Origin of the sequence: Enterococcus sp. DIV1726a (genome assembly GCF_051710985.1) — a bacterium.
In the GTDB taxonomy this organism is placed as follows: domain Bacteria; phylum Bacillota; class Bacilli; order Lactobacillales; family Enterococcaceae; genus Enterococcus_B; species Enterococcus_B hirae.
In genome coordinates this window covers 2620001-2677671 of record NZ_JBIOLS010000001.1, presented here as the reverse complement: position 1 = coordinate 2677671, position 57671 = coordinate 2620001, and the positions used below count along the sequence as shown (strand labels likewise).

At 38.5% G+C, this 57671-nt stretch carries 48 protein-coding genes, 1 tRNA gene, 2 rRNA genes and 1 riboswitch (2 of these 52 running past the window's edge); of the genes, 45 read left to right on the top strand and 6 right to left on the bottom strand.

The features are described 5' to 3' along the window. A protein-coding gene (gene lanM / locus IGJ27_RS12165; RefSeq protein WP_161298821.1) for a type 2 lanthipeptide synthetase LanM crosses the window boundary here: on the top strand, nucleotides 1-1080 show its 3' portion. Its footprint begins 1824 nt before the window's first position; 1080 of the gene's 2904 nt are visible here — the last part of the coding sequence; its start codon lies beyond the left edge, outside the window; the stop codon is at nucleotides 1078-1080. A gap of 124 nt (nucleotides 1081-1204) precedes the next feature. Then, nucleotides 1205-1366, top strand: coding sequence for a hypothetical protein (locus tag IGJ27_RS12160; protein WP_010720618.1), 162 nt, complete (start codon nucleotides 1205-1207; stop codon nucleotides 1364-1366). Between the two features lie 153 nt (nucleotides 1367-1519). On the opposite strand, the gene proC is transcribed toward IGJ27_RS12160, so the two are convergent. Next, the gene (gene proC, locus IGJ27_RS12155; protein WP_010720617.1) at nucleotides 1520-2326 is read right to left on the bottom strand and encodes a pyrroline-5-carboxylate reductase; all 807 of its coding nucleotides are present in this window, start codon (nucleotides 2324-2326) and stop codon (nucleotides 1520-1522) included. Nucleotides 2327-2560: 234 nt separating this feature from the next. Here proC and mprF point away from each other — a divergent pair, with 234 nt between their 5' ends. The 9 genes from mprF (at nucleotide 2561) to thiT (ending at nucleotide 13494) form a co-directional block, all read left to right on the top strand. Beyond that, nucleotides 2561-5074 carry a bifunctional lysylphosphatidylglycerol flippase/synthetase MprF gene (gene mprF, locus IGJ27_RS12150; RefSeq protein ID WP_370566779.1) on the top strand — a complete coding sequence of 838 codons (2514 nt, stop codon included), beginning with the start codon at nucleotides 2561-2563 and terminating at the stop codon, nucleotides 5072-5074. A 241-nt stretch (nucleotides 5075-5315) separates the two neighbouring features. After that, a complete protein-coding gene (ispE, locus tag IGJ27_RS12145; RefSeq protein ID WP_014834412.1) occupies nucleotides 5316-6164 on the top strand; it encodes a 4-(cytidine 5'-diphospho)-2-C-methyl-D-erythritol kinase in 849 nt (282 codons plus the stop codon). A gap of 324 nt (nucleotides 6165-6488) precedes the next feature. Beyond that, nucleotides 6489-7439 (top strand): metal ABC transporter substrate-binding protein, encoded by a 951-nt coding sequence (locus IGJ27_RS12140; protein WP_178306314.1) that lies wholly within the window; start codon nucleotides 6489-6491, stop codon nucleotides 7437-7439. A 17-nt stretch (nucleotides 7440-7456) separates the two neighbouring features. Continuing rightward, a complete protein-coding gene (locus tag IGJ27_RS12135) occupies nucleotides 7457-8137 on the top strand; it encodes a metal ABC transporter ATP-binding protein (protein WP_010737272.1) in 681 nt (226 codons plus the stop codon). Then, a complete protein-coding gene (locus IGJ27_RS12130; protein ID WP_010720612.1) occupies nucleotides 8110-8934 on the top strand; it encodes a metal ABC transporter permease in 825 nt (274 codons plus the stop codon). Before IGJ27_RS12135 ends, IGJ27_RS12130 begins: the two co-directional genes overlap by 28 nt. 165 nt (nucleotides 8935-9099) lie before the next feature. Further along, entirely contained in the window at nucleotides 9100-9918 is an 819-nt protein-coding gene (gene purR, locus IGJ27_RS12125) for a pur operon repressor (protein WP_010720611.1), read from the top strand. A 376-nt stretch (nucleotides 9919-10294) separates the two neighbouring features. Continuing rightward, complete coding sequence (gene glmU / locus IGJ27_RS12120) at nucleotides 10295-11668, top strand: bifunctional UDP-N-acetylglucosamine diphosphorylase/glucosamine-1-phosphate N-acetyltransferase GlmU (RefSeq protein WP_178306315.1); 1374 nt, start codon at nucleotides 10295-10297, stop codon at nucleotides 11666-11668. Between the two features lie 93 nt (nucleotides 11669-11761). Then, a complete protein-coding gene (locus IGJ27_RS12115; RefSeq protein WP_010737274.1) occupies nucleotides 11762-12730 on the top strand; it encodes a ribose-phosphate diphosphokinase in 969 nt (322 codons plus the stop codon). 17 nt (nucleotides 12731-12747) lie between these two features. Next, nucleotides 12748-12849: riboswitch (TPP riboswitch) on the top strand. Nucleotides 12850-12933: 84 nt separating this feature from the next. After that, nucleotides 12934-13494, top strand: a complete 561-nt coding sequence (gene thiT, locus IGJ27_RS12110; protein ID WP_010720608.1) for an energy-coupled thiamine transporter ThiT — start codon at nucleotides 12934-12936, stop codon at nucleotides 13492-13494. A 76-nt stretch (nucleotides 13495-13570) separates the two neighbouring features. On the opposite strand, the gene IGJ27_RS12105 is transcribed toward thiT, so the two are convergent. Further along, nucleotides 13571-14347, bottom strand: coding sequence for a hypothetical protein (locus tag IGJ27_RS12105; protein WP_010720607.1), 777 nt, complete (start codon nucleotides 14345-14347; stop codon nucleotides 13571-13573). Nucleotides 14348-14608: 261 nt separating this feature from the next. Here IGJ27_RS12105 and IGJ27_RS12100 point away from each other — a divergent pair, with 261 nt between their 5' ends. From IGJ27_RS12100 to IGJ27_RS12015, 18 genes are all read left to right on the top strand, one after another. Beyond that, the gene (locus IGJ27_RS12100; RefSeq protein WP_096709826.1) at nucleotides 14609-16324 is read left to right on the top strand and encodes a patatin-like phospholipase family protein; all 1716 of its coding nucleotides are present in this window, start codon (nucleotides 14609-14611) and stop codon (nucleotides 16322-16324) included. Further along, nucleotides 16294-16512, top strand: a complete 219-nt coding sequence (locus IGJ27_RS12095) for a YdbC family protein (RefSeq protein WP_010720605.1) — start codon at nucleotides 16294-16296, stop codon at nucleotides 16510-16512. Before IGJ27_RS12100 ends, IGJ27_RS12095 begins: the two co-directional genes overlap by 31 nt. Before the next feature lie 18 nt (nucleotides 16513-16530). Further along, the gene (locus IGJ27_RS12090; RefSeq protein ID WP_063627638.1) at nucleotides 16531-17421 is read left to right on the top strand and encodes a YicC/YloC family endoribonuclease; all 891 of its coding nucleotides are present in this window, start codon (nucleotides 16531-16533) and stop codon (nucleotides 17419-17421) included. Between the two features lie 16 nt (nucleotides 17422-17437). After that, nucleotides 17438-17722 (top strand): hypothetical protein, encoded by a 285-nt coding sequence (locus IGJ27_RS12085; protein WP_010720603.1) that lies wholly within the window; start codon nucleotides 17438-17440, stop codon nucleotides 17720-17722. 302 nt (nucleotides 17723-18024) lie between these two features. Beyond that, complete coding sequence (gene gmk / locus IGJ27_RS12080) at nucleotides 18025-18639, top strand: guanylate kinase (protein ID WP_010720602.1); 615 nt, start codon at nucleotides 18025-18027, stop codon at nucleotides 18637-18639. Nucleotides 18640-18643: 4 nt separating this feature from the next. Next, nucleotides 18644-18949 (top strand): DNA-directed RNA polymerase subunit omega, encoded by a 306-nt coding sequence (rpoZ, locus tag IGJ27_RS12075; RefSeq protein WP_010720601.1) that lies wholly within the window; start codon nucleotides 18644-18646, stop codon nucleotides 18947-18949. Nucleotides 18950-19194: 245 nt separating this feature from the next. After that, a complete protein-coding gene (priA, locus tag IGJ27_RS12070; protein WP_178306316.1) occupies nucleotides 19195-21603 on the top strand; it encodes a primosomal protein N' in 2409 nt (802 codons plus the stop codon). Between the two features lie 13 nt (nucleotides 21604-21616). Next, a complete protein-coding gene (gene def / locus IGJ27_RS12065; protein WP_010720599.1) occupies nucleotides 21617-22108 on the top strand; it encodes a peptide deformylase in 492 nt (163 codons plus the stop codon). Beyond that, a complete protein-coding gene (gene fmt / locus IGJ27_RS12060) occupies nucleotides 22101-23042 on the top strand; it encodes a methionyl-tRNA formyltransferase (protein WP_010737278.1) in 942 nt (313 codons plus the stop codon). Before def ends, fmt begins: the two co-directional genes overlap by 8 nt. Beyond that, on the top strand, nucleotides 23042-24400 hold the full coding sequence (gene rsmB / locus IGJ27_RS12055; RefSeq protein WP_178306317.1) for a 16S rRNA (cytosine(967)-C(5))-methyltransferase RsmB: 1359 nt from the start codon (nucleotides 23042-23044) through the stop codon (nucleotides 24398-24400). Before fmt ends, rsmB begins: the two co-directional genes overlap by 1 nt. A gap of 12 nt (nucleotides 24401-24412) precedes the next feature. Next, on the top strand, nucleotides 24413-25153 hold the full coding sequence (locus tag IGJ27_RS12050) for a Stp1/IreP family PP2C-type Ser/Thr phosphatase (RefSeq protein WP_010720596.1): 741 nt from the start codon (nucleotides 24413-24415) through the stop codon (nucleotides 25151-25153). Then, a complete protein-coding gene (pknB, locus tag IGJ27_RS12045; protein WP_096708658.1) occupies nucleotides 25150-27183 on the top strand; it encodes a Stk1 family PASTA domain-containing Ser/Thr kinase in 2034 nt (677 codons plus the stop codon). Before IGJ27_RS12050 ends, pknB begins: the two co-directional genes overlap by 4 nt. Nucleotides 27184-27311: 128 nt before the next feature. Next, nucleotides 27312-28211: a ribosome small subunit-dependent GTPase A gene (rsgA, locus tag IGJ27_RS12040; protein WP_010720594.1), complete on the top strand. Its 900-nt coding sequence runs from the start codon at nucleotides 27312-27314 to the stop codon at nucleotides 28209-28211. Nucleotides 28212-28223: 12 nt separating this feature from the next. Then, nucleotides 28224-28874, top strand: coding sequence for a ribulose-phosphate 3-epimerase (gene rpe / locus IGJ27_RS12035; RefSeq protein ID WP_010720593.1), 651 nt, complete (start codon nucleotides 28224-28226; stop codon nucleotides 28872-28874). Beyond that, nucleotides 28875-29510 (top strand): thiamine diphosphokinase, encoded by a 636-nt coding sequence (locus IGJ27_RS12030; protein WP_178306318.1) that lies wholly within the window; start codon nucleotides 28875-28877, stop codon nucleotides 29508-29510. Between the two features lie 155 nt (nucleotides 29511-29665). After that, nucleotides 29666-30520: a rod shape-determining protein MreC gene (gene mreC / locus IGJ27_RS12025; RefSeq protein WP_010720591.1), complete on the top strand. Its 855-nt coding sequence runs from the start codon at nucleotides 29666-29668 to the stop codon at nucleotides 30518-30520. Nucleotides 30521-30523: 3 nt separating this feature from the next. Continuing rightward, nucleotides 30524-31033: a rod shape-determining protein MreD gene (gene mreD, locus IGJ27_RS12020; protein ID WP_178306319.1), complete on the top strand. Its 510-nt coding sequence runs from the start codon at nucleotides 30524-30526 to the stop codon at nucleotides 31031-31033. A gap of 217 nt (nucleotides 31034-31250) precedes the next feature. Continuing rightward, entirely contained in the window at nucleotides 31251-32813 is a 1563-nt protein-coding gene (locus tag IGJ27_RS12015; RefSeq protein ID WP_063627634.1) for a C40 family peptidase, read from the top strand. A gap of 463 nt (nucleotides 32814-33276) precedes the next feature. Here IGJ27_RS12015 and IGJ27_RS12010 read toward each other — a convergent pair whose 3' ends face one another. After that, nucleotides 33277-35079, bottom strand: a complete 1803-nt coding sequence (locus tag IGJ27_RS12010) for a M3 family oligoendopeptidase (RefSeq protein ID WP_178306320.1) — start codon at nucleotides 35077-35079, stop codon at nucleotides 33277-33279. A gap of 118 nt (nucleotides 35080-35197) precedes the next feature. On the opposite strand from IGJ27_RS12010, the gene IGJ27_RS12005 reads away from it, so the two are divergent. Next, entirely contained in the window at nucleotides 35198-35704 is a 507-nt protein-coding gene (locus IGJ27_RS12005; protein ID WP_010720587.1) for a VanZ family protein, read from the top strand. Nucleotides 35705-35942: 238 nt separating this feature from the next. Here the strand turns inward: IGJ27_RS12005 and IGJ27_RS12000 are convergent, their stop codons facing one another. The 3 genes from IGJ27_RS12000 to IGJ27_RS11990 form a co-directional block, all read right to left on the bottom strand. Further along, nucleotides 35943-36386: a hypothetical protein gene (locus IGJ27_RS12000; RefSeq protein ID WP_063627632.1), complete on the bottom strand. Its 444-nt coding sequence runs from the start codon at nucleotides 36384-36386 to the stop codon at nucleotides 35943-35945. Between the two features lie 111 nt (nucleotides 36387-36497). Beyond that, nucleotides 36498-37904 carry a L,D-transpeptidase family protein gene (locus IGJ27_RS11995; RefSeq protein WP_178306321.1) on the bottom strand — a complete coding sequence of 469 codons (1407 nt, stop codon included), beginning with the start codon at nucleotides 37902-37904 and terminating at the stop codon, nucleotides 36498-36500. Nucleotides 37905-38074: 170 nt separating this feature from the next. Then, a complete protein-coding gene (locus tag IGJ27_RS11990; protein WP_005875171.1) occupies nucleotides 38075-39049 on the bottom strand; it encodes an L-lactate dehydrogenase in 975 nt (324 codons plus the stop codon). Nucleotides 39050-39403: 354 nt separating this feature from the next. Here IGJ27_RS11990 and pth point away from each other — a divergent pair, with 354 nt between their 5' ends. From pth to IGJ27_RS11915, 15 genes are all read left to right on the top strand, one after another. Next, nucleotides 39404-39964 carry an aminoacyl-tRNA hydrolase gene (pth, locus tag IGJ27_RS11985; protein ID WP_178306322.1) on the top strand — a complete coding sequence of 187 codons (561 nt, stop codon included), beginning with the start codon at nucleotides 39404-39406 and terminating at the stop codon, nucleotides 39962-39964. A 15-nt stretch (nucleotides 39965-39979) separates the two neighbouring features. After that, the gene (mfd, locus tag IGJ27_RS11980; RefSeq protein ID WP_178306323.1) at nucleotides 39980-43501 is read left to right on the top strand and encodes a transcription-repair coupling factor; all 3522 of its coding nucleotides are present in this window, start codon (nucleotides 39980-39982) and stop codon (nucleotides 43499-43501) included. Between the two features lie 15 nt (nucleotides 43502-43516). Then, nucleotides 43517-45127 (top strand): putative polysaccharide biosynthesis protein, encoded by a 1611-nt coding sequence (locus tag IGJ27_RS11975; protein ID WP_010737289.1) that lies wholly within the window; start codon nucleotides 43517-43519, stop codon nucleotides 45125-45127. Beyond that, a complete protein-coding gene (locus IGJ27_RS11970) occupies nucleotides 45127-45402 on the top strand; it encodes an RNA-binding S4 domain-containing protein (RefSeq protein WP_010720581.1) in 276 nt (91 codons plus the stop codon). The genes IGJ27_RS11975 and IGJ27_RS11970 overlap by 1 nt, the downstream gene beginning before the upstream one ends. 62 nt (nucleotides 45403-45464) lie before the next feature. Continuing rightward, the gene (locus IGJ27_RS11965; RefSeq protein WP_010737290.1) at nucleotides 45465-45878 is read left to right on the top strand and encodes an FtsB family cell division protein; all 414 of its coding nucleotides are present in this window, start codon (nucleotides 45465-45467) and stop codon (nucleotides 45876-45878) included. A 44-nt stretch (nucleotides 45879-45922) separates the two neighbouring features. Continuing rightward, a complete protein-coding gene (locus IGJ27_RS11960) occupies nucleotides 45923-46405 on the top strand; it encodes a S1 domain-containing RNA-binding protein (RefSeq protein WP_010720579.1) in 483 nt (160 codons plus the stop codon). 110 nt (nucleotides 46406-46515) lie between these two features. Then, a complete protein-coding gene (tilS, locus tag IGJ27_RS11955) occupies nucleotides 46516-47958 on the top strand; it encodes a tRNA lysidine(34) synthetase TilS (protein WP_178306324.1) in 1443 nt (480 codons plus the stop codon). After that, on the top strand, nucleotides 47958-48503 hold the full coding sequence (hpt, locus tag IGJ27_RS11950; protein WP_010737292.1) for a hypoxanthine phosphoribosyltransferase: 546 nt from the start codon (nucleotides 47958-47960) through the stop codon (nucleotides 48501-48503). Before tilS ends, hpt begins: the two co-directional genes overlap by 1 nt. A gap of 90 nt (nucleotides 48504-48593) precedes the next feature. Beyond that, nucleotides 48594-50705 (top strand): ATP-dependent zinc metalloprotease FtsH, encoded by a 2112-nt coding sequence (ftsH, locus tag IGJ27_RS11945; protein ID WP_010720576.1) that lies wholly within the window; start codon nucleotides 48594-48596, stop codon nucleotides 50703-50705. A gap of 175 nt (nucleotides 50706-50880) precedes the next feature. Next, nucleotides 50881-51768, top strand: coding sequence for an Hsp33 family molecular chaperone HslO (gene hslO, locus IGJ27_RS11940; protein ID WP_010720575.1), 888 nt, complete (start codon nucleotides 50881-50883; stop codon nucleotides 51766-51768). After that, nucleotides 51769-52764 carry a tRNA dihydrouridine synthase DusB gene (dusB, locus tag IGJ27_RS11935; RefSeq protein ID WP_034700012.1) on the top strand — a complete coding sequence of 332 codons (996 nt, stop codon included), beginning with the start codon at nucleotides 51769-51771 and terminating at the stop codon, nucleotides 52762-52764. 118 nt (nucleotides 52765-52882) lie between these two features. Beyond that, complete coding sequence (gene lysS / locus IGJ27_RS11930; RefSeq protein ID WP_010720573.1) at nucleotides 52883-54379, top strand: lysine--tRNA ligase; 1497 nt, start codon at nucleotides 52883-52885, stop codon at nucleotides 54377-54379. A gap of 884 nt (nucleotides 54380-55263) precedes the next feature. Then, nucleotides 55264-56823 (top strand): 16S ribosomal RNA (locus IGJ27_RS11925). Nucleotides 56824-56901: 78 nt separating this feature from the next. Continuing rightward, nucleotides 56902-56974: transfer RNA gene (locus tag IGJ27_RS11920), tRNA-Ala, on the top strand. A 179-nt stretch (nucleotides 56975-57153) separates the two neighbouring features. After that, nucleotides 57154-57671 (top strand): 23S ribosomal RNA (locus IGJ27_RS11915) (it continues 2396 nt past the right edge of the window). Together the 16S and 23S rRNA genes with 1 tRNA gene alongside form the textbook arrangement of a ribosomal RNA operon.

The window sequence follows — 57671 nt, the reverse complement described above, 5'->3', positions numbered from 1 at the left end:
GGTTATGAAGATTTAACAAAAGACAAAGATTTTAAAATTCGTTTAAAACTGCAGCCAATGAATAACAGTTTGTATAATGGGAAAATTGGTGTAGCAATCACTTACTATTATTTATGGAAAACAAAAAATGATTTTGATTACAAAAACAGATTTCTATTAATATTGAATGATTTACTTGATCATTTTGATTTATCTAATCAAAAAAATTATGATATAGGGGTTTTTTCTGGATTAGGTGGTTATATCTATTTATTTAATTTGATTGCTCCATCCTTGCGAACATCAAAACTGATCGCAATTGAGCAAGATATCCTTCAATATCTGGGACAAAAAATAAAAAAAGACAAAATTCTGGATATTATGAGTGGTACGGCGGGGTTATTACTACTTTTTTGTAATATTTATAAAAAGAGCCCTAATAAAGAATTAAAAAAATTAATTGGACTTTGTGTGGAGAATTTATTAAATAATTTAATAGAATCAGAGGGAAAAGGAAGTTATTGGGAATCCTCTGTAGAAAAGAAACTTATTTTAGGTTTTTCTCACGGAACATCAGGTATTCTTTATGCTTTAGCGATTTATGAAGAGTTATTTTCGGTAACCAAAATAAAAGAAACGATTGGCGCAGTTACCTTATTTGAAAACCAACATCGTAAAAACGGTGTGTGGTTTGATACAAGAGGAGAAAAATGGATTGAGCAAAATACTTTTTATTGTAATGGTCTTGTAGGAATGCTTACTCATCGATATCTTATGGAAGGAGAAAGCCCAGAGGAGCTATTATATTTTGCTCGATTAAAAGAAGAATTAAACAAAGAACGTGTAGATAGTTGCTTATGTCATGGCTTTTTAGGAAATATGTGGCTTTACCGTCATTTCTTCATTCATCATAATATAAAGTCATATGCGTTCTTACTCGATGATTGGAATGCATACTTAGACAAACGAACTATTAATGAAAGTTGTTTAGAAGACGAGTTTCTAGATGTTGGTTTGATGACCGGTCTTTCCGGGGTGATTTTGGGATTGTTAGCGTTGGAGAACCCTAACATACCAAACATACTTTTATTCGATTTATAGATAAATCCTTCCATCGAAAATACGAATGAAGAGATAGGATCTGATTGAATAATAGATTGATAAGTGTAACAAACAGTTGATGACAATAAAAAATGATTGATCAACTTGAAAGGAGGTGAAGAAAATGGCAGTAGGACTATTAATGAAAGCAGGCAATGTTTCTGAAGAATTAGCAGTATTAAACAACGAACATAGTTTGAATGCTTCGCTAGATACCATCTGCGGAACAATGGGTAGCCTTGGTTGTGGTAGTTTTGGTTGTGGCTCTTTATCTAGCTGTTGCTAAAATATATACGGATGAAAGGTTTCAGAGGTTTTATTGTGAATATTGAAAAATAATAATTCAGAATGAAGAGTCTGAATCTGGGACATTAATCAGAAAAAATCTGATTAATGTCCTACTTTTTTTAGTAAAAAGATTCCTTCAGACTCATTCGTTTTATTTCTTATCCAGCATTTCTCGATCTTTTTCGATCGTTGTATTGATCCCTTTGATAATAGCAGGAATGAAGCCAGCTTCTTCTAAAGCCACAACACCTGCAACGGTTGTTCCGCCAGGGGAAGAAACCTGGTCAACCAGCTCCCAAGGGTTTTCATCACTTGCTAGGAATTTTTGACAAGATCCCATAATAGCTTTGGCAGCGATCTCGGTTGCCATTTTTTTAGGTAAGCCATTAAAGACACCCGCACGACCCATGGCATCGATCAACATATAAATAAATGCTGGTGAACTACCGGCTAACCCAATAAACGTACTGAAATCACCTTCTGCCAGTGGATAGACACTGCCGATCGCTTCAAAGATTTGCGTTGCTTCTTTGAATTCCTCATATGTGACATGATGATTTTTACAGATAGCAGAGACACCTGCACCCACACTAACGTTTACGTTTGGCATGACACGAATGATTTTCGCTTCGGGGTCATTTAGGGCTTTTTCCAGATCATGTAATGATTTTCCTGAAGCAATTGAAATAAAGAGACATTTCTGACTATATTTTCTTAAATCCTTCAGTACTTGGTCAATGATTTTAGGTTTGACTGCCAGTAAAATGACATCTACTTGTTTTGCGACTTCTTGATTTGTTTGACAGGCGGTTACACCAGTTGCTTCTGCAAAACGTTGTGCATTTTCGAAATGACCACTTGAGACAAAAATATCTTCTTTAGCCACTGTTTCGTGTTCAATCAAGCCGTTAATGATTGCTTGCGCCATATTACCTGTTCCAATGAATCCAATTTTCATGTTATCCTCTCCTTTTGTTTTAGCATAGCTTTCTTTTCAATGAAGGGCAAGCAAAGAATAAAGCGTGTGGATAGATACATAAACAGGTGAAACTAGTGCATAAGTGGTAAAAATAAGGTAAATAAGCTAACATTGATTTATAAATTGAAAGTTTTCAAGTAAGGATGGTAAAGTGTGAAAAATAAAAGTCATACGGCATTTCAGTGGTTGAAAAATCATAGCTTGATTTTAAAAATGATTTTTTTTGGATCTATTATAGTTTTCGTTGTCAATCAAGTCGTAAATATTGCAAATGGAATGAGTTGGCAAGATATTTGGCAAACTATGCGACAACAAAGTTATGTTACGCTGTGTTTAATGGTTTTAGTGGGGTTGATCGGTGTTTTGCCAATGTTGTTGTATGACTGGGTGACGATTCGCGTGTTGGAAAAACAAGGGAAACCTAAAATGAAGCGTCACGATTTTTTCTTAGCTGCTTTTATTACGAATACAATTAATAACTTAGCGGGCTTTGGAGGAATTGTTGGAGCTAGTCTTAGAGCAAATTTTTATGGAAAAGAAACAAATCGGAAAATGGTACTTGCTACCGTTTCTAAAGTTGCATTATTTATGTTGACTGGTTTATCATTATGGTCATTTCTAACGTTCATTGATGTTTTTTTTCTACAAACTACTAGTATTTTTAGAAGTTATTGGATTTGGTTACTTGGCGGTAGTGTGATAGCACCAGCTATTTTTTTCTTTGCTTATTTAAAAAGAAGAACATTATTTGCGGAATTCTATCCTAAGGGTCTAGTCGGGTTACTGTTAGCTTCTGTGGGGCAATGGACTGGAGCATTGGTCGTTTTTTTAGCGATTGGTTATTTGATGGATGTAGATATTTCCTTATTTTCGATTTATCCAATGTTTATTATCGCTACGTTAATCGGTATGTTGACAATGGTTCCTGGGGGTGTCGGGACATTTGATGTGTTGATGATCTTAGGTATGAGTCAGTTAGCTGTTCGACAAGATATTGCAGTGGTTTGGTTACTTTATTACCGTTTGTTTTATTATGTGGTTCCTTTTGCGGTTGGCTTATTTTTATTTCTGTCACATACTGGAGTAAAAGTGAATCGTTTTTTAGACAATATACCACGACTGCTCTTTCAAAAAATCGCGCATTTTATTTTGGTCACAGCCGTTTATTTTGCAGGGATCATGATGGTGTTACTATCTACGATTACGAATCTTTCTGCGATCAGTCGATTGTTTCAGATTTTATTACCTTTCTCGTTTAATTTTTTAGACCAAACGTTGAATCTATTGATTGGATTCTTATTGCTTGGGTTGGGAAGAGCGTTAGCAATGAAAGTGAAGAAGGCTTTTTTACCAACTATTGCTTTATTAGCTTTTGGAATCATTAACACAGTTACTCGAACATTATCTTGGCAATTGATTTTAGTGTATATCTTGATTCTTCTGGCTGTCTGGCTAGCTCGGAAAGAATTTTACCGTAAGAAATTTGTTTATTCATGGGGTGCCATTCTTTTTGATCTATGTTTGTTTGGGTTTCTATTTATCGTCTATGCAATTGCAGGGTATCATAGTGGACGTTTTTGGGTAAATCGATTGACAGCTGATCGCTTTCTCCTGTTCCCATCCGATGAAGTTTGGTTTTCAGGCTTGATTGGTCTAGGGATCTCGCTGTTGGCATTAGTAGCATTGTATCAGTACCTTGCTTCTGAAACGAATGAGTTAGGGTCAGATTTACAAATCGAAAGATTCAAACAGATGTTATCCGTCTATCAGGGGACATCTGCTAGTCATTATCTTCGTTTACCAGGATATAAATATTATTACTATCAACAAAATGGAGAGGATCAAGTCGTCTTTGGTTACCAGATCAAAGGAAATAAATGCTTTGTTTTGGGAGACCCGATTGGCAATCCTAAAATGATTCGTCCTGCTATTACAGAATTTATGCAAAAAGCTGATTGCTTAGGGTATCAAATTGCTTTTTACAAGATCTCAGAAAAATATGTGGTAATGTTGCATGAATTAGGTTTTCATTTTACAAAAGTCGGCGAGGTAGGAATGGCAGATTTGACTACAGAAGAAATGCCTTGGGTCAATCAACAGCTAGAGTACCAGCGTCTAACTAATGAAGGCTATCATTTCACTTGGTACGAACAATTACCTGAGGAATTATTAGCTGCGGTGAGTGAGGTTTCGGATCAGTGGTTACATGGTGCGAGAGAAAAGCATTTTTCTGTTGGGCGTTTTGACGAATCTTATCTGTTAGCCAGCGGTGTTGGAGTGGTACGCAAAGAACAAAAAGTGGTCGGATTTATTACAGAGCAACCAATATCTGAAAGTCAAGCAGGCTATGATCTATTACGTGTATTGCCAGATGAACCTGCTGAACTATCCGATTATTTATTAGTCAATCTATTTGTTGTCTACCAAGAAAAGGGCTATCTTGAGACGAATCTTGGTTTAGCTCCGTTAGCAAATGTAGGGGAAACAGACTTTGCATTCTTTCAAGAGCGCATCATGCATATTGTTTATAATTATGGTAGTTTCTTTTACTCATTTCAATCGACCTATGAAGAAAAACTGCGCTATGTCACTCGCTGGGAAGGTCGCTATTTTGCTTACATGAAGGGAAGCAGTTTTACATTTGCCACATTACAGTTGTTTATACTAATTGGGAAGGGAAAAGAAAAAAGTATCAGTTTTGCAGAAGAAGTATTAACGGAATTGTAAATTGCGTAAATAGAGGAATAACTGGTGACGTGTTTTAGCTACCCATAGTTTAAAACGTGAAAAAGCGATTGACGGTAGCTAGAGAAAATGAATGTGGTCGAAGGATGGTTTGTTTTATCTGTAGACAGAAAAGGTCTGAGAAAACCGCTAAGATCGTAAACACGTCACTCGTATGAGCTATACTTTTATTTTTCTCTGTGATAGAATACTTGCGACTTAGACTTTTTGAATGGGTGAGAGGATGGAACTGATAGAAAAAGCACCAGCTAAGATCAATTTGGGATTAGATGTCTTGTACAAGCGTCCCGATGAGTATCACGAGCTGGAAATGGTAATGTCGAGTGTAGATTTAGCAGATCACTTATTCTTTGAAGAGATACCTGAGGATCGAATCATCGTAGAAACGAATAAGGCATTTTTGCCAGTAGATCAACGAAATAACGTTTATCAAGCAGCAACATTGCTTAAGAATAAGTATCATATCAAAAAAGGCGTAAAAATATTTGTGAAAAAAAATATTCCAGTTGCAGCTGGACTGGGTGGGGGCAGCACAGATTGTGCAGCTGCACTGAGAGGGATCAATCAACTATGGAATCTCGGTTGTTCTCTGGAAGAATTAGCTGAGATTGGTTTGGAAGTTGGTACGGATGTGCCTTATTGTGTTTATGGTAATACTGCGTTTGTTGGCGGCAAAGGAGAAGTGGTCCAAGTTCTCCCTTCAATGCCTCAGTGTTGGGTAATCTTGGTTAAACCTAAAATGAGTGTTTCGACTAGGACCGTCTTCAAAGAAGTAGATGCGCAAAAAATCCAGCATCAGAACATTCCTAGACTAGTGGAGGCAATCCAGCAACAAGATTACCATACGATGATTCAATACATGGGAAATAGTTTAGAAGATGTTACCGGCAAACGTCATCCAATTATCCATCAAATCAAAGAACGCATGTTAAAGTATGGGGCAGATGCCGCTTTGATGAGCGGAAGCGGACCGACAGTCTTTGCCTTATGTCAACATTATTCAAGAGCACAAAGAGTCTATAACGGGCTGAAAGGTTTCTGTGATGAAGTATATTTAGTACGCACGTTGTAAAATAGGCCAGAACTAGATGTTGCTAAGAGATGAAGAATAAAAAATCTCAAAACAGAAGAAGCTGTTTTGAGATTTTTTTGAGTTGGTTGCAGCTTAGCTGCTCTAAACGTTATTTATTCTATTTAGAAATTGGAAAAAATGGACTAGATAGCTTGTTGGGCTCTCAGTAACATGAACAAACTATCATTCATTTTACGGTTTACATTGAATTTGTTCGTATAAATCAGAAATTGAAGGATTTCTATTGACTCTATTTTTTTATTCTGATACATTAAGTTCCGTTGATAAATCGTAATTTTACGATTTGTTCGAAAGGAGAGTCTTATGAAAAAATATATGATTGGTTTAACACTAGCTGTAGGGATATTTTTATTAGCGGCTTGTGGTGGTACGAACCAAAAGGATTCAAAGAAAAATGAGTTAACGATTGTTACGACCTTTTATCCGATGTATGAATTTACGAAAGAAGTAGTTGGAAATGAAGGAAACGTCAAGTTGTTGATCCCGTCTGGGACTGAACCACATGATTTTGAACCTAGTGCAAAACAACAAGCAGAAATCGCTGATGCGGATGTGTTTGTTTATAATAGTCCAGATATGGAATTTTTTGTTGACTCATTGAAAGATTCTGTCGATACGAATAAAACATTGATGATTGAAGCAGCTAAAGGAATTGATCGTCTGAAATCAGCAGAAGAAGACCATGACCATGATCATGAACATGAAGAAGCTTCTTCTGAAAGTCATTCGCATGAGTATGATCCACATATTTGGTTAGATCCTGTGTTAGCAATCAAAGAGGTCAAAACAATTGCTTCAGAGCTTGGGAAAAAGTATCCTGATAAAAAGGCAACTTTTGATAAAAATGCGGATGCTTATATCAAAAAATTAGAAAACCTGAACCAAAAATATACGGATGCACTCAAAGATGCCAAAAACCGCACGTTTGTGACGCAACATGCCGCATTTGCGTATTTAGCGAATCAGTATGATTTACACCAACAAGCGATTGCAGGGGTAACGCCTGATCAAGAACCCACACCAAGCCGCTTAGCTGAACTAAAAGATTTTGTGAACAAAAATAAGATCAAAGTGATTTACTTTGAAGAAAATGCATCATCCAAAGTGGCGGAAACATTGTCGAAAGAAACGGGTGTTAAATTAGAAGTATTGAATCCATTAGAGAGTTTGACAAGTGAACAAATCAAAGCCGGCGAAAATTATATTTCGGTAATGGAAGAGAACTTAAAAGCGTTAAAAGAAAGTATTAATTAAGAACGGAGGCATTTCGCGTGCATTATATCGAAATATCCGATTTGACTTTTTATTATGATGAAGAACCTGTATTAGAAGATGTGTCTTATCACGTTGATGCAGGAGAGTTCGTTATTCTAACAGGAGAAAACGGTGCAGCAAAATCAACATTGATCAAAGCTTCCTTAGGCTTGTTAAAACCTTCTAAGGGAACAGTGAAAATCGCCCCAAAAAATCAAGAAGGACAAAAATTAAGTATTGGTTACATTCCCCAACAAGTGGCATCTTTTAATGCTGGCTTTCCAAGTACAGTCTTAGAATTGGTTCGTTCCGGTCGCTATCCGAGAGGACGTTGGTTCAAACGGCTTTCTGAAAAAGATCATCAGCATGTTAAACGAGCTTTAGAATCTGTTGGAATGTGGGAGATGCGTCATCGACGGATCGGAGAATTATCCGGTGGACAGAAACAACGGATTAGCTTAGCCCGTATTTTTGCGACTGACCCAGATTTATTTATATTGGATGAACCGACAACGGGAATGGATGAAGAATCTCGTAATGAATTTTATCGACTATTGCGTCATAGTGCCCATGAACATGGCAAGGCAATTTTGATGATTACTCATGATCATGAGGATATCAAGCAATATGCAGATCGACAAATTCGTTTGGTAAGAAAGGAGGATTCTCCATGGCGTTGCTTTCATATGAATTCATGAGACGAGCTTTTTTAGCAGCCATTTTTATTGCGGGGATTGCTCCAATGTTAGGTGTCTTTTTAGTGATCCGAAGACAATCATTGATGGCAGATACACTGTCACACGTTTCACTGGCAGGGGTGGCATTGGGTTTCTTTTTGAATATCAATCCAACGTTGACTACGATGTTCGTAGTAATATTAGCTGCGGTGATTTTAGAATATTTACGTACGATTTATCGTACTTACTCAGAAATTTCAATTGCGATCTTAATGGCTGGCGGACTGGCGCTGGCATTAGTTTTGATGAATCTTAGTGGTGGAAACTCAGCCACAAGTATCCAATCGTACCTCTTTGGCTCGATTGTGACGATTACTTGGGATCAAGTTATCTTTTTGGGTGTATTATTTGTTATTATTGGTTTCTTATTCTTTTTGTTCAAGCGACCAATGTACGTGCTGACTTTTGATGAAGATACCGCCCATGTTGATGGTCTGCCTGTTCACCGTATGTCAATGCTGTTCAACGTGATCACGGGTGTTGCGATTGCTGTCATGATCCCAATTGCCGGGGCATTATTGATTTCAGCAATTATGGTCCTGCCTGCAGCGATCGGTATGCGCTTAGGCAAAAGTTTCAATGTGGTGATTGCCATTAGTATCGGTGTTGGCTTTATCGGCATGTTATCGGGACTAACAAGTTCCTTTTATCTAGATACGCCACCGGGTGCGACGATCACACTAGTCTTTATCGTGTTGTTTCTTGTGGTCAATTTGTTCAAGCGGGTGCTTGTTTCCATTAAGCGAAAAAATAAATAAAAAATCAAAAAGAAAAGCGATGAAAACGAAAAATTTTCATTGCTTTTTCTTATATTTAGATAAATACCGAACTATTTAACTTATTTTCTTACAAAATGCTCGAATTTTTAAATGAAAACTTATATAATGTAAAACGATATAATTTCTTAAAAGGAGCTGAAATATGTGAAAGTACGTCGCAGTGAACGTCTTGTTGATATGACTCAGTATTTATTAGATCATCCTCACGAATTAATTTCATTGACAAGTTTTGCCGAACGTTATGAATCTGCTAAATCTTCGATCAGTGAAGACTTGGCAATTATCAAAAAAACATTTAAGGAACGAGGGTATGGTACCCTAGAAACAATTCCAGGTGCCGCTGGTGGGGTTTTATTTATACCAGAGATTTCTTACGAAGAAGCCAAAAAATACATTGAGTCGTTAGCTGAACGATTGTCTGAACAAGATCGTTTGTTGCCTGGAGGTTATGTTTATCTATCCGATTTACTAGGTGAGCCCGAATTATTGCGCCAAGTTGGAAAAATCATTGCTTCTAAGTATTTAGGTGAAAAAATCGATGCAGTGATGACAGTTGCTACGAAAGGCGTACCGATCGCGCAAGCTGTGTCCTATTATTTAAATGCACCGTTTGTTATCGTACGCCGTGATTCAAAGATCACAGAAGGATCGACAGTTAGTGTGAATTATGTTTCTGGTTCTTCTGAACGAATCGAAAAGATGGAATTGTCAAAAAGAAGTCTTAAACGGGGTTCTCGTGTCCTAGTCGTTGATGATTTTATGAAAGGCGGCGGCACAGTCAATGGAATGAAGAGCTTGATCGAAGAGTTTGAATCTGAACTTGTAGGAATCACCGTTTTTGCAGAATCCAAATTTAATGGTCATCGTGCAATTGACGATTATACTTCATTACTATACGTGAAAGATGTCGACACGAAGACCAAAAACATTACAGTTGTACCAGGAAATTATTTCAAAGATTAGAGATTGAAAATTTATTTGTTTGTCGATCAATAATAGCTGGAAGAGATTGTGTCAGAAGTGTCCAGCTCTGAGAAATAAGCCGGAGAATCCGAAAATAGTTTCACCTATTTTGGGAATTCTTTGGCTTATTTTCGATAGAAACACTACAGCAATCAGCAACAACAAATCAGATATCCAGCTGTTATCTGTCAGATGAGAGAAATTCGTTCTCCTTTTTCATATAACCCTATTTTTCTCTCACTATTGTTGATTGACTAATTGATTTTTTAACCCCCAAGATAAAAATGGTCTAGTTACAAATATAGTCTGCTTGGTTGAAAAATTGAGTAGAGTGGGCTAAACTTAAAACCATCAAATACAATTAGGAGTGACGCAGTTGGACGCACGTTATGCAATCATTTTGGCAGCGGGAAAAGGAACTCGCATGAAGTCAAAATTATATAAAGTTTTACATCCAGTTTCAGGACAACCGATGGTGGAGCATATTATCAATCGAGTAAGTGAAACCAACCCAGATCAAATCATCACGATCGTCGGGCATGGCGCTGAGCAAGTAAAGGCACAGTTGGGTGAACGTAGTGAATATGCTCTGCAAGCAGAACAACTTGGTACAGGTCATGCAGTATTACAAGCCGCATCTTTTTTACAAGGGAAAGAAGGCACGACACTGGTGATCAGTGGTGACACACCGCTTTTAACCACTGAAACATTGAATAATTTATTTGAGTATCACCAAGGAAAAAATGCGAGTGCCACGATTCTAACCGCACAAGCCGAAGATCCAACTGGATATGGCCGTATCATTCGTGACCATATTGGGATCGTTGAAAAAATCGTTGAGCAAAAAGATACTACACCAGAAGAAGCATTGGTCCAAGAAATCAATACAGGAACTTATTGTTTTGACAATCAAGCTCTGTTTGAAGCATTGAACAAAGTAGGAACAGACAATGCACAAGGGGAGTACTACTTAACCGATATCATTGAAATCCTCAAAGATGCTGGAAAAACAGTAGCAGCTTATCAGACAGAAGACTTTGATGAATCAATGGGAGTCAATGATCGTATTGCATTAGCTAAAGCTAATGAATTGATGCGCCAAAGAATCAACAAAATGCATATGGTCAATGGTGTAAGTTTTGTTGATCCAGCAACGACTTATATTGATGCCGGGGTAGAGATTGGTTCTGATACAGTGATCGAAGCAGGCGTCCAACTTCAAGGTAAAACCGTCATTGGATCAGATTGCGTGATCGGTGCCCATTCTCGAATCGTAGATAGTGTGATTGAAGATCATGTGGTAGTTGAACATTCTGTGATCGAAAAAAGTCTTGTGAAAAGTCATGCGGACGTGGGACCATTTGCTCATTTACGACCAAAAGCAGAAATTGGTGAAGGTGTCCATATTGGTAATTTTGTGGAAGTCAAAAATGCTGAAATTGGTAAAAATACCAAAGTTGGTCATTTGACTTATGTCGGTGATGCCACATTAGGTGAAGAAATCAATGTTGGTTGTGGCGTGGTCTTTGTGAATTACGATGGGAAAAACAAGCACCACACAACAATTGGGGATCATAGTTTTATCGGTTCTAATGCAAATATCATTGCCCCAGTGGAAATTGCTAAAAATACATCAGTAGCTGCAGGGTCAACAATCACAGAGGATATCCCTGAATATGCTATGGCAATTGCCCGTGCAAGACAGGTCAATAAAGAAGATTATGCTAAAAAACTCCCTTATTTAAACTAAGACTTTTGTAAAACCCCTTGATTTATTCAGAAAATATGACTAGTATTTAATAGGTAGAATTCTAGAGTTGTGAAAAAGAAAGTGGAGGTCCCCATGTCAAAACATTACTTTGACCCAAGATTAAAAATTTTTGCGTTAAATTCAAATCGTCCGTTAGCAGAAAAAATTGCTGCAGCTGTCGGTGTCGAATTGGGTAAATCATCGGTTACTCAATTTAGTGATGGAGAAATCCAAGTGAATATTGAAGAAAGTATTCGCGGATCACATGTTTATGTTATTCAGTCAACGAGTAGTCCTGTAAATGATAATTTAATGGAATTGCTGATCATGATTGATGCCTTGAAACGTGCCAGTGCAAAAACGATTAACGTAGTAATGCCTTACTATGGATATGCACGTCAAGATCGTAAAGCTCGTGCCAGAGAACCCATCACTGCAAAACTTGTGGCGAACATGATTCAAAAAGCTGGAGCAACTAGAATGTTGACGCTTGATTTGCATGCTGTCCAAATCCAAGGATTCTTTGATATTCCTGTTGATCACTTGATGGGTGCACCATTGATTGCAAATTATTTCTTAGAAAAAGGGATTAAAGGGGACGATGTAGTAGTTGTATCACCTGACCATGGTGGTGTAACTCGTGCGCGTAAATTGGCTGAATTTTTAAAAGCACCAATTGCGATTATTGATAAACGCCGTCCAAAAGCAAACGTAGCAGAAGTAATGAATATTATTGGGCAAGTAGAAGGAAAAACTTGTGTATTGATTGATGATATGATCGATACAGCAGGGACGATTACCTTAGCGGCTAATGCACTAAAAGAAGCAGGCGCAGTAAGTGTCTACGCATCATGTACACATCCAGTATTATCTGGACCAGCTTTACAGCGTATTGAAGATTCTGCGATTGAACGCTTAGTTGTAACAGATTCGATCTATCTGCCAGATGACCGTAAGATCGAAAAAATCGATGAAGTAAGTGTCGGTGGTTTGATGGGTGATGCAATTAAACGTATCCACGAAAACAAACCTGTTAGTCCATTGTTTGAAACAAAAAAATAAGAATTAAAAAATTGAATAGTATCACAAAGGGGAGCCTTGTGAGGCTGAGATTGAAGTTTTTCTAAACCCTTCGTACCTGTATCGGTTATGCGAGCGTAGGAATTGTGACGATCAATTGACGTTAGTCATGTAACGTTAGTTGTAGAAGTATGTTGTATTTACTTCCTCCTTTGTGATTTCAAATGAACGGAGGAAGTTTTTTTATGGAGAAAAAATATAAAGTATGGATTGAGGGGACACTTGTAGCTGCACTAGCGATGGTGTTATCCTTTATTCCTCTTCAAATAGGTAGTAGCTTTGAGATTTCATTAGGACAGATTCCACTGACATTGTTTGCGTTAAGAAGAGGTTGGAAGGCAGGGATTTTATCAGGATTTATTTGGGGGATTTTACATTTTCCAACAGGACAAGTGTATTATCTCAGTGTCATTCAAGTATTGATCGAGTATCCGATTGCTTTTACCTTTGCAGGATTTGCAGGAGTGTTCGCTAAAAGGCTGCAAAACAGTCTAACGATGGGCAATAAAAAAGGGATGACAACCACTATTATATTAGGAACTTTAGTTGGTGTTGGTGCTAGATATTTCTGGCATTTTGTCGCAGGCGTCGTTTTTTGGGGAAGTTATGCTTTGTGGGGAATGAATCCATGGCTCTTTTCTTTAGTCATGAATGGTGCAAGTGCCTTGGCTACAGGAATTGTTACAATGGTTGTTTTGCTTGGGATCGGTCGGACAGTTCCAGCTTTGTTCATCGGGAAAAAATAAACGAAAAGAGCCTCAGTCACTATAAAAGTGTCTAGGCTCTTTTTTTATAAGTATAAAATGATGGAACATCCAAGCATCAGCTTAAAGGGGTATAGTTGAGTTCCGCAGCTTCTCCTACAAGCTCCCAGCGTTTTTCTTCTGCATGATAAACTAAGGTGCCAATTGCTTCTTCATCAAGGTATCTTGTTCCTTTTAGCTTCCAAATATAATCTTCAATGACATAGATCGGGATATGATAATCGTTATCGATCAATCCACCTTGTTCAAAAGAAAAAATGATTCCTTCTTGCATCAAATTACGCATATTCTTCAGTAATTCCACACTAATTTTTTCGACAGGAATATCTCGTTTGAAAAACGATTTTTTCTCATTGATTTTTTTTGACAAGATGATACTTAGTTTATTGGCAAAAATCCGATAAAATTCATCTAAATAGCGGTAATAGATTCGTTCTAATTGATCGTTAAGATCGAAGTAGACGAAATTATTTTGTAATTTATAAAAAAATGGTGAGTGAAGATGGGTCTTCATGTGTCCAAAATATAACAATTCTGAAATTTCTAATGGCGTTAATTCTTTCAGCATCGTTAAGTCGTTAAAATCGATCCATTTTAAATCACTCGAATGATTACGATTACGTGCAGAAGAGAAAAAGCGTTGGATATTTTCTGTTCCACGAATCACTTTCAACCCAGTATGGGATTCGTATTCACCAGCATTTTCTGAAGGATCTAATAACAATAAATTTTGTGGGAAATGCACGATGTTGTTTGAAAAATCACTAATAGTCAGCCCCTTAGTCACAACCGCATTGCTAGTAGTATCAATATGTACATAAACTGACTCAGACATCATGCTCCTCCTCTCACTCATTATCACTTTCATTTTACAACATTTATTAAAAAAAAGCTTGTTTCTTTTATTTTAAAATTCCATTACAAAATCACTTTTTTTGTGATAAACATGGACATTTTCATTGTTTTTGTATAAATGGATGGAATGGATTTTGTTATAGCTTTTACAAGAACAATGTATTCATTTTAGTATTTCTCAAAAAAATAGTATACTTTAAAAGAATATATTTGTCTTGTTATAATAAAAAAGGAGAAGATTATGCTGATTCAACAAGTGTACGGTTCAGAAAAAACAGTCCTCTACTCTACACTTCAACGAGCCAAACAATTGCTACCCTTTTATGCTACCCATCAGGAAAGCCGTGATGCCTTTTGGTTGGCAACAAAGAAAAGGCAAGCTTGGCGGATGATCGGTAACAAACATACCCTTTATTTTATTGCCGAACGAACCAGTGAACAATGGCTGATTAAAAATGTGCTAGTGGTGGGTGACATGCCTGGTTGGACGCTTTTTTTTAAAGAGATAGAGTGGTGTTCCCGTTTTTATTTCAAAAAATATTGTTCTTTTCAATGGATTGAACCACTGTCGACATATTGGCAGACACTCCTATCTCATCATGGTTATACGCAAGACAATCAGTTAGCTCAGACAATTTGGCAAAAAAAACTGACCTATCATATTGGTTTAGTATTAGGTGGCGGTGGCGCTCATGGTGCCTATCAAATCGGTGTTTGGCAAACGTTAAAAGAACATCAGATTCATTTTGAAGTAATTACGGGAACTTCAGTTGGTGCGTTAAACGGTGTATTGATCTTGCAAGATGATTTATCGCAAGCTCTTTCTTTATGGCAATCCCTCGCAACGAATCAAGTATTACAGCTACCAGAAACTGCATTATCAGAAGATCTACGGAAAAGGTTTATCCAAGAAACACGGCAAATGACGAGAGCAGCAATTATCAAGGGGGGAGCCTCAATCACCCCTTTAGAAAAGTTACTCAAAAGTAAATTAGATGCTGAGAAGATTTTAAAAATGAAAAGTCCTCGTTTATTTACCGTTTCGACTCGACTTCCTGATTTTAAAGAAGTGGTGACACCGATCCAGCAATTGGCAACCAATGAAATTGCTGATTGGATCCTAGCTTCGGCTTCGTTTTATCCCGCTATGAGTTATCGAAACATTGCTGGACAAAAATATATTGATGGTGGTTATCGAAATAATTTGCCTGTGGATGTAGCAATTAAAGAAGGGGCAACGGAGTGCTTAATAGTAGATGTGGACGGTCCCGGAGTGACTAAGAAGATTACGATACCAGAAGAGACTGTTCCATGGCTCTGCCGCTCTAATTGGTCATTGGGAACCTTCTTGATTTTTGATCGGCAGAGAAACCAATTCAATCTCCAATTAGGCTATCTGGAAATGAAAAAAAAGTTAGGTGATTTTGAGGGGAATTGGTATACGTTCTATTCAACGAAACTTGCAGAACAATATTGGCGTAAATTTTTAAGCTATCTAGTGAATGATCTTCAGCTAGAAACAACTTTTGTTCAACAACCAAAATTTTGGCAAACTCTGCGTAATATATATAAAGACAGGGTAGTAATTGAAACATGCGGGGTGGCGATGCTTGAACTATTAGCCAAAAAAAAGCTCGTTTTACCGAATAAAGTTTATGATGTAGATGAATTGATCGAACAGATCATTCAAAAAGAATCAAGTTCATTTTTCGATCAAATGATTCGAGAGGTCGGACAATTAAATAGTAATGAGTGGCGCAGAGTCCAAAAATACCAAAAAAAGCAAAAGAGTGAACAGGAACAAATCAATGAAATTGCTCATTTAGTTAAACAAAAAAAGAACGAGCAACTTCAATCTAAGCTTCATACGCAGTTATTTGACACCCTATTGAATTTATATTTACTTTATCTAAAGGAGGAACAACCATGGCACAAGAATTTTCCTACGAAATCATAGAAGAGATCGCTGTTTTATCCGAAAATAATAAAGGATGGCGAAAAGAGCTGAACCTAGTCAGCTGGAATGGCCGCCCACCTAAATTCGATCTTCGTGACTGGGCGCCCGAACATGAGAAAATGGGTAAAGGGCTTACTCTAACCAATGAAGAATTTGAGGCATTACAAAAAGCTATCGAAAATATGTAACAGAAAGGACCCTGTTGAATGAAAAGTATGACTGGTTTTGGTAAAGCCACCCGTGAAACCGCAGAGTATCAAATAGAAGTTGAGATCAAAAGTGTCAATCAACGCTTTTTAGATATGCAAATACGTAGTCCTAAATTGTTAAATTATCTCGAAAATGATATTCGCCAATTGATGAAACAACATTTAAGTCGAGGTCGAGTCGAAGTTTTTATCAATCTGACGTATTTGGGACAAAATCAAAAACAAGTTTTTGTTGATTGGAATTTGATTGACGAGCTGATGACGAACTTAACTGAAGGAATAACCCAACGTTATGGAGAGAAACAGCAATTACAGATTGGACGTCTATTAGAAACTTTGACAACGAATGAATCTTTTGTCGTGATTGAAGAAAAAAATGAAAACAATATGGATGAACTGACAGCCTTGGTTTTAGAAACGGTCCATGAAGCACTAGCTGAAATTGAAAAAAGTCGCCAAAAAGAAGGGACAGCCTTAGAGGCGATCATTCAGAAAAACAGTGATGAACTGAAACAAGTATTAAATGACTTACAACAGTTTGTTGAGTTATACGAACAAGAGTATCAGGAAAAATATCAAAAGAAACTAGAAGATTACTTGGGAGCAACGGTCGATCAACAAAGATTGCTGACTGAACTCGCTATTTTATTAGAGCGAGGAGATATTCATGAAGAATTGGATCGCTTAGTGATCCATATCGGCAAATTGGATGAATTACTTCAAGTAAAACAGCCAGTTGGCAGAGAACTTGACTTTTTGATCCAAGAAATGAATCGAGAAATCAATACGATTGGTTCAAAATCAAGTGCGATTGAAATCAAAAACCAAGTGATCCAGTTAAAAACGATTTTAGAAAAAATCCGAGAACAGATCCAAAATATTGAATAGCAAGGAGACGAAAAAAATGAACTATTATGATATCACGTTTCATGAATTAAGTGGGAAAACGGTCATCAAAAGAAATGTTCCTTCTGAAAAAGCAGGATTTGAAGCTTGGCAAGATGCCTGTGCGCAAGTGACGGAGAAAGAAATCCAATTGTTAGTTAACGATGGGACTTATGTGACGATGAATCGTCAATTTATTGTGAGAATCGATGCAGAAGAAGTGAAAGACCCAACTGAAAAAGCACTCTCTCGAAAAGATGAGATCATGGGTGTTGTCAATACCTTGTCAAACATGGGTTTTTAAAAACGACGGTAATCGGCATGTTAGTGAGAAGAGCTGCAACCATATGTTGCGCTTCTCACTATTTTTTTGAAAAAGAATGCTGCTCAGTTAGAATCTGTAAGGTGAGAGGGACCTTTTTTGAACTTTTGAATGAAGGATGAACTTGATAGTTAATCACTATCATCGAAAGCCCGAGTGAAAAGCAAAGGTTTTGCCAGTCAAAGGCGCTTTTTTTTGCTATAATCAAAGATGCCCTTGAAAGTTGTCGAAAAAAAGTGCAAAATAAACGTTAGTATAAAAAGACTAGTTGAAAGGACGTCGTCATGTCAGAGCGTGGATTATTAATCGTGTTGTCTGGACCATCAGGTGTAGGAAAAGGCACAGTGCGAAAAGCAATTTTTGAGAGTGAGGATAATGATTTCCAATATTCGATTTCAATGACTACTCGTAAGATGCGTGAAGGAGAAGTCGAAGGAGTCGATTACTACTTTAGAAGCAAAGAAGAATTCGAAGCAATGATCGAAGCCGGAGAAATGCTGGAATATGCTGAATATGTAGGGAATTATTATGGAACACCTTTGTCTTATGTCAATAAAACATTGGACGAAGGAAAAGATGTATTTTTAGAAATCGAAGTCCAAGGTGCTCAACAAGTCAAAGAAAAAGTACCAGATGGCGTATTTATCTTCCTAACTCCTCCCGATTTAGCCGAATTAAAATCAAGAATCGTTGGCCGTGGGACAGATGCAGATGAAGTAATCGAAGAACGAATGAAAGTTGCCAAAGAAGAAATTGAAATGATGGCACTATATGATTATGCCGTAGTCAATGACCAGGTACCCCTGGCGGTAGAACGAATCAAAAATATCATTGCCAGTGAACACTTTCGTGTCGACCGTGTGATCGGCAAATATATCAAAATGTTAAAGGAGATGTAGTCTTATGATGTTAAAACCTTCAATCGACTCATTGTTAGATCGCGTAAATTCAAAATATTCTCTAGTTATCTTAGCAAGCAAACGTGCACACGAGCTAGATGCAAAAGCACAACCTACGATGGATTCATTTGAATCAGTAAAAAGTGTTGGACAGGCATTAGAAGAAATCGAAGCAGGAAATGTGATCAATGATCCTCATCCTGAATTAAAACGGGAACGCTTGAGAATGGAAGATGAAGAGCGTAAAGCCAAAAAAGATCGTGAACAACAAGAGTTAGAGTCACGTATCCGTGAAGAGCAAAACCAATAAAAAGTGCTAGATTCTTTGGATAAGCCGAAATTTCCGAAATTTGTATTCTCAAATTTTTGTGGAATTTCGGCTTCTTTTTAGGATCACGTTTTAGCATATAAGAATGACTTTTCTGCGGAATGCTGCTGCGCCGTTAATTTTTTGTAAGGATTCATCAGAAAATAAGACAAACCAAGCAATCTCTAGTAAAATAGGCAAGAACGATTTTGTCTATTTGATAGAGTAACTAAAGGAGGAAGGAAACCATGCCAATCACAGCTGATGTTATCGTCGATGTACCCACTATGCAAACCGATCAGCCTTTCACCTATCTGGTTCCTTCTGAAGTAGAAACGGCGATTCAAGTCGGGATGCGAGTAGAAGTTCCTTTTGGTAACGGCAACCGTCATGTTCAAGGGTTCGTTGTAGGTTTGCGAGTACAAGATAGCATCGAACAAAAAAATTTAAAAGCGATTGTCCAAGTATTAGATTTAGCACCTGTGGTTAATCAAGAACTACTTCAATTGGCTGATTATATGAAGACGATCACTTATGCGTTTAAGATCACTTGCTTACAAACGATGCTTCCTGCTGTCATGAAAGCATCCTATGACAAACAAATCTATCCTGTAAGTGAAGCGGCGGACGTCCAGGCATTCTTTAAAGGACGAACAGAAATCTCCTGGAAAGAAGCGCAAGAAGAGGGCATTTTATCCCAATTGATCCGTTGGCGTCAGGACAAGTTAGTAGATATCAGATATGAAGTACACACGAAGAACAAAGTCAAAACGATTCGTTTGATCCGCTCAAATTTGAATAGTGTCCAGCTTGAGGAAGAGTGGGGAAAGTTAAGAGCGAATGCGAAGAAACAAAAAGAACTTCTGCTTTGCTTATCTGAGCAAAAAAAGGCTGAACCAATTAGCTATTACAAAGAAAAAGGTATCAGCACGGCAACTTTGAATCAAGGAAAAGACAAAGGCTGGTTAACTTTTGAAGAAGTAGAAAGTTATCGTGATCCTTATAAAAATCGCACGTTTGAACAAACACAAGCATTCCAGCTAAATAAAGAACAACAACATGCAGTAGAACGTATCGTTGAAGCAGGGCAACAAGAGAAGAGTCACACTTTTTTATTAGAAGGAATTACTGGAAGTGGAAAAACAGAAGTTTATCTACAGGCCATTGCTGAGGTATTAGCTCAAAATAAAACAGCGATTATGCTTGTTCCTGAAATTGCTTTGACACCACAAATGGTAGAGCGTTTTAAAGGGCGTTTTGGAGAGGCGGTAGCTGTCTTACATAGCGGGCTATCTCAGGGAGAAAAATACGATGAGTGGCGTAAAATCGAAAGAAATGAAGCCCAGGTTGTTGTTGGCGCCCGCTCGGCAATTTTTGCCCCTTTAGAAAATATCGGATTGATCATCATTGATGAAGAACATGAATCAAGCTATAAACAAGATGAAACGCCACGTTATCATGCCAGAGATCTAGCGATTTGGCGTGGAAATTATCATCATTGTCCAGTAGTACTAGGAAGTGCGACACCATCTCTTGAATCACGTGCTCGAGCACAAAAAGGGCTGTATGAATTACTCCATTTGAGTCAAAGAGCCAACTTGTCTGCTCAACTTCCAACAATTGAAGTTGTTGACATGCGACAAGAATTGCAACAACATAATACGTCCACATTTTCCAAACAGTTACAAGCAAAAATCCAAGACCGTTTGGCGAAAAAAGAACAGATTGTGCTGTTACTAAATCGGCGAGGATATTCTTCCTTTGTGATGTGTCGGGATTGTGGTTTTGTTTTACCTTGTCCCAACTGTGATATTTCTCTGACCCTTCATATGGACACCCACTCCATGCGTTGTCATTACTGTGGACATGAAGAACCAATCCCACACCGTTGTCCTAACTGTGGAGGGAATAAAATTCGTTACTATGGAACAGGGACCCAAAAAGTCGAAGAAGAATTAAAGACCCTTTTCCCAGAAGCTGGTGTTTTACGTATGGATGTTGATACGACCAGAAAGAAAGGTGCGCATGAACGCATCTTGCAACAATTCGGTCAAAAAAAGGCGAATATCTTACTGGGGACGCAAATGATTGCCAAAGGGTTGGATTTTCCTGATGTGACGTTGGTCGGCGTTTTGAATGCTGATACTTCTCTTAACTTGCCTGATTTTCGTTCAAGCGAGCATACGTTCCAATTGCTTACGCAAGTTTCGGGAAGGGCAGGCCGAGCCGAAAAAGCAGGCGAAGTGATTATCCAAACCTTTAATCCGCAACATTATGCAATTGAATTAGCAAAAGAACAAAATTATGAGCGATTCTATCAACAAGAAATGGCCGTCCGACATCGTAGTGGATACCCACCTTATTATTTTACTGTCAAAATCACGACCAGCCATGAGAAAGAACAGGTTGCTGCTAAGAAGATTTTTGAGGTTGCGAATCAGTTACGTCAAGTGTTAGGAAATCAAAGCTTGTTATTAGGACCGACCCCTAGTACAGTGAATCGGGTAAAAAATCGGTACTATTACCAGTTGATCATTAAATATAAACATGAGCCTAATTTAGCGAATATCTTAAAAAATATTTTAGACCAGAGCCAAAAAGAACAACGACAAGGATTATTTGTCGCGATTGATAATGAACCATTACACTTTATTTAAGAAGGGAATTTACATGCGCTATCCTATATTGATCCACCCCAATGATAAATTGAAACGTGTCGCACAACCAATCGATGTGATCACAGATGAAACAATTACTTTACTAGATAACCTATATGAAACGATGGTTGCTAACGACGGTATTGGCATTGCCGCTCCACAAGTTGGTCAAAACAAGCGAGTTGCAATCGTAGAAGTAGATGAAGGTGAAAAGTTTGAATTAATCAATCCAGAAATTATTGATGCAAAGGGAGAAAGCATTGATGTAGAAGGTTGCTTAAGCATCCCTCATGTTTATGGGACCGTCAAACGGTTTGACGAAGTAACGGTTCGCTATTATGATCGTGAAGGCGAAGAAATCGAAGTAGTAGCCTTTGGTTACTTAGCTCGTGCCTTTCAGCATGAGATCGACCATTTAGACGGTATATTATTCGTTGAAAAAATGATTGAGCAAATTCCAGAAGCCGAATTAGAAGAGTATATGGAGGAACATCTTGATGACTAAATTAGTATTTATGGGAACGCCAGCTTTTTCAGTACCGATCCTTGAAGGCTTATTAGAAGAAGGGTATGAAGTAGTCGCAGTCGTGACACAACCTGATCGCCCTGTGGGACGTAAAAAAATCATCACCCCTACCCCAGTAAAAGAAGCAGCCGTGAAACACGGTTTATTGGTTTTACAACCTGAAAAAATCTCTGGTTCAGAAGAAATGGAAAAAATCATTGCCCTACAACCAGATGTGATTATCACAGCTGCATTTGGTCAATTTTTACCAGAAAAATTATTACAGGCACCTGTTCACGGAGCTATAAATGTACATGCATCTTTATTGCCAAAATATCGAGGAGGAGCGCCAGTTCATTACTCGATTATCAACGGGGAAAAAGAAACCGGTGTAACGATCATGGAAATGATCAAAAAGATGGATGCAGGGGGCATTTATGCTCAAGAAAGTTTACCAATCACTAAACAAGACGATGTGGGAACCATGTTTGAAAAGTTAAGTGCATTAGGGAAACAACTATTACTTAAAACATTACCTGATATTTTGAATGGAAATTTGAGTCCACGTCCACAAGATGAATCAAAGGTAACTTTTTCGCCAAATATCACACGGGAGCAAGAAGCAATTGATTGGAACAAGACAGCAGAAGAGATCGACAACCAAGTCCGTGGGATGCGACCATGGCCGATTGCATTTACGACATACGAACAAACCCGTTGGAAACTTTTAAATGTAGAAGCGTTAGCTGAGAAAACTACGGCGGAGCCAGGGACCATCATCAAAAAAGATAAGAAAAATCTGTGGATTGCTTGTGGTAAACAAACGGTGTTGGCAATCAAAGAATTACAGCCAGCAGGTAAAGGAAAACAAGCGATCAATGAGTTTTTGAATGGTAGTGGACAACAGGTAATGATTGGGCAGCAGGTGAAATAATGGCAAAAATACCAAAAAAAATGAAAAAATCTGTTCGTTATATGGCACTGATCACCCTTGAAAGAGTAAACAAGGGCGGTGCTTATTCTAATTTATTATTGAACGAAATGATCAATCAAGGGGATTTAAATCAAAAAGATGTTGGCTTGTTTACTGAATTGGTCTATGGAACGATCAGTCGTCAACTTTTACTGGAATTTTATGTCGCTCCATTGATAGCAAAAGCAAAAAAAGTGGATGATTGGGTTAAAACATTACTTTATTTGTCAGTTTATCAGTTGGAATTTCTAGATAAAGTTCCAGCTCATGCGATTTTAAATGAAGCGGTCGAAATTGCTAAGATCAAGGGAAATCCTGGTACTGGGAAATTTGTAAATGGTGTTTTAAGAAATTATCAACGACAAGGTAAACCAGATGTTGAACAAATCGGTGATCCGATTGAACGCTTATCCGTAAAAATCAGTTTACCGATTTGGTTAACCAAGCGATTGACTGATCAAATCGGTTATGAAGAAACGGAAAAATTAGGACTTTCCCTCTACCAGCCAAGTCACGTCAGTGGTCGAGTAGATATCAGACAATACCCTAGAGAACAAGCAATCGAGACACTCCAAGCAGAAGAAATTTCAGCGACAGCAAGTAAGCTTAGTCCTTATGGGGTAATTGCTGAAAAAGGACATTTAGCATCTAGTTCCTTATTCCATGACGGGGTCATGACGATCCAAGATGAAAGTTCGATGCTGGTCGCACCCGCTATGCAAATCGAGCCAGAACATCATGTTTTAGATGCTTGTGCGGCACCAGGAGGAAAAACAACGCATATTGCCACGTTTTTAGATCCAACATGTGGTGGCGAAGTTACAGCACTGGATGTTCATGAACATAAAGTAAAACTCATCGAAGAAAATGCGGAACGCTTAGGTGTTTTTACAACTGTTTATGCACAAAAAATGGATGCACGTGAAGTGAAAGAGGAATTTTCAGCTGAAACATTTGATCGTATCTTAGTTGATGCCCCTTGCTCAGGATTAGGACTATTGAGAAGAAAACCGGATATTCGTTATAAAAAAAATGCCAGCGAGTTAGCTAATTTACCAGCGATCCAATTGGCGATTTTGGAAAGTTGTGCATCTGTGTTAAAATCTTCTGGAATATTAACTTATAGTACTTGTACGATTCTTAAAGAGGAAAACCAAGAAGTCATTGAAACATTTTTACAGCGACATACTGATTTTGAAAGGATTGATGTTTTAGTTGATCCTGTGCTACAATCATCAATCGAAGATAAAATGTTGACTTTATACCCACATCAGTTCTATACAGATGGGTTTTTCATTTGTTGTTTGCGTAAAAAGTAATGAGGTGAAAGAATGCAGATTGAATATCAATCAGATGTAGGAAGACGACGTAATACAAATCAAGACTATGCGAGTGTTTTTACGAATCAAGCTGGAATTAAACTAGCAGTATTGGCAGATGGAATGGGCGGTCATCGTGCAGGTGATATCGCGAGCCAGATGGCAGTGACAAACTTAGGAACTGCTTGGGAAAATCTAAGTTTAAGTGATGACGAAAAAGTAGCGCAATGGTTCATCCAAACGATCCAAGAAGAAAATACTCGTATTTATCAACGTGGCCAAGAGCAACCAGAATACAATGGGATGGGAACGACGATCGTAGCAGCAGCTTTATCAGAAGATCAGTTTACTATTGCTCATGTGGGGGATAGCCGTGCCTACTTGATCCGTGAAGATAAAATCATTCAACTGACAGAAGATCATTCTTTAGTGAATGAACTAGTAAAATCTGGAGAAATCAGTGAAGAAATGGCAGCGAACCACCCACGAAAAAATATTTTAACTCGTTCTGTAGGAATGCCAGGATCTGTAGAAGTCGATGTATCGACTTATATTTGGCAATTAAAAGATCGTTTGTTGTTGTGTTCGGATGGGTTAACGAACATGTTATCTGAAGAAACGATTGGAACGATTATCAATCAAGAAGGGGCTTTGTTCGACAAGGTAACAGAATTAATCGAACGTGCAAATGAAGCAGGCGGAGCAGATAATATTACCGTTCTTCTGATCGAATACAAGGAGGACGTAGCATGATTGAGTTAGGCAAAAAGTTGAATGGTCGTTATCAAATCACTGGAAATATTGGTAGTGGGGGCATGGCAAATGTTTTTCTAGCCCATGACCTTATTTTAGATCGTGATGTCGCAGTCAAAGTGTTACGATTCGATTTCCAAAATGATCAAACGGCAATTAGACGATTCCAACGAGAAGCACTAGCTGCGACTGAACTAGTTCATCCTAATATTGTTAGTGTGTATGATGTTGGAGAAGAAGACAACATGCAGTATCTCGTGATGGAATATGTAAAAGGAATGGACCTGAAACGCTATATTCAAACCCATTATCCTGTTCCTTATGATACAGCAGTCAATATTATGCAACAAATTTTATCAGCTATTTCTTTAGCACATACGCACCAAATCATTCATCGTGATTTGAAACCACAAAATGTCTTGATCGATAATGAGGGCGTGGTCAAAATCACTGATTTTGGTATAGCAATCGCATTATCTGAAACATCGATCACACAAACGAATACGATGTTAGGCTCTGTCCATTACTTATCTCCTGAACAAGCTAGAGGAAGTATGGCTACGAAACAATCAGATATCTATGCCTTAGGGATCATTCTTTACGAATTATTAACTGGCAGTGTTCCTTTTGATGGTGAGTCTGCAGTAACGATTGCCTTGAAGCATTTCCAAGATGAGTTACCTTCAATCAAGGATCTAGACCCAACAACGCCGCAAGCTTTAGAAAATGTGGTATTGAAAGCTACTGCAAAAGAACCGGCAGATCGATATAAAACAGCAGAAGAAATGTCAGAAGACTTAGCAACAGCGCTGTCTCCTGCTCGGGCAAATGAAGCCAAATGGGTGCCACAAGCAATGACCAAAGAAACTCAAGTGATCACACCATTAGAAGAAGATACACCAATGCCAGAGTCATTTAAATCCATGCCATTACCTAAAGAAAAATCAGAAGAAACTCCTGTGATGGCAGAAGAGACACTTCCTGATCCAAAGAGTAAAAAGCATAAAAAGTGGTGGATTATTTTATTGGTGATCTTAGCCTTATTAGGAATCGGAACAGCCGTCTTTTTTGCTTCTGGAGGTCGTGGAGAAGTCGAAATTCCTGACGTTTCGGGATTATCAGAAGCGTCTGCCAGAGATACTTTAGCAAAAGCTAAATTAGAAGTAGCAACAAAAACCGAAGAGATCCCTGATGAACAAATCGAAGAAGGAGACGTTGTCAAAACGGACCCAGCAGCGGGAACTACAGTGAAACAAAACCGTGAAGTTACCCTTTACGTCAGCACAGGTAAGAAAAAAGTCAAGTTAGATGATTATACTGGGATGAATTTTGACGAAGTAAGTAGCCGATTGAAGAAGCTTGGTTTTCCAGCTGATAGTATCGAGAAAAAAGACGAGTTCAGTGATGAAGTAGAAAATGGACGAATCATTTCCCAGTCGGATGAAGAAGGAACGGAAGTCGATCCAACGACAGATAAGATCACATTTGTTGTGAGCCAAGGTGCGCAACCAACGATGGGGGATTATACTGGTCAAAATTATGACACCGTTCGTGGGATATTGAGCTCAAATGGTTATAAAAGGATCAGTGAGACGTATGATTACAGCGATACGGTTCCAGCTGGTTCAATCATTAGCCAATTACCTAGTTACGGTGAACCATTGACTGAAAATAGCTATATCAGTTTTGTCGTTAGTCAAGGACCAAATGCGAAAACATTAAATGATATTTCAGGCTATACGAAAAGTGATGCACAAAGTTATTTATCAAGTATTGGCGCAGAATACATCGGACATGAGTCTTATGAATATTCTGATACCGTAGAAAAAGATAAAGTGATCCGAACAGCTCCTGGCGTGGGGGCATCGATTACTCCAGGAACGATCGTCAATGTCATTTATTCAAAAGGACCAGAACCAACCAAAGAATCAAAAGAATCATCAAGTTCAACCAAAGAATCGTCAAGCAGCAAAGAAAGTTCAAGTACTACTACGTCTAAAGAAGAAAGCACGTCGTCTTCATCCAAATAGTAATAACAATAAAAAATAGCAGAGCGTTTCTAAACGTGCTCTGCTATTTTTTATTGAGTTTCGCTAAGTTTCTTGTCAGGAACGCCACATGATTTTTCTTTCCTGTGGTAAAATAAGGAAAACTGGAGGTGGCATACATCAAAGGACAAATCAGAAAAGCAATTAGTGGGTTTTATTATGTACACTCAGACGGTGAGACCTATCAAACGAGAGGACGAGGAAACTTTCGTAATCGAAAAATCACTCCGTTAGTGGGTGACCAAGTACTATTTGAAAGCGAAAACAAGACGGATGGTTATTTGTTAGAAGTGATGCCTCGTAAAAATCAACTGGTGCGTCCACCGGTAGCAAATGTCGATTTAGGTGTCGTAGTTACAAGCTTGGTAGAACCAAATTTTTCTTATAATTTATTGGATCGCTTTCTAGTGACTTTAGAATATGAATCCATTGAACCTGTCATATTTTTGACAAAAACAGATCTCGCTTCAAACGAACAGCAAATCGATGAGATCAAGCAAACGTATGAAACGATCGGTTATCCAGTGATTGTTCCGAAATATCCTGGAGATACTGCAGAATTAATTCGTTACTTCCCAGAACGATTGACCGTTTTTATGGGCCAATCTGGTGCTGGAAAATCTACACTCTTAAACCAAATTTCGCCAGATCTAAACTTAGAAACGGGGGAAATCTCTGATTCTTTAGGACGTGGGAGACATACAACGAGACATGTGGAATTACTCCCATTGTATGATGGTTTAGTAGCAGATACACCAGGATTCAGCTCGATCGATTTTTTGACGATCGAAACGACTGAATTACCAAAACAATTTCCTGAATTTGTCAGTGCATCGAACCATTGCCGTTTTAGAGAATGCATGCATGCTAAAGAGCCTGGGTGCGAGGTGAAACGCCAGGTCGAAACAGGTGAGATTGCCCAAACACGTTATGAGAACTATTTGCAATTTTTACAGGAAGTCGAAAATCGAAAACCAATCTATTCTAAAAAAGAAGGTAAACGAAAATAGGAGGAAGCATTAATGAAAATAGCACCATCTATCTTAAGCGCAGATTTTTCTAATTTACAAAGAGACATCGAACTAGTAGAAAAAGGAGGGGCAGATTACATCCATGTAGATGTAATGGATGGACAATTTGTTCCAAATATTACATTTGGCCCCAATATCGTACAAGCTATTCGACCAATTACTAAGTTACCACTAGACGTGCATTTGATGATTGTTGACCCGGAAAAATATATTCCGGCGTTTGCGAAGGCTGGAGCAGATATCATCACGGTGCATGTGGAAGCCACTCCACACATTCATCGAGCATTGCAAATGATGAAAGATCTAGGCGTGAAATCAGGAGTCGTGATTAATCCAGGCACACCTATAACGATGATCAAACATGTTTTACCGATAGCAGATCAGGTCTTAGTGATGACTGTTAACCCAGGATTTGGTGGACAAAGTTTCATTGAAGAAACGGTAGAGAAAATTGCTGAATTATCAGAATTACGCGAGCAAAATAATTGGCATTATTCCATTGAAGTAGATGGCGGTATCGTTCCTGAAACCGCACAAATTTGTCAAAAAGCTGGAGCAGATGTTTTCGTTGCCGGTTCTTATATCTATAACTCAGAAGATCCAGTGGGACAAATCAACCAGTTAAAAGAGGCATTGAAATAAATGCAGGTTTTATTAGTGGCAGGTGGTTCTCCTGAAAATTGGCCAGAACTACAAAACAGTTATGACTGTTATGTAGGCATTGATCGTGGTGCATGGTATCTTCTTCAAAACAATTTCCCCTTAGATTTAGCAATCGGTGACTTTGATTCGTTATCGGTAGATGAAAAAAAACAAGTTGAACAAGCAACGAATGAACTGATCCAAGCACCAGCAGAAAAAGATGATACAGATACGCAGTTGGGGTTGTGTCAAGCCATTGAACGATATCCAGAAGCAACAATCACGATCATTGGCGCAACTGGTGGTCGATTGGATCACCTGCTTGCTAACCTTTGGCTACCGTTAGAACCAAGATTTAAACCACATGCTCAAAAGATCATTATTTGGGATCGTCAAAATCATGTCACCTACTATTTACCTGGCAAACATGTGATTACCAAAATGGATAAAATGCGTTATTTGGCCTATTGTTGTTTGACGCCTGTAACAGAGCTGTCCATCCAAAAGAGCAAGTATGAACTGGAAACAACTAATGTGAGCCAAGCAACTTCTTATGCAAGCAATGAATTTGTTTCAGATACGGCTGATTTTTCCTTTTCAACTGGGATGGTCGCAGTGATTCAAAGTAAAGATTAAGTTTGCTCTAACCGAGTAAATACAACAGAAATAGTTAAAAATGACAAGTCAAATTATTTACTAAAAAAAAGCTTAAGAGAGGTGTCATACCTTTTGTTTCGCCTCAATTAGTGATAAAATTGACCATAAGAGTCTAATTAATTCGAGGTGTCTTTGTGAAGAAGTTCAATCCTAATAAAAATATTATTATTACCTTAATCATTGTTATCATTGTGGTGACAATCTTAAGTGTGACTGCCGCGCAACGAGCGAATGAAGGAAAACCTAATTTCTTCCAGTCTTTTGTCAATGACAGTGTTTCATTTGTTGACCGTGCAATCTCTGCGCCCGTAAGATGGGTCGAAAATGGAGTGGATTCAGTCCATAATCTTTTCACGACTTATTCTGAAAATGAGCGATTAAAAGAGAAAATCGATAGTTATGATGAGTTAGCATTAAAAAATAAAAATGACCAAAAAGAAATCGAAGCATTAAAGAAAGAACTTAACTTAAATCAAACATTGACTAACTATGAAAAAGTAACGGCGAATGTGATTACACGCTCACCAGATACTTGGCAAGATATGTTGATCGTTGATAAAGGATCAAAAGATGGCATTGAAGTGAACATGGCGGTAATGGCACAAAAAGGATTAATTGGTCGAGTAGTTGAAGTCAATCGTACTTCTTCTAAGATCGAGCTGCTGACTTCGTCAAATGAAAGTTCGAATCATTTCCCAGTTCGGGTATCTTCTTCTAGTGGAGAAGCGTTTGGATTATTGAAAAACTATGACGAAAAACTGCAAGCGTTAGTCGTGACACAATTAACTGGAGATACGAATATCAAAGAAGGCGACGTCGTTCAAACTTCTGGCTTAGGTGGGAACTCACCAGCAGATCTGCCGATCGGAACAGTCATCAAGACCAAACCAGATAGTTATGGCTTGGATCGTGAAGTATATGTTAAGCCTTACGCTGGAATGTATGATCTGCCAGTTGTGACGATCGTGCAACGACTGGTGGAGGATTAACCTATGCTGAAAAAAGATACAATGAAATATTACTTGCCAGTTGTATTGTTCTTATTGATGTTGATCGATGGGCATTTGACTAGAATGTTTGTCGAGTGGTCAAATGGGCAATACATGGCTAGTGCCCATTTTCTCATTTTGGCTTTGCTGTTTTGCAGTATGAAATTTCCTAAAAGGTATTTATTGATTACAACGGTCGTCCTTGGAGCAATCTTTGATACCTACTATATCGGTGTAATCGGGATCTATGTGGTGGCATTACCACTGATGGTCTTTATTATGTATTCGATGAGTTCTTATATCCACTTTAATATCTTTACAGAATTTTTTAGTATGATTATTTTTGTTACGGGGTATGAGTTGTTCACTTTAGCTGTACAATTGATTTTCAAATTAGTATCTGTAAATAACACTTACTTTATTACTAGATATCTTGGGCCAACTTTATTATTAACGATGATTCTATTCGCAGTTTTTGTTTTTCCATTCAAGAAATTATTCAGTGATGAATAATTTCTTTTTTTTGTACTGATTTCTGAAATAAATGTCATATTTTGTGAATAATCATTGAAACTTACATGTTTGTCATTTTAAGATTTTATTTTGAAATGTTTTTGTAACATAACTATTATATCGTTGACATACTGCTATGGTACAATTTTTATATCGTTAAGAAAGACTTAAATATATTTAGATATTTATTAAATTAAGCCAGTCGGAGGAATGAAGAGTGAAAAAGAGTTTATTATCAGCGGTAATGCTAAGTTCAATCGCTTTAACTGCCGTAGGATCACCGATCGCTGCCGCGGCGGACGATTTTGATTCTCAGATACAACAACAAGACAAAAAAATTGCAGACTTACAAAACCAACAAGCAAGTGCACAATCACAAATTGAAGCATTAGAAGGTCAAGTTTCTGCTATTAACACAAAAGCGCAAGATTTATTAACTAAACAAGATACATTGCGTAAAGAATCTGCTCAATTAAAACAAGAAATCAAAGATTTACAAGAACGTATTGAAAAACGTGAAGCAACAATCCAAAAACAAGCACGTGAAACACAAGTAAAAAATACTAGTTCAAACTATATTGACGCTGTGTTAAATGCAGATTCATTAGCAGATGCTGTTGGTCGTATCCAAGCAATGTCTACAATCGTTAAAGCAAACCAAGACTTAGTACAACAACAAAAAGAAGACAAACAAGCAGTAGAAGCGAAAAAAGCTGAAAATGAAGCAAAACAAAAAGAACTTGCTGACAACCAAGCTGCTTTAGAGTCACAAAAAGGCGACTTATTAGCAAAACAAGCTGACTTAAATGTCTTGAAAACTTCATTGGCTGCTGAACAAGCAACAGCAGAAGATAAGAAAGCTGACTTGAACCGTAAGAAAGCTGAAGCTGAAGCAGAGCAAGCACGTATCCGTGAACAAGCTCGCTTAGCAGAACAAGCTCGTCAACAAGCAGCTCAAGAAAAAGCTGAAAAAGAAGCACGTGAACAAGCTGCTGCACAAGCTGCACAAACACAAGCTTCATCATCAGCATCAACTACAACAGAAAGCTCATCAGCTGCACAATCTTCAAGTGAAGAATCAAAAGCTCCTGAGTCTTCAACAACAGAAGAATCAACATCTACTGAATCTTCTACAACAACAGAAAATTCATCAACTGGCTCTTCTTCTACTGAATCATCTTCAACAGAAGAATCAACAGTTCCTGAATCTTCTACACAAGAGTCAACACCTGCGAATACAGAAAGCAGTTCAAGCAGCTCTAATACAAATGTAAATAATAATACAAACAATAGTACTAATAACAGCACTAATAATAGCACTAATAACAGTACAACAAATAACAACAATAACAATAATACTGTAACACCAGCTCCAACACCTACACCAACGCCTGCTCCAACACCAGCACCAAATCCTTCTGGTAGTGTGAACGGCGCTGCGATTGTAGCAGAAGCTTACAAATATATTGGTACTCCATATGTATGGGGTGGTAAAGATCCAAGTGGCTTTGACTGTTCTGGATTTACACGCTATGTATATTTACAAGTAACTGGCCGTGACATCGGTGGTTGGACAGTACCTCAAGAATCAGCTGGAACAAAAATTTCAGTTTCTCAAGCAAAAGCTGGAGACTTGTTATTCTGGGGTTCTGCTGGCGGAACTTATCACGTAGCTATTTCATTAGGTGGCGGACAATATATCCATGCACCTCAACCAGGTGAAAATGTTAAAGTTGGTTCAGTTCAATGGTACACACCTGATTTTGCAGTAAGTATGTAATAATAAATAGAATGAACAGGAGGAGAAATCTTCCTGTTCATTTTTTTGTGGCTTTATTCTTTTTGATGTTGGTGAAATTCACCAACATCTTTTTTATGGTTTAAAAAGTATAAAAATGACATCCTATGATTCTAAGATTTCTTTTTACCAATATCCTTTGACAACGTGTCTTTTTTTAGTCTGTAATGCAATCAGTGAGTAAAGAATGAAGTTTATATGTAGCTATAAAATAATAGAAGACGTTGGTGATTTTCACAAAAAATGATCATGGATGTTTGGAATGAGAGACGAAGCGACCAAAATAAATGAGCTAGAGTGAAGAAGGTTGGTATAAACCAATCACTATTCTCTCTAGCTCATTTGGACTTATTAGTCAAAATAGGATTTCCAATGAATGAAAAAACTGCTATTTTTACTGTTTATGAATCGATCATTTTATCTAGTAATGATTTAGCTTGATCAATTAATGTACATATTCTTCAGAAAGTGTCATGAAACTATTGATATCCTCTAAAACCATATCGATGCCAGCTTGCCAGAAATCTGGTTTCGTTAAGTCAACACCTAAATGTTTTTGAGCAAGTTCTTCGGTTGTCATTGAAGCTGTATCTCTTAATAACTCAATGTATTCTTGCTCAAAACTTGTCCCTTTTTTGTTTGCATAAGCATAAATACCTAAACTAAACAAATAGCCAAACGTGTAAGGGAAGTTATAAAAAGGAACATCATCAATAAAGAAATGCAATTTAGCTGCCCAGAAGTGTGGGTGGTAAGTAGCTAAGGCATCATGATAACCTTCTTTTTGAGCTTCAACCATCATTTGAGTGATTTCTTCTTCTGAAACAAGTCCTTCTTGTCGCGCAGAATAGAAACGATTTTCGAAAATGAAACGAGAATGGATATTCATAAACATGGCCAAAGCATTTTGTAATTTAGTATCTAATAAATTGATTTTTTCTTCTTTCGTTTTGGCTGCTTTTAAGGTAGCATCAGCGACAATCAATTCAGCAAACGTGCTAGCAGTTTCTGCAACATTCATTGCGTAATCACGGTTCAATGCTGGCAGATCCCACATGACACTACTATGAAAGGCATGACCTAATTCGTGGGCTAGCGTAGCTACTTCATTGACTGAGTTACTATAGGTCATAAAAATTCTGGATTCTTGGGTTTCTGGCAGCTCAGTACAATACCCGCCAGGTCGTTTTCCCGGACGATCCTCTGCTTCAATCCAACTTTTTTCAAATGCAGATTGTGCAAAGGTTGCCATTTTGGGACTGAATTTTTGGAAATTCTCAATGATAAAAGAGGCAGCTTCGTCAAAGGTAAACGTCTTTTCCTTTAGATCTCCTAAAATAATTGGTGCATCTTGATCTTGCCACTCCATTTTTTCTTTACCGAAAAGATTGGCTTTTCTTGTTAAGTAATCAATTAACGGTTGTTTATTTTTTTGGATAGTTGCCCACATCACATCAAGTGTTTCTTTTTTCAAACGATTGTATTCTAATGGTTTTTGTAAATAGTCGTTCATACCATGTAGTTTATAGGTTGATAAACGGAAACCATCTAAGTGATTTAATGTGTCCGATAGTAAAGACGTTTTTTCTTGCCAAGCTTTTTCCCAGGCAATAAATAACTTTTCACGTACGAGTGGATCTGGATCACCCATCATTTTATTGAAGGCTTGACCTGCTGACAAGTCAGTTACCTTGCCATTTTCTTCAAATGGAATCACGATTGTTCCCACAATTGTGTCGTAATGACTGCTCCACGCATTCAGCCCGTCTAATGAGAGTGTATTGATGATGTTTTCTTCTGCTTCGGACAATAAACGATGACCGTCTCTGCGAATCTCATTCATACGAAAAGCAATCAAAGAAAATTCATCTGTTTGGAGCAATGTTTGCCAATTATTGTCAGATATTTCTGCAAATTTTTTCGATAAAATCGTATCGGCTGATTGCCAACGTGGTAATAGTGCATATAATTTTCCTGATAAAAGCTTTGCTTGGGTATCTTTGACATTCGCAGATAACAAAGCCGTAATATAACTATTACATTGAGAAAAACCTTCTGTAATTGTTTCTTGTTGTTTGATCAGTGTCGTAAGTTCGTCATTTGTACTGACTGAATGATCCCATTGATTAACGGATTGATAATAGGTAGTGATTTGTTTTTCTAATTGTTCTAAGCGTTCATTTAAGGCTGGGGAATCACTTCCACCTGAAAAAATTGAATCAAGATCCCAATTTAGTGAATATGTCATGAAAAAGCTCCCTTCAATTTATAATACAATTAGTATAGCATTATTTTCTTATTTAAGTCTCTAAGAAAAGTTTGTTGTTTCGCAAAAAAAGAGCTATTATAAATGGCAGAGGTGACTTATGAATTCAATAAAAAAACAAATGAAAAATGGCAACTTTTATTTAGTTATTGCAGTACTTATCATGGCTCTCTTATTTTACAGTTCATCGCAAACTTACGGACAACAATCCCAAGTCTCCAGGATCGAAGAGTGGTTTCCCAATCATCCGTTTAAACAAGTATTTGATAATATTCGTTTTACTTATGGCGATGGTGTAGTGAGTGTAGATCATTTAGGTTATGGTAAATTCGTTGAATTTTTCTTACGAAAAGGTGCTCATTTTGGGTCTTATTTTATTTTAGGTGGTAGTTTGTTTTTAGGGGTCTTTCCTAAAATGAAAATCTGGTGGTTAACAAGTGTCTTAGCTTGGTTATCGGCGACCGGTTATGCTGGGTTAGATGAATTTCATCAGATGCTTACAGGGGATCGAACACCGTCTTTCCAAGATGTCATGCTCGATTCAATGGGGGCATTGACAGCGATTGTCTTATGCTTGATCGTTGGTTTTGTGAGAAAAAAATTTTAGGTAGAAGGATCAATTAGTGTACATGAAAAAATGAGTTATAGAAGTAATTAAAATTGAGTATGAAGCCGAAAAATCCTAAAATAGTTTTCTATTTTAGGATTTTTCGGCTTCATTTCGTAGTATACTTGTGATTCTTTTCTATAAAATAGAACTTGTGGATCAAAGCCAGCTGTTGTTTATTTATGGATAGATTGGATTGGAATTTATTTTAGGAGTGGTTGATTTTATCCTTGAATCATTATCTGTACCTCTCTTTGGGCACTAGTTTTTTATACGGTGACGCCTTTTGTGTATCGCTGTATAATCCTTTCATTATTTCTTCAAACAGAAGTTCATATGTATGTAATAATTTCTGGTGATTAGCCAACTCATTGGATGATGAGCGAAAAAACCTATTCCATAGCGAATTATTTTGATCTTGATTCGCGATCGTAGTATGAATATTATCCAGTTGCTGAAGGATTGAACGGAGGAGGCCCTCACCATTTAAAAATGATTGCATTTTTCTCTTGTCACTAGCTAGTTTTTTGACTAAAATCTTTTGTTCAAATTCATTATTCTCTGGTTTGACGAGTAGTTTTTGCTGGTCTGCGATACTGGCGGATAATTCTAAGATCTGTTGCTCAGTGTAATCAAGAAACTGTTGATAATAAGTTTTTTTAGCTTGTAACTTATCGTCCATTTTATTCCCCCTTTGATAGTGATAGACGTAAAAAAACTGGTCTCTCTAAAGTTTAAGATAAACTTTGTTGAGAAACCAGTTTTTTTACGAATTCATTTTTTATTGAAGCTATCAGAAAATGATTACTGGTGTACCTTTTTCTACCATGCCAAACAATTCTTTCATGACACTTGGCGGCGTATTGACACATCCATGAGATCCACGAGTTTTCCAAAGATCGCCACCATATTCAGGTTGCCAGTCGGAATCATGGATACCAACACCGGTCCAGTCAACTGGCATCCAGTAGTTTACAGGACTTGCATAAGGGGTTCCATCATCATTCGTTCCTTTTAATGTAGCATTTTCCTCTTTGTTCCAAACATAGAAAACACCAGCTGGAGTAGGGGTCTTAGGTTTTCCAGACACGATGTCAGTTTCTAGCGCAACTTTACCATCTTTGTAATACCACATATGCTGGTTTTTTAAATCAACTTCGATATAGGTATCTTCTATTAAAGGATGATCAGCTGTTGTGGCACCTTGAACAATTGGTGATCGGGTAAAGTCTTTACCTGCTAAAATGGCTGACTTCAAAGCTTCTGTTTCTGCATCAGTTTTGATTGACCAACTATAGGTACCCACAGGAACCGTTACTTCACCACGTTTTGTACTTTTAAATTTTGTGTCATTCGTACTTGTGTTATATTTTTCTCCTAAACCTGTTACATAGTTTTTAACTTGTGTTGTATCTAAATCAACTTTACCATCTGTGTAAGTTAGCCAGTTAGCAATTTCAGAACGAGGTATCTGGAAAGTATTGCCGTTGATACTATAGGTTCCTTTGATATTAGCAATGGCATTCATTTCATCGACTTGTTTTGTTAAATTTTTATCGGTCGCTGTCACTTTTGGTTTTGTTTGAAATTTAGTTAAATCAATTTTGTTTTTGCCATCCTTCACACTGGTTTTCAGCGCGTTGATAGCTGCTGTCACATCAATCGTATCGCCAGTTACTTCTGGTTTTATTTTGAAAGAGTCACCAGATTTTTCAATCGTCGCATCTTGTGTCTGTGTCCGATCTTTATTTAATTCGGTTAGCTTATTCGTCGTGGCAGCCAGCGTTTCATCTAGTTTTTGATGATCAGTATCTTGTGGATCAATTTCTTGTTTTTCACTAGCGGAAACATAGTTCATGCCCCATGACCAAGCATTTTGTTGGTTTAACAATCGAGATAAATCTGCTGAAAAGTCATCTTTATAACCAAGCTCAGATTTTGCGATCTCTTCCCAAACTTTCCCATTTTCTTCAATCGTCAGCTTTTTATTGGAAAAGGTGTCTTTTAATTTGTCATTTGCCTGTTGCACGGTCAGGTTACTTACATTGATGGAATTAATTTCCGTGTTAGGTAAAAAATGATTGGTGTAATATGTACTGCGGTAAGCGTAAAAGCCGATTAATGCGAGAAATACGCCTAGCGTAGTTAATAGACCAATGTGTAGCGATTTCGATTTTTTATGATGAGAAGATCTTGTCATGCGGGCAGCTCCTTATTTGATAGTTTAGCGTATAACGAACTAATCATAGCATATTTTGAGAAAAAAGACGAAGGGGACAAATGATTTAGCAAAAATTTAACGATCGTTAAGTAAAAAAATCAAGCAGAATGCTGACATTCTGCTTGATTAAGTGGTTAAATTTATTCTAATTATTCAGCGTCTAATTTAGAAAAAGCTTCATCTAAGATTTCTTTTAATTGTTTAGCTGAAGCAGCCATACGATCTTGTTCGCTGTCACTTAGAGGGATTTCGATAACTTTTTGGATACCTTGACGGTTGATTACTGCAGGGGCACCAATGTAGATATCGTTCAAGCCGTATTCACCATTCATAAATACAGATAGTGGAAGTACAGCATTTTCATCATCTAAGATGGCACGAGTGATACGTGCTAAGGCTACAGCGATACCATAGAAAGTAGCGCCTTTCTTTTCAATGATTGTGTAAGCAGCATCACGTACACCAAAGAATAAGTTAACCATTGCTTCTTCATCAACGTCTGGATTGTTTTTAACCCATTCATAAATTTGTAAACCAGCAACGTTAGCATGTGACCAAACAGGAAATTCTGAGTCACCGTGTTCACCTAAGATATAAGCATGGACGTTACGTGCATCAACATCAACTAATTCTGCAAGTGCTTGACGGAAGCGAGCTGAGTCAAGTGAAGTACCTGAACCGATTACGCGTTCTTTAGGGAAGCCTGAGAATTTCCAAGTTGAGTAAGTTAAAATATCTACTGGGTTAGCAGCAACTAAGAAAATACCATTGAATCCTGATTCAACAATTTGTGTTACTACATCGCGGTTGATTTTTAAGTTTTTATTTACTAAGTCTAAACGAGTTTCACCTGGTTTTTGTGGTGCACCAGCAGTGATAACTACTAAGTCAGCATCATGTGCATCTGCATAAGTAGCAGAGTAGATTTTTTTAGGTGAAGTAAATGCTAGAGCATGTGATAAATCAATAGCATCTCCTTCAGTTTTTGCTGTGTTGATATCTACGATACCTACTTCTTGTGCAATGTTTTGAGTAACTAGAGCAAAGGCATAGCTAGAACCTACGGCGCCATCTCCAACAAGAATTACTTTTTGATGATCTTTTTTTTCTGCAGCTGCAGTCATTATATATCAATCCTTCCATTGATTTTGTTTTTTCCCATGCCTATGCTAACATTTATCAAGCCCGCTGTCACGCTATTTGGCTATAAAATATAACAGATAACAAGGTTGTATTATATGTAAAAGCTTACATGTGCGTGATTTCACTATTTTTAAAAGGTTATTAATTTATTAGACTTTGAAGAAAATTTTAATTTCTTTATCATTTGTTAAACATTCTCTTTTTGTTGAAACAGGTACTTGTGTGTTATACTTATATAGTAGAAAGTAAAAAAATGAAAAAATGAGTCAAAGACTGGATTGCTTTAGGGCGCTCCAGCCTTTTGTGCTGCTTTTTTCAATTAGGTGGTAGAACAAATGAAAATGATCGTAGGGCTTGGAAACCCAGGAACCAAATATGCACAAACCAAACATAATATCGGCTTTATGGTCGTTGATCGCATGGCTGAAAAGCAACAAGCTGTGTTTAAAAAAAATACATTTGAAGCGGAAGTTGCAGAGTTTTTCTATCAAGGAGAAAAAATCTTATTAGTGAAGCCGCAAACTTTTATGAACGAATCTGGTCGTGCTGTAGGACCATTAATGACTTATTTCGGTATTTATCCGGAAGAATTAGTTGTTGTTTATGATGATTTAGATCTTGTAACTGGCAAGATCCGCTTGCGCCAAAAAGGGAGTGCTGGAGGGCATAATGGAATAAAAAGTATCATTTCTCACTTGAATACAAATGTATTTGACCGTATCAAAGTAGGCATTGGTCGACCAGAAGGAAACAAAACTGTTGTTCAACACGTGCTAAGCCCATTTAGTAAAGAAGATCAACCATTGATTGAAGCAAGTATCGATCAGTCAGTGGCAGTACTCGAGTTTATGCTGGATGGTCATTCGTTTATCGATACGATGAACAAATTCAATTAGCGAAGGAGGAAAAAAATGGATATCGTTCAATTAATTGGTAAAGATCCACAGGTAAAGGAATGGCTCAACCAGATAGAAGAAAAATCACCAAGACAATTGATCACTGGTTTAGCTGGTTCAGCCAAAACTCTTCTCTTTGCTCGAGCGTTCAAAAAAACAAAGAAAAACTTAGTCGTATTAATGCCTAATCTGTATTATGCGAATCAACTAGCAGAAGATTTGCAACATGTTTTGCCAGCAGAACAAATACATTCTTTTCCAGTAGATGAAGTTCTTTCTGCGGAAATGGCTTTTTCTTCCCCAGAAGCAAGAAGAGAACGAGTTGCTACACTAAATGCCCTGCAACAAAAACAACCAGGGGTCTATTTATTACCAGTAGCAGCATTGCATAAACGATTACCCAGTCCAAAAGTTTGGAAACAAGCCCAATTGACTTGGCGAACGGGAGAGGAAATAGCCGTTGACGATCTGCCTCGTCTATTGACTTTATTAGGCTACGAACGAGTTGAGATGGTGGCAAAAACAGGAGAGTATAGTATTCGTGGCAGCATCATTGATATCTATCCGATCAATCTCGAACATCCCGTACGTATCGAATTATTTGATGTAGAGATTGACTCCATGCGATATTTTGAAGTAGAAACTCAACGCTCGATCGAAAAAGTAACAGAAATTTGGATCGCACCGACAAGTGAACAGGTCTACGACCAAGCTGATTTACTTCATGGGATCGACCGACTGGAAAAGTTGTTAGAAAAGAAACTAGCGACGATTTCAGAAGAAACAGACCGCCAATTCGTGCAGGATTATTTTGGACAAGTGATCGCGCAATGGCAAGCAGGAAATCCGACAGAAGACGCGAAACTTTATGCTGATCTTCTTTATCAAGAAGAAACGACGATCCTTGATTATTTTCCAACAAGTAGTTTATTCATTGTGGATGATTATCAACGAATCATGGAAACAAATCGGGAGATCGAAAGAGAAGCAGCTGAATGGCAAACACAAAAAATTAGTGAATTACGTGTCTTCTCAGAGCAAGTCTTTGTCAATGATGTGCATAAATTAGTTCAAAAAGAAAAATTTGTGACGACTTTTTTTGCGCTTTTTCAAAAGGGTATGGGGAATTTACGTTTTCAAGCGATTCACAATTTTCAATATCGTACGATGCAACAATTTTTCGGTCAAATGCCATTATTGAAAACAGAAATGGACCGATGGCGTAAGCAAGAACAAACAGTAGTCATCTTTATTCCTACGAAAGAACGGATTAGAAAAGCAGAGCAGATGTTACGTGATGAAGAGATCCTAGTCGTGGAAACCGAAAAAGAAAAACTGATCAGAGGACAAGTGCAACTAGTGGAAGGGGCGCTGCAAACAGGGTTCGAACTTCCTCAAGAGAAAATAGTCGCAATTACGGAAAAAGAAATTTTCCAAAAAACGACGAAGAAACAAACACGGCGACAAACCGTAACTAATGCGGAACGTTTAAAAAGCTATAATGAACTAAAAGCAGGCGACTATGTCGTTCACGCAAATCACGGGATCGGTAAATATGTTGGGATGGAAACGTTAGAAGTGGATGGTGTCCATCAAGACTACATGACGATCCTTTATCAAAATGACGATAAATTATTTATTCCGGTTACCCAGCTGAATTTGATCCAAAAATATGTTGCTTCTGAATCAAAAGCACCTCGTATCAATAAATTAGGCAGTAGTGAATGGACGAAAACCAAAAGAAAGGTTTCGTCTAAAATTGAAGATATCGCAGATGATCTGATCAAACTATATGCTGCCAGAGAATCAGAAAAAGGGTATGCGTTTGGACCGGATGATGGGTATCAAAAAGAATTTGAAAATGCCTTCCCATACTCTGAAACGGATGACCAATTACGGAGTGCCGCAGAGATCAAACGAGATATGGAAAAAGAAAAACCGATGGATCGTTTGCTCGTTGGTGATGTTGGCTACGGTAAAACGGAAGTGGCTTTACGAGCTGCTTTTAAAGCCGTCAAGGAAAGTAAACAAGTTGCCTTTTTAGTTCCTACGACCATTCTCGCCCAACAACATTATGAAACGATGTTGGAACGTTTTGAAGGATTTCCAGTAAATGTAGGTCTATTGAGTCGTTTCCGAACGAAAAAACAACAAAAAGAAACGATTGAACAATTACGTACTGGACAAATCGATATCGTAGTCGGAACGCATCGTATCTTATCTAAAGACATTGAATTTAGTGACTTAGGGTTATTGATCGTTGACGAAGAACAGCGTTTTGGTGTAAAACATAAAGAACGTTTGAAACAACTACGTGCCCAAGTGGATGTCTTGACGTTGACAGCGACACCAATCCCACGGACACTCCACATGTCAATGCTCGGGGTTCGTGATTTATCAGTGATCGAAACACCGCCTGCCAATCGTTATCCGATTCAAACTTACGTGATGGAAAAAAATCCTGGAGCGATTCGTGAAGCTATCCATCGAGAAATGGGGCGTGGCGGTCAAGTGTTCTATCTCTATAATCGAGTAGAGACGATCGAACAAAAAGTGGAAGAAATCCAAGAACTTGTACCAGAAGCACGAATCGGTTATGCGCATGGTCAAATGACTGAAGCACAATTAGAAAATACATTGTTTGATTTTATTGAAGGACAATATGATGTGTTAGTCACAACGACGATCATTGAAACGGGTGTCGATATTCCAAATGCGAATACGCTCTTTGTTGAAAATGCTGATTACATGGGGCTATCGACTCTTTATCAATTACGAGGTCGTGTGGGACGAAGCAACCGAGTGGCGTACGCCTACTTCATGTATGAACAACAAAAAATCTTGAATGAAGTCAGCGAAAAACGTCTTCAAGCCATTAAAGATTTCACCGAACTAGGCTCTGGTTTTAAAATCGCTATGCGGGATTTATCGATCCGAGGAGCAGGAAATCTGCTAGGTGCGCAGCAGCACGGCTTTATTGATGCTGTCGGATTCGACATGTATTCGCAAATGTTAAGTGATGCTGTTTTACGTAAACAAGGAAAGAACAACCAAGTGGAAAAAACAGCAGTTGAAATCGATCTTGGGGTCGATGCTTACTTGCCAGAAGAATATGTTTCGGACCAAAGACAGAAAATTGAAATTTATAAACGGATCAGGGAACTTGATTCACAAGAAATGCTTGATGAATTAGAAGATGATCTTTTAGACCGTTTTGGGGAATACCCTGAAGAGGTGGCACATCTCTTAACGATTGGCCAAATCAAAATGGATGGCGATCGCGCCTTGATTGAAACAATTCGCAAGCAACAGCAGACTATCGTCTTTAATCTAAGTAAAGCAGGAACAAAACGCTATACTGTAGAACAGTTATTTGAAGCTTTGACTGCAACAAAACTAAAAGCAAGTTTAGGTGTAGAAAAAGAAAAAATGGTGATTCGACTAACGGTTCCTAACAAGACCGATGAAGCAGTTTGGTTGCAAGAAATCCAACGTTTTGTCAAAGCTTTACGTGAACAAAAATATCTGTCTGCTTAGGAAGGAGCGAATACTTTGGACCATAAAGAGATGCGTCGCGTGATGCATGGCGCATTTATATTGACGATTGCTTCTTTCATAGCAAAAGTCCTAAGTGCGCTGTACCGCATTCCGCTCCAAAACTTAGTTGGTGATGAAGGATTTTATGTATACCAACAAGTATACCCAATCTATGGGATTGCCATGACTTTAGCGTTGTCTGGTTTACCGCAATTCATTTCAAAATATGTCGCTGAACGAAAAGATCCAATTCAGCGAAAAGAAGCACTGCAACGGCTTTATCCATTAGTTTTTTGGACAGGGATTGTTCTGTGGCTGTTTACTTTTCTCTTTAGCCGTTGGATTGCTTGGATGATGGGAGATCAGCAATTACGACCGCTGATCCAAATCGTTTCATTTACTTTCTTACTGATGCCAGGACTATCTTTTTATCGAGGAAATTTCCAAGGCAGATTTTTGATGGAACCGACAGCTGTTTCACAAGTCGTTGAACAATTTGTGAGAGTGGCGATCATCGTTTTCAGTGCCTTTGCTTTTCGACTATTTGGCTGGTCAGTTTACCAAACAGGAACTGCTGCTATGAGTGGTGCAGTCATCGGGGGACTTTGTGCCTATGGTGTGTTGCGCTATTATGAACAAAAAATCCATGGTGGAGCGTTAAGTTTTCGACATTTTTCGGTCACGAAACGACCTGACAAACGATTGATCCGGCGTTTTTTAGTTGAAGGAGGCTTAGTGTCAATCTATAGTGGTCTGCTGATTTTCTTTCAGCTGATCGACTCATTTTTTGTAAAAAATGCGCTTCAAGTTTATGGACTATCTGAACAAAGTGCAAAAATTGCAAAAGGGGTCTATGATCGTGGGCAACCGTTAGTTCAATTAGGACTAGTGATTGCAACTGCATTAAGTGCGACTTTCTTACCTGCATTGACGAAATACTTGATAACGGCTGTGCATAGTCAATTTCTAAAGACTGCCAAAATCTATTTACGGTTAACAACGACTTTAGCATTAGCTGCTTCTGTAGGACTAGCTATGCTTTTACCGTATATCAACTATGCGCTATTTAAAGATTACGCTGGGAATGCAGCGTTGGTGCTATTCGTCTTTGCAATTGCTTTAACAGCAATCATCCAAACCTATCAAAGTATTGCCCAAAGTAAAAATTCTTTTCGTCCCTCTTTGAAAGGTGCAGGCTGGGGGCTGTTAGCCAAAGCTTTGGCAACCCCGTTTCTAACTGGTTATCTAGGGACAGTAGGTGCTAGTTTGTCGACCTTGCTAGGATTGGCTGTCACTCTATGGTATTTTGTCCACACGGAGACTAGTGAAATCAATCAGTTCTGGAAAGAACGTCGCTTTGGAAGTAAATTGCTTCAATGTTTGGGATGGATGATCTTAGCCTTACTGATTTATTATGGCGGACTGACGATGATTTTTGGCCCGGTTGCTCATCGGTCTTCTGCATTCTTTGCCAGTTTAGCAGGTGTAGGAATCGGAGCGTTCGTCTTTGTGAATGCTGTGATCTGGACAAAATTATTTACGGTTAGAGAATGGTTGATGTTACCGTTTGGAAAAAAGATTTTACGATTTAATAAACTTATAAAAAATAAAAGTGAGGAATCCTAATGCGATTAGATAAATTTCTTAAAATTTCCCGAATTATCAAACGCCGCTCTGTAGCAAAAGAAGTGGCAGATAAAGGAAGAATTCAAATCAACGGAAAATTGGCTAAATCTTCTAGTGATGTCAAGGTAGGCGATCAATTGAAGATCCAATTTGGAAACAAAACAATGGAAGTAAAAGTCAATGAATTACATGAGTCAACGAAAAAAGAAGATGCTCAAAAAATGTATGAGATCATTTCGGAGATTCGCAAGCAAAACACTGACGAAATAGATTAGACAACCCTCAATGATATTGGTATAATGAAAACGACAATCAAAAAAGATTGGAGCGAAGAGAAGTGACAAAAAAAAGCAACAAAATTGCTGCTTTAGATACAGAGTATGCAAAGAAAAAATATGTCGAATTTCAAGAACAACAACGCCAGTTGATTTTTCGTAGACGTCGATTAGCAGTTATTTTTATAGGTGCTTTGGTCATTTTCGCAATTTTAGGTTTTCAAATTTTTCGTGATATGCAAAGAATGAATCAATTAAACGAATTGAAAGTTGAAGCAAATACGGAATTAAGCCAAGTCAATGCTGATGTGGATCAGCTAACACAGGATGTCTCATTATTGAAAGATGATGACTATGTGGCGAAACTTGCGAGAAGCAAATACTTTTATTCAAAAGAAGGCGAGCAGGTTTATCCAGTATTAGAATCAAATACGGATGACACAGACCAAACAACTAGTTCAACAACTGCAAAATAAGCAGTATTATAAATAGGTTAATAATTAGGAGGAACATTTTTTTTATGTCAATCGAGGTAGGAGCAAAACTGCAAGGGAAAGTATCAGGAATTACAAATTTTGGCGCGTTTATTGATTTAGGAGCTGGAAAAACTGGTCTAGTTCATATCAGTGAAGTCTCAAATGGCTATATCAAAGATATTCATGATGTTTTAAGTGTCAGTGATGAAGTAACTGTTAAAGTTATCTCAGTTAATGATGATGGTAAAATTGGATTATCAATCCGTCAAACACAACCAAAACCAGCGGAATCAACAGAATCAGATGATGATAAGCGTCCAAAAAAATACCAACAAAGAGATCCTCGCGATAATCGAGGTCGTTCAACACAGAAAAAACCTTTTTCTCGCAGTCAATCTTCTAATAACCATAAAGAAGACTTCGATTCATTAATGAGTTCATTTTTAAAGGATAGTGATGATCGATTGACTTCCTTGAAGCGCAATACAGAAGGTAAACGTGGCGGACGCGGCGGACGTCGCAGCTAACCAAAAACTTAAGAGCAGGCAATTGTCGCAGACTTTTGTCCGCTCTTTTTTTCATTGGAATCTTTGATGGTAGGTTGATCGAAGCCGAGAAGGAACAAGGAAGTGATTCGATGGAAGAAGTACAAGACGCAAGGAAGATTAGACAACGTTTTTTGACAAATTGTGAAATCAATGGTTATTTGAATGAAAAAACAAGAGCGCTACTGACGGTTTCTGGGGGAGTAGATTCTATGGTTCTTCTGGATTTAATGATGGAAGCGCGAAAAAAATGGGGTTTCTTTTTGGCAGTGACCCATATCAATCATCAATTAAGAGAAGAATCTGTTCATGAAGTTGCGTATTTAAAGAAGTATTGTCAACAACATCAACTCCCGTTACAAGTGGAAGTTTGGGAAAAGCCAACAAAAAAGGGCATTGAAACAGCGGCTCGAGAGTTTCGTTATCAAGTGTTTGCGAAGCAGATGCAAAGCGGCAGCTATGACTGCCTAATGACGGCACATCATGGGGATGACCAAATGGAAACGGTTTTAATGAAGTTGTTGCGTGGGGGGCAACTTAGTACCTATGCTGGAATCAAAGAAGCCCAACCCTTCTCCAATGGTCGATTGATTCGTCCGTTACTAGGATTTAGTAAGGCGCAATTATATCAATATGCTTCAGAGCGAGAGCTGGTTTATTTTGAAGACCATACGAATCAAGAGTTGGATGTTCAACGTAATCGCCTTCGTCATTTGGTTCTGCCTCAACTAAAACAAGAAAATCCACAAGCAATGGTTCATTTTCAACGTTTTTCGCAGCAGATCCAATGGGCAGATCGATTGATTCAAACACACATGAAGAAAGTCTTGATGGAAAATGTCGTAGAAGAAAATGAACGGGTGCATTTTCCTTGGAAACTATTAGCGGAGATGCCAGAAGAAGAAAGCTATTATTTCTTATACGCATTCTTTGATCATTTTTTTGAAAAAACAGCGATCGTGATCAAAGAAAAACAAATCCAACTGATTTTACAACAGTGTCAACAGAAAAAAGGCCAATGGAAAATTACTCTTGAACGAGGGTGGGTTCTGCAACGTAGCTATGAAAAAATCTATCTTATCCAAGAGAAAGCTGATCCCTCAAAAACAATACAAGAACGAACAGAGGCGCATAAGTTGGAGTTGAATCAACGCATCAGGTTAGATGAAAGCTGCTGGATCGGCTTGTTTACACCTGAAGCAGCCGAAGAAGCTAGAAAAGCAGATGATTGGGACGAGTTTTCTCATGATCTTTGGCTATCTTCACATCAAGAACTGTTTGTAGGAAAGAGACAAGCAGGAGAGCGTATCCAGCTAAATAGCAAACTAAAAAAGAAAATATCCAGATATTTGATTGATAACAAAGTACCTGATTCACAAAGAAAAGAGGCATGGGTCGTGAGGGATCAAAATGAAAATATTTATAGTTTGGTCCCATTTACCTATTCCTATTTGAGTATTGGTGTAGAAACTGATAAAATACACTACATACTTCTTTACAAATATCACAAAGAAGCAATTGGAAGGAGAACCTGATGTTAGAAAAGGATATTGAAAAAGTTTTGATTACAAGAGAAGAAATACAAGTTCGTTGTGAAGAACTAGGCAAAGAATTGGCAGAAACTTATAAGCATAATAATCCACTCGTTGTTGGTGTTCTAAAAGGCGCTGTTCCATTCATGGCAGATATCATACGTTCGATTGATGCTCACTTGGAAATAGACTTTATGGATGTTTCAAGTTATGGAAATGCAACGGTTTCATCAGGAGAAGTCAAAATCGTCAAAGATTTAGATACCAATGTTGAAGGCCGTGACTTACTGATCGTTGAAGATATCATCGATAGTGGAAGAACACTCGCTTATTTGGTTGATCTATTTAAATACCGTAAAGCAAAATCAGTGAAAATTGTCACATTGCTTGATAAACCAGAAGGTAGAGTAGTTGATATTGAAGCAGACTATGTTGGATTCAATGTTCCTAATGAATTTGTAGTGGGTTACGGATTAGATTATGCAGAAGCTTACCGTAATTTACCATACATCGGTGTATTGAAGCCTAGCGTTTATCAATCAAATTAGTGCTGTATCTACTATAAATTGTGTTACAATAGAATGGTCAGGATTGATAAAAAAAATGCTAAATTAAAATAACGCATAGGGAGGGCAACTATGAACAAAAAAAACAATGGCATGATGAAAAATGCCTTGTATTATGTCCTCGTAATCTTAGCGATGGTTATGGTCGTATATTTTATCTTTGGTAATAACGGCCAACGATCGTCAGATATCGAGTACACAAAATTTACAGAACAATTACAAGCAGGTAAAATCAAAGAATTTGAAGTGCAACCTGCAAATGGTGTATATAAAATTTCTGGAGAGTATAAAGAACAGCAAACCGTCTCTAACAGTGGTGGACTTGCTATCTTAGGATCGACAGATACAAAAACGACACACTTTACAACGATTATCTTGCCAAACGATACCACACTTAGCCAAGTGACTGATTTAGCGAAAGAACATAACGTAGCTACAACAGTCAAAGAAGAATCAAGCAGTGGCGTGTGGGTATCCTTATTGCTAAGCTTCTTACCAATTATCATCCTTGTGTTCTTCTTCTATATGATGATGGGGCAACAAGGTGGTGGCGGAGGCGGCGGTGGCCGTGTCATGAACTTTGGTAAATCAAAAGCCAAAGAAGCCGACAAAAAAGCGAACCGTGTACGCTTCTCAGATGTCGCTGGTGCAGAAGAAGAGAAACAAGAGTTGGTTGAAGTTGTTGAATTCTTAAGAGATCCGCGACGTTTTGTTGAGTTAGGCGCACGTATCCCAGCTGGTGTTCTTTTAGAAGGACCTCCAGGAACTGGTAAAACATTGTTAGCAAAAGCTGTAGCTGGAGAAGCGGGTGTACCGTTTTACTCTATTTCAGGTTCTGACTTTGTAGAAATGTTTGTGGGTGTTGGGGCAAGTCGTGTTCGTGACTTATTTGAAACAGCGAAGAAAAATGCTCCAGCAATCATCTTCATCGATGAAATTGATGCTGTTGGTCGTCAACGTGGCGCAGGCATGGGCGGTGGACATGATGAACGTGAACAAACACTGAACCAATTGCTAGTTGAAATGGACGGATTTGATGGGAATGAAGGTGTTATCGTCATTGCTGCAACAAACCGTTCAGATGTACTTGACCCTGCACTTTTACGTCCAGGACGTTTTGACCGTCAAATTTTAGTTGGTCGTCCAGATGTGAAAGGCCGTGAAGCAATCTTACGTGTTCACGCACGAAACAAACCGATGGCAGATGACGTTGATTTGAAAGTCGTGGCACAACAAACACCAGGTTTTGCTGGGGCAGATTTAGAAAATGTCTTAAACGAAGCAGCTTTAGTTGCGGCTCGTCGTAACAAGAAGAAAATCGATGCTTCAGATATTGATGAAGCAGAAGATCGCGTGATTGCAGGTCCAGCTAAGAAAGATCGCGTAATCAGCAAAAAAGAACGAGAAATGGTGGCTTATCACGAAGCAGGTCATACGATCGTTGGTTTAGTCTTGAGTCGGGCACGTGTGGTTCATAAAGTAACCATTATTCCACGTGGACGTGCAGGTGGTTATATGATCGCCTTACCAAAAGAAGATCAATTCTTGATGACAAAAGAAGATATGTTTGAACAAATCGTTGGTTTACTTGGTGGTCGAACAGCAGAAGAAATCATCTTCAACGTTCAATCAACTGGGGCTTCTAATGACTTTGAACAAGCAACAGCTTTAGCACGAAGCATGGTAACTGAATATGGAATGAGTGATCGTTTAGGTCCAGTTCAATATGAAGGAAATCATCAAGTATTCGTTGGTCGTGACTATGGTCAAACGAAAGCTTACTCTGAACAAGTGGCTTTTGAAATTGACCAAGAAGTGCGTAAGATTTTGATGGAAGCTCATCAAAAAGCGCATGAGATCATCGAAGCACATCGAGCACAACATAAATTGATCGCTGAAAAACTGTTAGAATTTGAAACGCTCGATGCGAAAGCAATCAAATCTTTATTTGAAAAAGGTGTTATGCCTGAAGGTTCAGAATCTGCTAACTATCCTAGTGAAAAAGAAGCGCAAACTTTTGAAGAAGCAAAACGTGCTTTGGAAGAAAAAGACGCAGAAAAACAAGCGGAAGAAAAGCAAGATTTTGAGCACGATAAGAAAGAATTTGAAGAAGAGAAAAAAGAATTAAATGAAGAAGAACATCAAACTTCTTCAACAGATGATTCGGATGATCAACCGAAATAATCGCTAAAAAATGAGAGCTACGACAAAAGTCGTGGCTCTTTTTTAGTAGTTGTTTTATTTTTTATTATAGAATAGGCAAATAAAAGAAAAGATAACATTCATAAGTTGAAAATTATCAGCGTAACTAGTATGATTCACTATGAATTTAAAAATCGGAAAAGAGGTACATAAATAAATGGAAGATTATTTGATCAAGGCACTGGCCTATGATGGCTATGTACGTGCTTATGCAGTTCAAGCAACAAACACTGTTGCAGAAGCCCAAAAACGACACGACACTTGGCATACATCATCGGCTGCATTAGGTCGTACGCTTGTTGGCGGACTTTTACTAGGTTCGACGCTAAAAGGCGAAGACAAGTTAACTGTGCGGATTCAAGGGAATGGTCCGGCTAATGGGATTGTGGTAGATGCGAATGGCAAAGGAGAAGTCAAAGGCTATATCCAAAACCCTCATTTGAGCCTACCTTTGAATGAAGCAGGAAAAATTGATGTGCGTGGTGCTGTGGGAACGCAAGGGATGTTCAGTGTTACTAAAGACCTCGGTTTGAAAGAACCATTTTCGGGACAAACACCTATTGTTTCTGGAGAAATTGCGGAAGACTTTACCTATTATCTTGCAATCTCAGAACAGATTCCTTCAGCAGTTGGATTGAGCGTTTTAGTTAACACGGATGACAGTATCAAAACAGCTGGTGGATTTATGATCCAAATCATGCCTGGTGCAGATGAAGAAACTATCAGTAAAATCGAAGAACAATTAAAAACGACACCACGTATTTCTACTTTATTAGACGAAGGATTAACACCTGAAAAAATTCTTGAAGGTTTACTAGGAACTAGTGAGTTGAATATTTTAGAGAAAATGCCGGTACAATTCAAATGTGATTGCTCAAAAGAAAAATTTGGGGAAGCAATTATTGCTTTAGGGGCAGAAGAAATCCAAGCGATGATTGATGAAGATCACGGAGCAGAAGCCGTTTGTTCATTCTGCAACAACAAGTATGAATACAGTGAAGCAGAATTATCCGAGCTAAAAGCAGAAGCGCTGGGAGGAAAATAAGTGGAACATACATGGAAAATCGGACATGTTGAAATTCCCAATCGAGTAGTTGTCGCACCGATGGCTGGAATCACTAATTCAGCGTTTCGTGTGACCGTCAAAGAGTTCGGTGCTGGATTAGTCGTCTGTGAGATGATCAGTGACCAAGGAATCCATTTTAGAAACAAGAAAACATTAGAGATGCTGCATATCGAAGAAACAGAACATCCACTAAGCTTGCAAATTTTTGGTGGAAACAAAGATACTTTGGTCGAGGCTGCCCAATTCGTTCAAGAAAATACAGCGGCTGACATCATTGATATCAATATGGGTTGCCCAGTGAACAAAATCATCAAAGCAGAAGCAGGCGCTAAATGGTTATTGGATCCAGATAAAGTTTATGAGATGGTGCAAGCTGTCTCTTCTGCCGTTGATGTACCAGTTACTGTGAAAATGAGAATCGGTTGGGATGAACAACATGTCTTTGCTGTGCAAAATGCTTTAGCGGCTGAAGCAGCTGGCGCCAGTGCAATCGCCATGCACGGACGTACGAGAGTACAAATGTATGAAGGTAAAGCAAACTGGGAAGTATTGAAAGAAGTTAAAAGTCAGCTCAAGATCCCATTTATGGGCAATGGAGATGTCAAAACTCCGGAAGATGCTAAAAGAATGTTAGAATACGTAGGAGCGGATGGTGTAATGATCGGGCGTGCAGCGTTAGGCAATCCTTGGATGATCCATCGCACCCAGCATTACTTAGAAACCGGGGAGTTAATCCCTGAACCAACACCAAGAGAAAAAATCGAGACCGCTAAATTACATTTGAAACGTTTAGTCGATTTAAAAGGAGAGGTTGTTGCGTGCCGAGAATTTCGGACACATGCTTCCTATTATTTAAAAGGAATCTCTCGAGCAGCAAAAGTAAAAGTTGCAATCAATCAAGCAGAAAAACAAGTAGAAATCAATGAACTGCTTGACCGCTTTTTAGAGAAAACAGAAAAAGTATCTGTGAAATAATCCAGTGATTTTCTAAGTTTTTCGTGAATTTTCAAGTCGAACTTTAAGTTCGGCTTGCTTTTTTTGTGTTTCATTGGCATTATAGGAAAGAGAATAACATGAGAATGGAGGAACTTTTGTGACACAGGAACAACAACATCAAGTAGAAGATTTAAACGATCAAATGCTTGTTCGCCGTCAAAAAATGGAGCAATTAAGAGAAAATGGGATTGATCCTTTTGGTAAACGATTTGAACGTACGCACAATTCAGAAGAATTACATGAATTGTTTGATCCAAGAACAAAAGAAGAATTAGCAGAGATGGGGCTAACTGCAAGTGTAGCCGGTCGAATGATCACTCGTCGTGGTAAAGGAAAAGCTGGATTTGCTCACTTACAAGATCGTGAAGGCCAAATCCAAATTTATGTACGTAAAGATCAAGTAGGTGATGAAGCCTATGATGTATTCAAACATGCTGATTTAGGCGACTTCTTTGGCGTAACAGGTGAAATCATGAAGACTGATACTGGCGAAGTTTCAATCAAGGCATCAGAAATCACTATTTTATCAAAAGCTTTACGTCCGCTACCAGATAAATACCATGGATTGACTAATATCGAACAACGTTATCGTCAACGTTATCTTGATTTGATCAGTAACCGTGAAAGTTTTGATCGCTTCATGAAACGTAGCCAAATTATTAGCGAAATCCGTCGTTACTTAGATGGTAATGGCTATATTGAAGTAGAAACACCAGTCTTACACAATGAAGCCGGTGGTGCTGCAGCTCGTCCATTTATTACACACCATAACGCACTAGATATTGATTTATACTTACGTATTGCGTTAGAACTTCATTTAAAACGCCTAATTGTGGGTGGAATGGAAAAAGTTTACGAAATCGGTCGCGTTTTCCGTAATGAAGGAATCGATACAACTCATAATCCAGAATTTACGATGTTAGAAGCTTACACCGCTTATACAGATTTCCAGGATGTCATGAACTTGACTGAAGGAATCATTCGTAATGCAGCCCAAAAAGTTCTTGGTACAGCAGAAATCACTTATGATGGCCAAGCAGTTGATTTGGAAAGTGACTTTAAACGTATCCATATGGTAGATGCGATCAAAGAGCAAACAGGTGTCGATTTCTGGAAAGAAATGACATTAGAAGAAGCATTAGCACTTGCTGAAGAGCATCACGTAGAAGTGACCGAAGCAATGGGCGTAGGACATGTCATCAATGAGTTCTTTGAAACTTTTGTGGAAGAAACATTGACACAACCAACTTTTGTTTACGGACATCCAGTAGAAGTATCTCCATTGGCGAAAAAGAATCCAGAAGATCCACGCTTTACCGATCGTTTTGAATTGTTTATCGTTGGTCGGGAATTTGCGAATGCCTTTACCGAATTAAATGATCCAATTGATCAAAGAGAACGTTTTGAAGCCCAAGAAAAAGAACGTGAGCTAGGAAACGATGAAGCACACGGTGTCGATGAAGACTTCTTGGAAGCTTTAGAATATGGTATGCCACCAACTGGCGGTCTAGGTATCGGAATTGACCGTTTAGTTATGTTATTGACGGATGCACAGTCGATCCGTGATGTTTTACTATTCCCAACGATGCGTTAGATATGGTGAATATGAATAAAAAAGAAGCCAAGAACTGTTGGCTTCTTTTTTTATAATCTAGTAAAAGAGAGAAGTCAAAGGATCACTCTATTTCTAGTAGATAGCGTAAAACTTACACCACTTTTTGTCAGTTTCTTTTTTGAAATAATGAGGTACGGTAAAAAAATGCAAGGCGAGGATAATCGAGAAATTTATTATGTGGAGGCATAGATAAAGGAATTGCTTGCTTGTATTTGAGTGGATTGATTAAACTATCTTCTTATTTATAACGAATATTAAAGAATAAGAGATGAGTAATATCGCAGGAAAACTATTAAAATACGAATGATTATTTTTAAAATTACAGAAATGATCGTCCAATGAAAAAAACTTGAAAAAATACAAAAAATTCGTTGACCGTTAAAGGTTTAGTTGGTATATTATTATTTGTTCAAAAGTTATCACTAAATAACTTCTGACAAAAATAAAAAATAACTTCAAAAAGTTCTTGACGTGTGAGAGATTACATGATAAGATAACTGAGTCGTTAAAAAACAATAGCTTACGAAGCTTGATTCTATCGAAAATAACTTCAAAAAAGTTGTTGACAAATAACAAACGATGAGTTATGATAAATGAGTTGCTGAAACACTTCTGAAAAATGAAGTTAAAAAAACTTTTAAAAAAGAGTTGACAAATAAACGTCGCTCTGATATGATATAAAAGTTGCTACGGCAATCTCAACTGATTAGCTTTTAATCAAGTAGACCTTTGAAAACTGAACAAAGCAAAGACAAACCAAATGTGTAGGGCGTCTTGATTGATTCAAGACAACAAACATTTTTAACAAGCAAGCAATATGCTAGCAAACAATTGAGCTTAACAATCGTAAGATTGTTCGAACTTTTTATGAGAGTTTGATCCTGGCTCAGGACGAACGCTGGCGGCGTGCCTAATACATGCAAGTCGAACGCTTCTTTTTCCACCGGAGCTTGCTCCACCGGAAAAAGAGGAGTGGCGAACGGGTGAGTAACACGTGGGTAACCTGCCCATCAGAAGGGGATAACACTTGGAAACAGGTGCTAATACCGTATAACAATCGAAACCGCATGGTTTTGATTTGAAAGGCGCTTTCGGGTGTCGCTGATGGATGGACCCGCGGTGCATTAGCTAGTTGGTGAGGTAACGGCTCACCAAGGCGACGATGCATAGCCGACCTGAGAGGGTGATCGGCCACATTGGGACTGAGACACGGCCCAAACTCCTACGGGAGGCAGCAGTAGGGAATCTTCGGCAATGGACGAAAGTCTGACCGAGCAACGCCGCGTGAGTGAAGAAGGTTTTCGGATCGTAAAACTCTGTTGTTAGAGAAGAACAAGGATGAGAGTAACTGTTCATCCCTTGACGGTATCTAACCAGAAAGCCACGGCTAACTACGTGCCAGCAGCCGCGGTAATACGTAGGTGGCAAGCGTTGTCCGGATTTATTGGGCGTAAAGCGAGCGCAGGCGGTTTCTTAAGTCTGATGTGAAAGCCCCCGGCTCAACCGGGGAGGGTCATTGGAAACTGGGAGACTTGAGTGCAGAAGAGGAGAGTGGAATTCCATGTGTAGCGGTGAAATGCGTAGATATATGGAGGAACACCAGTGGCGAAGGCGGCTCTCTGGTCTGTAACTGACGCTGAGGCTCGAAAGCGTGGGGAGCAAACAGGATTAGATACCCTGGTAGTCCACGCCGTAAACGATGAGTGCTAAGTGTTGGAGGGTTTCCGCCCTTCAGTGCTGCAGCTAACGCATTAAGCACTCCGCCTGGGGAGTACGACCGCAAGGTTGAAACTCAAAGGAATTGACGGGGGCCCGCACAAGCGGTGGAGCATGTGGTTTAATTCGAAGCAACGCGAAGAACCTTACCAGGTCTTGACATCCTTTGACCACTCTAGAGATAGAGCTTCCCCTTCGGGGGCAAAGTGACAGGTGGTGCATGGTTGTCGTCAGCTCGTGTCGTGAGATGTTGGGTTAAGTCCCGCAACGAGCGCAACCCTTATTGTTAGTTGCCATCATTTAGTTGGGCACTCTAGCAAGACTGCCGGTGACAAACCGGAGGAAGGTGGGGATGACGTCAAATCATCATGCCCCTTATGACCTGGGCTACACACGTGCTACAATGGGAAGTACAACGAGTCGCAAAGTCGCGAGGCTAAGCTAATCTCTTAAAGCTTCTCTCAGTTCGGATTGTAGGCTGCAACTCGCCTACATGAAGCCGGAATCGCTAGTAATCGCGGATCAGCACGCCGCGGTGAATACGTTCCCGGGCCTTGTACACACCGCCCGTCACACCACGAGAGTTTGTAACACCCGAAGTCGGTGAGGTAACCTTTTGGAGCCAGCCGCCTAAGGTGGGATAGATGATTGGGGTGAAGTCGTAACAAGGTAGCCGTATCGGAAGGTGCGGCTGGATCACCTCCTTTCTAAGGAATATTACGGAGACTACACTGTTTGTTTTTTACTTTGTTCAGTTTTGAGAGGTCTACTCTCAAAAATAAATCGGGGCCTTAGCTCAGCTGGGAGAGCGCCTGCTTTGCACGCAGGAGGTCAGCGGTTCGATCCCGCTAGGCTCCATTAACAACATTAGTTGTTAAAACATTTTGTTCATTGAAAACTGGATATTTGAAGTAAATTAGTAATACAAACCGAGAACACCGCGTTGAATGAGTTTTTTAATAAGTTCAATTGCTTATTTTCTTGATCGGACTTCTATCGCTAGAAGAAAGATCAAAACCCAACCGCAAGGTTGATAAGGTTAAGTGAATAAGGGCGCACGGTGGATGCCTTGGCACTAGGAGCCGATGAAGGACGGGACTAACACCGATATGCTTTGGGGAGCTGTACGTAAGCTATGATCCAGAGATTTCCGAATGGGGGAACCCAGCATCTTTTATAGGATGTTACGTTTGCGTGAATACATAGCGCATTCGAGGTAGACGCAGAGAACTGAAACATCTAAGTACCTGCAGGAAGAGAAAGAAAATTCGATTCCCTGAGTAGCGGCGAGCGAAACGGGAAAAGCCCAAACCAATGAGCTTGCTCATTGGGGTTGTAGGACTCCGATATGGTAGTTCTTTCAGATAGTCGAATGACTTGGAAAAGTCAGTCAAAGAGGGTAAAAACCCCGTAGATGAAATTTGGAAGGCACCTAGGAGGATCCTGAGTACGGCGGAACACGAGGAATTCCGTCGGAATCCGGGAGGACCATCTCCCAAGGCTAAATACTCCCTAGTGACCGATAGTGAACCAGTACCGTGAGGGAAAGGTGAAA

Excerpts from the sequence above, each read along its gene's own strand:
- IGJ27_RS12160 (WP_010720618.1), top strand. The coding sequence starts at position 1,205 with ATGGCAGTAGGACTATTAATGAAAGCAGGCAATGTTTCTGAAGAATTA.
- proC (WP_010720617.1), bottom strand. The coding sequence starts at position 2,326 with ATGAAAATTGGATTCATTGGAACAGGTAATATGGCGCAAGCAATCATT.
- mprF (WP_370566779.1), top strand. The coding sequence starts at position 2,561 with ATGATTTTTTTTGGATCTATTATAGTTTTCGTTGTCAATCAAGTCGTA.
- ispE (WP_014834412.1), top strand. The coding sequence starts at position 5,316 with ATGGAACTGATAGAAAAAGCACCAGCTAAGATCAATTTGGGATTAGAT.
- IGJ27_RS12140 (WP_178306314.1), top strand. The coding sequence starts at position 6,489 with ATGAAAAAATATATGATTGGTTTAACACTAGCTGTAGGGATATTTTTA.
- IGJ27_RS12130 (WP_010720612.1), top strand. The coding sequence starts at position 8,110 with ATGGCGTTGCTTTCATATGAATTCATGAGACGAGCTTTTTTAGCAGCC.
- IGJ27_RS12115 (WP_010737274.1), top strand. The coding sequence starts at position 11,762 with ATGTCAAAACATTACTTTGACCCAAGATTAAAAATTTTTGCGTTAAAT.
- thiT (WP_010720608.1), top strand. The coding sequence starts at position 12,934 with ATGGAGAAAAAATATAAAGTATGGATTGAGGGGACACTTGTAGCTGCA.
- IGJ27_RS12105 (WP_010720607.1), bottom strand. The coding sequence starts at position 14,347 with ATGTCTGAGTCAGTTTATGTACATATTGATACTACTAGCAATGCGGTT.
- IGJ27_RS12100 (WP_096709826.1), top strand. The coding sequence starts at position 14,609 with ATGCTGATTCAACAAGTGTACGGTTCAGAAAAAACAGTCCTCTACTCT.
- IGJ27_RS12095 (WP_010720605.1), top strand. The coding sequence starts at position 16,294 with ATGGCACAAGAATTTTCCTACGAAATCATAGAAGAGATCGCTGTTTTA.
- IGJ27_RS12090 (WP_063627638.1), top strand. The coding sequence starts at position 16,531 with ATGAAAAGTATGACTGGTTTTGGTAAAGCCACCCGTGAAACCGCAGAG.
- IGJ27_RS12085 (WP_010720603.1), top strand. The coding sequence starts at position 17,438 with ATGAACTATTATGATATCACGTTTCATGAATTAAGTGGGAAAACGGTC.
- gmk (WP_010720602.1), top strand. The coding sequence starts at position 18,025 with ATGTCAGAGCGTGGATTATTAATCGTGTTGTCTGGACCATCAGGTGTA.
- rpoZ (WP_010720601.1), top strand. The coding sequence starts at position 18,644 with ATGATGTTAAAACCTTCAATCGACTCATTGTTAGATCGCGTAAATTCA.
- priA (WP_178306316.1), top strand. The coding sequence starts at position 19,195 with ATGCCAATCACAGCTGATGTTATCGTCGATGTACCCACTATGCAAACC.
- def (WP_010720599.1), top strand. The coding sequence starts at position 21,617 with ATGCGCTATCCTATATTGATCCACCCCAATGATAAATTGAAACGTGTC.
- fmt (WP_010737278.1), top strand. The coding sequence starts at position 22,101 with ATGACTAAATTAGTATTTATGGGAACGCCAGCTTTTTCAGTACCGATC.
- rsmB (WP_178306317.1), top strand. The coding sequence starts at position 23,042 with ATGGCAAAAATACCAAAAAAAATGAAAAAATCTGTTCGTTATATGGCA.
- IGJ27_RS12050 (WP_010720596.1), top strand. The coding sequence starts at position 24,413 with ATGCAGATTGAATATCAATCAGATGTAGGAAGACGACGTAATACAAAT.
- pknB (WP_096708658.1), top strand. The coding sequence starts at position 25,150 with ATGATTGAGTTAGGCAAAAAGTTGAATGGTCGTTATCAAATCACTGGA.
- rpe (WP_010720593.1), top strand. The coding sequence starts at position 28,224 with ATGAAAATAGCACCATCTATCTTAAGCGCAGATTTTTCTAATTTACAA.
- IGJ27_RS12030 (WP_178306318.1), top strand. The coding sequence starts at position 28,875 with ATGCAGGTTTTATTAGTGGCAGGTGGTTCTCCTGAAAATTGGCCAGAA.
- mreD (WP_178306319.1), top strand. The coding sequence starts at position 30,524 with ATGCTGAAAAAAGATACAATGAAATATTACTTGCCAGTTGTATTGTTC.
- IGJ27_RS12010 (WP_178306320.1), bottom strand. The coding sequence starts at position 35,079 with ATGACATATTCACTAAATTGGGATCTTGATTCAATTTTTTCAGGTGGA.
- IGJ27_RS12005 (WP_010720587.1), top strand. The coding sequence starts at position 35,198 with ATGAATTCAATAAAAAAACAAATGAAAAATGGCAACTTTTATTTAGTT.
- IGJ27_RS12000 (WP_063627632.1), bottom strand. The coding sequence starts at position 36,386 with ATGGACGATAAGTTACAAGCTAAAAAAACTTATTATCAACAGTTTCTT.
- IGJ27_RS11995 (WP_178306321.1), bottom strand. The coding sequence starts at position 37,904 with ATGACAAGATCTTCTCATCATAAAAAATCGAAATCGCTACACATTGGT.
- IGJ27_RS11990 (WP_005875171.1), bottom strand. The coding sequence starts at position 39,049 with ATGACTGCAGCTGCAGAAAAAAAAGATCATCAAAAAGTAATTCTTGTT.
- pth (WP_178306322.1), top strand. The coding sequence starts at position 39,404 with ATGAAAATGATCGTAGGGCTTGGAAACCCAGGAACCAAATATGCACAA.
- mfd (WP_178306323.1), top strand. The coding sequence starts at position 39,980 with ATGGATATCGTTCAATTAATTGGTAAAGATCCACAGGTAAAGGAATGG.
- IGJ27_RS11970 (WP_010720581.1), top strand. The coding sequence starts at position 45,127 with ATGCGATTAGATAAATTTCTTAAAATTTCCCGAATTATCAAACGCCGC.
- IGJ27_RS11960 (WP_010720579.1), top strand. The coding sequence starts at position 45,923 with ATGTCAATCGAGGTAGGAGCAAAACTGCAAGGGAAAGTATCAGGAATT.
- tilS (WP_178306324.1), top strand. The coding sequence starts at position 46,516 with ATGGAAGAAGTACAAGACGCAAGGAAGATTAGACAACGTTTTTTGACA.
- hpt (WP_010737292.1), top strand. The coding sequence starts at position 47,958 with ATGTTAGAAAAGGATATTGAAAAAGTTTTGATTACAAGAGAAGAAATA.
- ftsH (WP_010720576.1), top strand. The coding sequence starts at position 48,594 with ATGAACAAAAAAAACAATGGCATGATGAAAAATGCCTTGTATTATGTC.
- hslO (WP_010720575.1), top strand. The coding sequence starts at position 50,881 with ATGGAAGATTATTTGATCAAGGCACTGGCCTATGATGGCTATGTACGT.